This is a genomic window from Arminella tubonensis (genome assembly GCF_003240585.1).
Taxonomy (GTDB): Bacteria; Pseudomonadota; Alphaproteobacteria; order Rhizobiales; family Rhizobiaceae; genus Rhizobium; species Rhizobium tubonense.
The window spans coordinates 395047-449221 of the sequence record NZ_PCDP01000038.1 but is presented as its reverse complement, the minus strand read 5'-3'; the positions used below and the strand labels follow the sequence as shown (position 1 = coordinate 449221).

The window sequence follows — 54175 nt, the reverse complement described above, 5'->3', positions numbered from 1 at the left end:
AGGCAATCGACGCCGAAGAGCCGACGGACCGGCCCCGCACCAATTTTTCGATGGTTCGCTTCGGAAACGTCCTCGGTTCCTCCGGCTCCGTCGTCCCGCTGTTCCGCCAGCAGATCCGCGACGGCGGACCGGTGACGCTCACTCATTCCGAGATCACCCGCTACTTCATGACCATCCCGGAAGCGTCGCAGCTCGTCATCCAGGCCGGCGCCATGTCGACAGGCGGCGACGTCTTCGTTCTCGATATGGGCGAACCCGTGAAAATCGCCGATCTGGCGCGGCGCATGGTCGAACTGTCGGGGCTGACCGTCAGGGATGAGGAAAATCCCGAGGGGGATATCGAGCTTCATATCACCGGCCTCAGGCCAGGTGAAAAACTCTACGAGGAATTGCTGATTGGTGACGACCCTCAGCCGACGCCGCATCCCCGGATCATGAGGGCGCGGGAGGATTTCCTGTTTTGGCCGGATTTGTCGAAGAGGCTGGCGGCATTGGAAAAGGCGCTGGATGACAACGACATCCCATCGGCGCGCACGATGCTGGAGACGCTGGTTTCCGGCTATACGCCGAACGTCGACGTCGTAGACCTCGTCTTTCGCGAGCGCGAGACGGATACAGCGGCATAGTCGAATGGATCGGACCGTCTATCGGCGCGATCTGCTGCTCGCCCTCAGGGCGTAGAACCAGCGGCGGACCTGGTCGTGGGTTCGAAACCAGTGCGCCGACGCCCGAAGAACGAAATGCTTTTTGACTGCGCGGTAATGCGATCGTTTACCGATCGTCGTGTCGCTTCTGTATGGGCTGAAATCTGCAATATTTTCTTCGGTCGAGAACGTTTCGACGCCAGTCGCCCAGCCGCGCTCGAGCGCGACGTCATAGGGAAGGAACATCGGGCGTAGCGAGTGCAGCAGTCTTTCCGCAGCACTCCTCGTGACGATGTAGCAGGCGGCGGAACCCTGCGGGCCGTGCAGACACCGACCGACGACATCTTTCTCGGCGCTTTGCGTTACCCGCCGGAATCCGACCATTCTATGGTTGACCAGCTTGACGAGCCCTGCACCGGGAATAGCTTCCATGGCCGCGATCGCCCGCGGAATCAGCCGATCACTGAGGTCGATGTCATCTTCCATGATGATCGCCATGGCATCGCCGCTGGCGACGAATTGTGTGAGCGCAATGATATGGCTTCGGTAGCAGCCATATTCGCCTGCCAAAGGCCTCCGCCCGTTGTGGTAGACGAATTGTCTATGATGGAAATCGGCGCGTTCGTGTTCCGCAATCATGCGCCCGTCGACGGCGCCGATCCGGATGACGTTCAACCCGAACTGAACTGCCTGAGAGCGAAGCCTTTGCCAGCGGTCCGTGCAGCGGTCAAGATTTATGACATAGATGAGAATAGGCGCAGCCGGCGTCTCGGCGCTCTCGTCGTCGGCAAAGGATTTGACCCGACTGATCCGTTCAAGAATTGCCCCAACTCCCCACTACATCGAAGTTCGCCTGGGAATACCGAGCAGAACGCCGTGGAAATGTCACAAGCAGTGCGCCCAATGCAAACTCAGATTGTACACTCACTGTATTAACACAAGCTAATGGCATTTCCAGCGTTCGATTTCAAGCATCCCGACGATGCCCCGCGAGAAAGCCCAAGCTTATTCCCAGCCTTCATCCGCTATCCCGATCCGGTAACGACATTGCGAAGAGGCGGATGGCATTTTATCCGCGTTTCGGCTTTTCCTAGCGCAAGGTGATTATTATATCCATGACACCTGCCATTGCAGGATGCATCGCAAGGGTTCCGGCAAAGATGAAGATCGTCCCCAAGATAGCTATCGTGACGCTGCTGGCGCTTCTGCCTGGGGCGGCTTTTGCCATAAGTCTGACTGATCCGATCCCACCAGGACACATCGTCTACCCGTACAAGGATTTGCCCGGTGTCACGGCACCGCATCCCGCAGTCGACGATAATTTCAAGTGTCACACTGCCATCGGTCGGCTACGCGAGCTTGATGGCATCCGCTATCGCAATCTTCCCCAGCTGGTGTACGTCTGCGAGCAGAACGGCGTCATTTCGGAAAGTACCCGGCCGCCGAACCGATCCTACTGGCAATATAACGACCCCCAGAGATAAGTCCTGATTGGAAGGACCGGCCTCCGCGCCTGCGTGAACTGCCAAAAAGGGCTGCAGCCTTCGCCGGTGCGCGCGGCAAAAATCATCGCGGAACTTAAAGAGTCCAGACCCGTTTGCTGACCAGACAATGGCCGCATGGGTTCGGGAGCGACGAGCTGTCCTGATCGGCAAGCCATTGCGGTTTCAACATTGCACCTAGCATGGAAGCCAAGGCTCGAACGGCAAATGACAACTCGCAACGCTCAGGAGGCAGCAATGACCGCGTTTCTCGACCCATCCAACTCCAATACCGTGACGGCATTTTTTGATGACGAAACCGAGGCCAGCAGGGCGATCGACCGCATCGTCGAAGCCGGCATTCCCCGCGACAATGTCCGCCTTGTGCCCGGCAGCGGCTCCGATGAAGCCGCAGTCGTCAATGCGGAAGACAAGGGCCTGTGGCATTCGCTCGGATCATTCTTCTTTCCCGACGAAGACCGCGAAGTCTATGCAGAAGGGCTGCGCCGCGGCGGCTTTCTCGTGACCGTCACGGGACTGAACCGCGATCAGAGCGAGGTTGCGATCGACATTCTCGACGATGACGGGACCATCGATATCAACGAACGCGCCGACAGTTGGCGGGCTGAAGGTTGGTCGGGTCAGACCGGTAGCCCGGCGGCCGACACCGCGGACTATTCGACGAGAAATTACGATCGCACTGATGGCACCTTGGCTGGCGGCAACAGCGAGGATACATTCCAAGCGCTGCGGACGCCTGGTTCCGACGGCACGCGCCGTTTGGGGCGAGATGCCGCCAACGCGCGTAGCCGCGTCGGATCCTATGTTATGGACGCGCCTGCCGACGAACAATTCCCTGCGCGTGAAGGGACGGCCGCAAGAGCAGGCTCCCGGCTCCAGGCTGCAGACGGTTATTCCAAGAACCTGAGCGACCTCTTTTACGACACGCTCCGCGATGTCTATTTCGCGGAAAACCAGATCGTAAAGGCGCTGCCCCAAATGGCGGAAGCGGCGCAGTCGCCCGAGCTTCGCGCCGCATTCGAAACCCACCTGCAGGAAACACACGGGCAGATCAAGCGCCTCGAGCAGGTCTTCCAGATCATCGGGAAGTCCGCCTCAGGCAAGACCTGCGAAGCCACGCTCGGAATCCTGAAGGAAGGCAAGGAAGTCCTGGAGGAATATCGCGGCACCGCCGCCCTCGATCCCGGCATTCTCTCCGCTGCCCAGGCAGTCGAACATTATGAAATCAGTCGCTATGGCACCCTGAAGGCCTGGGCGACCCAACTGGGAATGCAGGATGCAGCCGACCTCCTGGCACAAACGCTGGCCGAGGAAGAAAAGACGGATCAGCTCCTGTCGAAACTGGCCTTGTCATCGGTAAACGTGAAAGCCGCCTGATTTTGACAGCCAACTATATGCGTCCGGGATGACCCGGGCGCATACGCCCGACACCGAAAAGATTTTCACCACAAAAACCCCAATCCGCGTGGCGGATAGAGCGCAAGATGAAAATCCTGGAAGACGTTAAGTATCTGATCTGGCTAAGATCAAGAATGGAATGGTGCCCAGAAGAGGACTCGAACCTCCACACCCTTTCGGGTACCAGCACCTGAAGCTGGCGCGTCTACCAATTCCGCCATCTGGGCGACGGTCAGGCATGTAAGGGGGTGGCGCTGTGGTGTCAACAGCGTTTTTGAAGTTTTCATGTCAATCCGCAAAAAAGCGTTCAGACAACGTCCACAGCGAAGGCGCGGATGAGGCCAAGTCCCTGCTCCAGAAGTGCTTTTGCTGCGCTTTCGGTTGCCGCCTCGACATAGCAGCGCATCTCGGGTGCGTTTCCCGAGGGGCGGAAATGGATCATGCGGCCATCCGCAAGCATCACCCGCAGACCATCGATATCGCTGGTAGAGGCAACCGTCCCAACAGGCGCCAGGAACGAAGCGAGATTGGCGTCCGAGGCCCTGAGATAGGCCATCAAGGCGGTACTCTTCTCCGTGGCGAAATTCTCCAGCCGGTCGGCTGCGGCAAATGGCAGGCGATAGTCCGATGCGACGGATGATAGCGGCTTGCGCTGGCTGGCAGCCGAGAAGAGCGTTGCAAGAATGGGCAGGAAGCAGTCGCGCGTCGGAAGCGGGCGCAACGGGCGGCCGTCGACGATGAAGCTGCTGGCGGTCAAGGTTCCGCCGTTAGCCTCGAAGCCCATCACGCCGGACTTGCCTTCGGAGATTGCCTGCTCCATCCCGGCGATGACATAGGGTGAACCGACGCGCGTCCGCGTCACCGAATAGGTGCCGGCAGCCTCGATGCCGGAATTCGATGTGACCGGTGTGACCACGACGGAGGCGCCGAGGTAATTGGCGGCTATCAGGCCGAGCAGATCGCCGCGCAACGGTTCGCCGCTTTCGTCGGTCACCAGCGGGCGGTCTCCGTCGCCGTCGGCAGACACGATCGCATCCAGTCGATAATGCGGCGCCCAGCCCTTGAGCAGCGTCACGGTGTCGGGTGAGACGGCTTCGGTGTCCACCGGAATGAAGTCCTCCGAGCGGCCGAGCGGCACGACGCGGGCGCCGTAATGCGATAGCACCAGGCCGAGCAGGTCGCGGGCAACCGAGCTGTGCTGATAGACGCCGACGGTTAGCCCCCTCAGGCTGCTGTCCGGCAGCAGCGCCACGTTGCGCTTGTAGAACATGGCCTCGGCCGTAGCAGCGCGATCTTCCGCGATTGCCGGCGTCGCGTCCAATGGCACGTCGCCGATCGCGGCGGCCTCGGCGGCGATCGCCAGTTCGTCCTGCTTGTCGATCTCTCCGTCGGGACGATAGAATTTGATGCCGTTGCGGTCCGCCGGGATATGAGAGCCGGTGATCATGAGGCAGGCGGCTTTCAGCTCCAGTCCGTAGAGCGCCAGCGCTGGCGTCGGTACCGTACCGCAATCGATCGGAACAAGGCCCGCCCGCGTCAGCGCACCGACGCAGATTGCAGCCACGTCCGGGCTCGATTGGCGGAAGTCACGGCCAATGAGGATGGGGTCGCCAGCCTTGGCAAGGCCACTTTTCTGGAGGTGTCTCGCAAAAGCGGTGGCGTACACCGCCGACGCCCGGCCATTGAGATCGACGGACAGGCCGCGAAGGCCGCTGGTTCCAAACTTCAGGCTATTCATGATGCTCCCCAATGACGTCTCAGTCTTATTGCGCAGGAACCGTGGCCGATCAACACCGTCGATTGCGCAGTTGGCATGTTCGAAGTCCTGAATGTCGCGCCGGCGGGAGGATATCCCGAGTATGGACTGTGTCCGTTGGTCTAGGCAGACGCCGATTTCGCCTTATATCAGTGTATGATCAACATGGAGGCCTATGGAGATGATCAGGCGTGAAGCGATCTGGCATCCGGCGACCGGCTCTGGGGCTTGCCCATGAGCACGGTTGGCAGATGGGTGCTTTGCGGAGCTTTGGGTGTGGCCTCGATGATGCAAGTCATCTCGGCCGAGGCAATGCCTGTCGCGGGGATGAGCGCGCAGCGGTCGGACGTTATCGACGCGCAAGTTGTCTGCGATGGGCGTGGCTGTTTCACCTTTGGGCCGCGACAGTCCTACACCCCCCCGAGCTATCGCCCTCCTGATTATCGCGGGCCGACCTACTATCGTCCGCGCGGCGTCGTCGTCCAGCCGTTCGTCTACCGCCCGCCGGCACCGAACCCTGCGCCCTTGGCCCAGGTACCTGCAGCCAGCATAAACCGTCACAAGCAATGGTGCCAGGATCGCTACAAATCCTACAGCTCGGTCACAAACCTCTACAAGACCCACAGCGGCCATTCCCAGCCCTGCGAATCGCCGTACCAGTGATAGTGGGCGGCCCGCTCAGACGTCCGTTGCGGTCCGGTCGGTGTGGCCGAGATCGCGATCGGGATCGATGACGTCGCGCACGCGTTGTTTCAGCTCCTTCGGGCCGGGAAAACCACCATCGCGTTTGCGTTCCCACAAAAGTTCGCCGTCGATGCGGATTTCGAAATTGCCGCCGGTACCGGGGATCAGTGCGACTTCGCCGAGACTGTCTGTGAAGGTCTGAAGCAGCTCCTGCGCCATCCACCCGGCCCGAAGAAGCCAGTTGCATTGCGTGCAGTAGAGGATGGTAATCCGGGGCTTGTCGCTCATGATTTCATTTCCTGTCGTTGTCCGGTTCACATCTAAGCGTGCCCGCACGCCATCGCAATATGGCAAGGAAGTGCCCGTCGCGCCCGAAGTCGACTATTGCGATGGATCTCCATTTCCCGAAAGGATTTCAGCCGCGCCGCGGATCGCATTGCGAAACGCCTCGTCGAAACTGACGCCGCGCACCTGCCAGCGATATGTCTTGCCGCCGTGTGCGACGCGCCAATCGGCGACCCAGCCGAGATCCGCATCGCTCCAGACGATAGAGCCCGCCAGCGCCGCGTCTGCACCGATCGTTTTCGCCAAGGCATCGAGTCGCCGCATGTCGCCATACCGGACAATCCCAATGTCGAGTGCAGCGCCAGCCAGCTGGCTTTCATCTGGCAGGGCGATCGACATTGCCAAAGGGACTGTCGCTGCTTGAAAAGACTCGGCCATATAGGGGCTTTCCGTACCATCGCTCGCCAGCACGAAGCTGCGCCTCGCATCGCGAACGGCGAGGAATACGCCTAGCCGCGGCCGGTTTTCCAGCCAGGGCTTTCGTCCCAGCGACCGCAGCAGCCCGTCGATCGTCTCGGGCCTGTATACGCAGGTCAGGTCCTGCGGGCGATCATGCGTGCCCTGTTCGTCGTGTATCGGAATCCCCTCCAGGCGATCGTGATAGCGGAATTCCGAGATAAACGAGCCCGCACGCTCCAGCATTGGCGCAATGCCCGGCGCGGCCAGCACCTTCTGGTCGCCGGAAACCTTGACCAGTTCCTGGGCGAAGCAGTCCCTGAACCCAATCCGCCGGTTGGCTTCGCCGGTGCCAGTGACGATCGCCTGGACCTGGTAAAGCTGCGAGGGTGATTGGGCGAAGGCGGGATGGACCGGCATGGCGACGAGGCCGGCCGTGGCGAGAGCACAAAGCAATCTGCGCATAAACGCTGACCCTCCACGCGAGATACCGGCAGCCAGAAAATACCCACGCCTTGTCGCAATTGGCCGACCAGGCAAATTTGAAATGCCGCCGGCGATAGTCCGGCGACATTATAGCCCGAAGAGCCCACGCTCGAAATGACTTAGCGGTTACGCCGGAAAATCCGTGGAAACTGCAAGATCGCGCCAGGCGGCAATTTCCTTTGCAACGCTTTCATTCTTCTTTTGGATCGCAGCAACTGTGTCGCTACCAAACGGCATGCGCAGCGGTGGATTTTTGGCGTTTGCAAGCGTGATCATTGCCTTGGCGAGCCGGGCCGGGTCACCAGGTTGTTCGTGATTGTGATCGCCAGCAAAAATTCGCATGGCGCCCGCCGGCGTGTCCTTGTAGTCGGAGATCGCACTCGGGCTGATGGAGAGGGAGCTTTCGTCGAGGAAATCCGTCCGGAAGAAGCCGGGCTCGACGACCGTTACCTTGATCCCGAGCGGCTGCAATTCGGCCGAAAGCGCTTCCGAGAGTGCCTCGACCGCAAATTTCGTCGAGCAGTAGACACCCCAGCCGGGATAGCCGGCATAGCCGCCGATCGAGGATATGTTGATCACGTGCCCGGAACGCTGGCGCCGCATATGCGGCAGCACGGCGCGCGTCACCTTTAGCAGACCGAAGACATTGGTGGCATAAAGCCTCTCGATTTCCGAAGCAGTCGCTTCCTCGACAGCTCCGAGCAGGCCGTAGCCCGCATTGTTCAAGAGCACGTCGATCTTGCCGAAGCGCTTGACGGCCTCCGCGGCGGCGGCGTTTGCTTGCGCCTCGTTGGTGACGTCGAGGGCAGCGGCGAGAAGGTTGGGATGGTCCCCAAGTCGATCGGTAACCGTCTTCGGGTTTCGCGCCGTGGCAACGACGGCATCTCCTGCATTCAGGGCTTCCTGGGCGATGAGGGCGCCGAAACCACGCGATGCACCAGTGATGAACCAGACACGCATGACATTTTCCTTTCGTCGATGATTTACTTGTGCCCTCAAAATACCGTATCCCGTGAAGTGAAATAACCGTGTTTCTCCTCCACAGCCTAGTGAGGAATTCTCATCAATGCGAAGAATACGCTCTGTCGATCTCGCCGTTTTTCTGACGATCGCGCAGCATCGAAGTTTCAGGAAGGCAGCGGTCGACCTTGGCGTCACGCCTTCCGCCCTCAGTCACGCCCTTAGAGCTATAGAGGAAACCCTCGATGTGCGGCTCGTCAACAGGACGACGCGAGGCGTCGGACTGAGCGAAGCCGGGGAGCGGCTTTACGCTCGCCTGAAGCCGGCGTTTCAGGACATCGGTGACGCGCTGGAAGACCTCAGCACCTTTCGTGGAGAACCATCGGGGAAGCTTCGGCTCAATTCATCGCGCGCGGCTGCAAAGCTCGTGCTTCTGCCGCTGGTTTCTCGATTTCTGCAAGCCTATCCTTCGATCGAGGCCGAGCTTGTCGTTGATGACGCGCTCGTGGACATGGTGTCGTCGGGTTTCGACGCGGGCGTCCGTTTTGGCGAAAGCGTTGCCGCAGACATGATCGCAGTCGCCATCGGGCCGCGGCACCGGTTTGCGGTGGTGGGATCGCCCGATCACTTCGCGCGCAATCCCGCACCCATGCAGCCGCACGACCTGAAGGGCCATCCGTGCATCAGATATCGTTTCGCGAGTGGTTCGTTCTATCGCTGGGAATTCGAGCGCGGTGGGGTCGCTGTTGAGATCGAAGTCGGAGGATCGTTGACGCTCGGCGATCAGGATATGATGGTCGACGCGGCGCTCAACGGCACCGGCCTCGCCTACCTTTTCGAAGAGCAAGTCGCCGGACTGATCACAGAGGGAAAATTGATCAGGGTGCTCGAGGACTGGTGCCCCTATTACCCTGGCTTCTTCCTCTACTACCCCAGCCGCCGGCAGCTACCGACGGCGCTCAGAGCCTTTATCGATTTCGCCAAGGGGAAGGGCTGACGCAGCCGAAGGATCGTCCTATTCGTCGCTCATCTTCAGCGCCGCAATGAACGCTTCCTGCGGGATGTCGACCTTGCCGAACTGGCGCATGCGCTTCTTGCCGGCCTTCTGCTTGTCCAGCAGCTTGCGTTTGCGGGTGGCGTCGCCGCCGTAGCACTTGGCGGTCACGTCCTTGCGCATGGCTGAGATCGTCTCGCGGGCGATGACGTTGCCGCCGATTGCCGCCTGGATCGGGATCTTGAACATGTGCCGTGGAATGAGGTCCTTCAGCTTCTCGCACATGTCGCGCCCGCGCTTTTCGGCGGCCATCCGGTGGACCAGCATCGACAACGCGTCGACGGGTTCGCCGTTGACCATGATCGACATCTTGACGAGGTTGCCCTCTTTATAGCCATTGAGATGGTAGTCGAAGGACGCGTATCCCTTGGAGATCGACTTCAGGCGGTCGTAGAAGTCGAACACCACTTCGTTGAGCGGTAGTTCGTAAGTCAGCATGGCGCGCTTGCCGACATAGGTGAGCTCGGTCTGGATGCCGCGGCGGTCCTGGCAGAGCTTGAGGATGCCGCCGAGATAGTCGTCGGGCGTCAGGATCGTCGCCTTGATCCAAGGTTCGCGGATTTCAGCGATCTTGACGACGTCGGGCATGTCGGCAGGGTTATGCAGTTCGCGTTCGGTGCCGTCGGTCATGCTGAGCTGGTAGACGACCGATGGCGCCGTGGCGATGAGATCGAGGTCGAATTCGCGCTCGAGCCGCTCCTGGATGATCTCGAGATGCAGCAGGCCGAGGAAGCCGCAGCGGAAACCGAAGCCGAGGGCGGCGGACGATTCCATTTCGAACGAGAAAGAGGCGTCGTTGAGGCGCAGCTTGCCCATGGCAGCGCGCAGGTCCTCGAAGTCGGCCGCATCGACCGGGAACAGGCCGCAGAATACGACTGGCTGGGCCGGCTTGAAGCCCGGCAGCGCCTGCGCCGTCGGCTTCTTGTCTTCGGTGATCGTGTCGCCGACCCGGGTGTCGGCCACTTCCTTGATCGAGCCTGTGAAGAAGCCGATCTCGCCCGGGCCAAGGCTGTCGACGGCCAGCATCTTGGGCGTCAGCACGCCGACACGCTCGACCTGATATTTGGCGTCAGTGCCCATCATGCGGATGGTCTGGCCCTTGGTCAGCACGCCGTCGATGATGCGCACCAGCACCATGACGCCGAGATAGGTATCGTACCAGCTGTCAACCAGCAGCGCCTTCAGCGGGCCTTTTTCACCGGCCGGGCTTTTCGGCGGTGGCAGCTGATGGACGATGGCCTCCAGAACCTCGGGGATGCCGAAGCCGGTCTTGGCCGAGATCAGCACGGCCTGGGAGGCGTCGATGCCGATGACTTCCTCGATCTGTTCGCGGATGCGGTCGGGCTCGGCGGCCGGCAGGTCGATCTTGTTGAGAACGGTGACGATCTCGTGGTTGTTGTCGATCGCCTGGTAGACGTTGGCGAGCGTCTGCGCCTCGACGCCCTGCGACGCGTCGACCACCAGCAACGACCCTTCGCAGGCCGACAGCGAGCGCGACACTTCGTAGGCGAAGTCGACATGGCCGGGCGTGTCGATCAGGTTGAGGACGTATTTTTCCCCATTGTTGGCCTGGTAGTGCAGTCGCACCGTCTGTGCCTTGATGGTGATCCCGCGCTCGCGCTCGATATCCATCGAATCGAGCACCTGTTCCGACATGTCGCGTTCGGCAAGGCCACCCGTCGACTGGATCAGCCTGTCGGCCAATGTCGATTTGCCGTGGTCGATATGCGCCACAATCGAGAAGTTGCGGATGTGGTCGAGTGGGATGCGGTTTGGATCGGTGCTCATGCGCGCCATATACCAGCGGCGACAACGTCCGCAAAGCGGTAAATTAACCCTATGCCGGCCCTATTTGCAGGCTTGCCCATTGCGCGCGACCCTTCGCGGCCGTCATGAAGTCAGACCGGCCACGCCTCCAGCTTCCACGCCGAGTCCCAGAACATCCATTCATACTGCGAGGCTCGCACGAAGACATCCAGCATCTGCGCCCGCTCTGTCGGTGATGCGGCCGCAGCGGCAGAGTCCGTGAGCGCGATCACCTCCCGCGCGCCAGCTGCAAATTGCGGGTCACCATAGGTGTCGATCCACGACTGATAGGGATTGTCGATCGCAGCCGGCCGACCTTTGATCGCTTCGCCGACATCCCAATAGATCCAGAAGCACGGCAGGATGGCGGAAAGCGCCACCGCGTAGGAGCAATGATAGGCGGTCGCCATCAAGAAGCTCGTATAGGCAAAGCCGCTCGGAGAGGGCTCGGCAACGGCAACATCGTCGGCGGTCACCCCGAATCGAGCCAGGATGCCCGCGTGCAGCCCCTGTTCGACCTGGATAGCTTTCTGCGCCGAATTCAGAAATCGCATCACCTGGGCGTTATCGGGTGCCTTCGCAGCAACGATCGCCAGGCAGCGGGCATAGTGGTTGAGATAGAGCGTATCCTGAAGGATGTAATGGCGAAAAACGTCGCCGGGAAGGCTGCCGTCGGAGAGCTTCTCCAGCAGAGGCAAGGCATCGATCTTTTCCCGGATCTGCGCGATCCTCTGCCACGCATCGGCAGTAAAGCTGCCAGTCGTCTGGTCGTCGATCGCGTCATCGTTCCGCATGCTGTCGTCCGCTCTGTTGGGCCGATAGCGATATATCAGGCCTGTCCTCTCTAGCAAGGGGAGGGTTGCATCTTTAGATTGCATATCGGCGTTTGAATATTGCGCCGCGACTGCTTGATTCCACCATCAGGTCGTGTATTTCTTCTATAGTAGAAATTTGGTGCTTATGATGGATGACGAACTGGAAATAGCAATTGGCGCCCGGATCAGGACGTTGCGAGTAGCGCAATCCCTGACCCTGGATGAGCTCGCCGTTGCTTCCGGCGTCAGCCGGGCAATGATCTCGCGCGTCGAGCGGGCGGAGGCGAGCCCAACGGCCTCGTTGCTCGGCAGGCTATGTGCGGCTCTCGGTCTGTCGCTATCGGCTTTCTTTGCGGAAGAGGGGCGGGTCGTTTCGCCGCTTGCCCGCCGCGATGACCAGCAGGTCTGGCGCGACCCGGAAACCGGCTATCTCAGGCGTTCCGTCTCACCGCCTGGCACAAGCTCCCTAATCGATCTGGTCGAGGTCGTCTTGCCGCCCCGCGCCAGTGTCAACTTCCCGCCACATGCCGCAAGCCACGGCATGACGCAGCACGTGTGGCTGTTTGCGGGCGAACTGGAGATGACGACCGCGGACGCTGTCCACCGCCTCGAGCCTGGCGATTGCCTCTTCATGCCCGTCGGCGACGGCCACGTCTTCCACAATCCGAGCGACCGGCCCGCCCGCTACTGCGTCGTGCTTAATCGCGGCGGACGCTGAATTTCAATGCAGGAGCAAGCATGACGACAATCCGTATCCTGACCGGCCCAGAGGCGCACGCAGCCGTTCCGGCCCTTTCCGAAATCCTCGTCGATTGCGTCGTCGGCGGAGCCTCGGTCGGCTTCATGCAGCCTTATGGAATGAACGATGCCGCGCCATATTGGCAAGGCGTTGCCGATCAGGTCGCCGCCGGCACGACCTTGCTGCTTGTCGCTGAGATCGACGGCAAGGTCGTTGGCACGGTCCAGGTGGGTTTCGCTCAGATGCCGAACCAACCGCATCGCGGCGACCTGAAAAAGCTGCTGGTCCACCGTTCGTTCAGGGGCAAGGGCCTGTCGCGGCTCCTGATGGATGCCGCCGAACGACAGGCCGCGTCAAATGGCAAGACGCTACTGGTCCTCGACACCGCAACCGGCAGCCCGGCAGAGGCGATCTATCCAAGGCTCGGCTGGATTCGCTCAGGCGTCATCCCGGACTACGCGCTCTGGCCGGACGGCGGCTACTGTGACACGACAATTTTCTACAAGCGCATCGGTGCGGCCTAGCGATTGATAAGGCACCCACCGAACATAGCGCTTAAAAAGGAACCCGCACATGCGCGTCATCTATTCGGAAGATCATAAGCTCAGGGACGCCAGGACGGAGCTGCATGATGGGCAACTCGTGACGCCGTTTGAGGCGCCCTTTCGAGCCGAATGGATACTTGCGGCTGTGAGGGAAGCGGGTTTTGCCGATGTCGTGGCTCCGGACACGCATGGGTTGGAGACGGCGCGGAAGGTGCATGATCCTGCCTACCTCGAGTTTCTGCGGACTGTCTGGGAGCGCTGGGTAGCGGCGGGCTACAATGGCGAGGCGATAGCCAATTCCTTTGCAGTGCGTCGCACCAGTCAGCGCATTCCCGAAAACATCGTCGGAGCCATCGGTCACTACGCCAACGCGGCCGACACATCGATCACCAAAGGTTCCTATGAAGCGGCGATCGCCTCGATGCGCTGTGCCCTGACCGGTGCCGATTGGCTGAACGCCGGCAATCGCTTCGCCTTCGCACTTTGCCGGCCGCCTGGACATCACGCCGGCATCGACCTCTTCGGCGGCTATTGCTTCATCAACAATGCCGCGGTCGCGGCCCAGCGCCTGCTGGACCATGGGGCAGCAAAGGTCGCCGTTCTCGACGTCGACTTCCATCATGGTAACGGCACGCAGGATATTTTCTATCGGCGCAGCGACGTTTTCACCGCATCGCTTCACGGCGATCCTGTCCATGCCTTTCCCTATTTTCTCGGCCACGCCGACGAAGTGGGTGAGGGCGAGGGGACGGGCGTAAACAAGAACTACCCGATGCCACGCGGTACAACATGGGAGACATGGTCGGCAGCACTTGCCGACGCGCTGATGCGTATCAAGAATTTCGGAGCGGAAGCGGTCGTCGTTTCCCTCGGTGTCGACACGTTCGAACGCGACCCGATCTCGTTTTTCAAGCTGACCTCAGTCGATTTCGTCCGCATGGGCAGCCTGATCGCTGCCGCCGGCCTGCCGGTGCTTGTCTGCATGGAGGGGGGCTATGGCGTTCCGGAGATCGGGCTCAACGTAGCCAACGTGCTGATCGGGCTGGAGGCATAGCAACGGGGTCCATCAATGTGCCTGATGCCGGCATGAAAACTTTACGTTTGTCCCTTCTGCCGCCGACGGGTAGGTACCCACTGGGGCTGAGGGGCAATGCATGGATGACAATGCGATCGTAACCGGGACGGATGGCGGCGCTGCTCTCCTGCCGCAGTCGGAGGTTCCGCCGTCTTCGACAGGCATCGCAGCCGGCGCGCTGATGTGCCTCCTGTCGATGTCCTCGATCCAATTCGGCGCGGCGCTGTCCTCGTCCGCCATTGATGCCTACGGCGCCGTCGGTGCCACCTGGTTGAGACTGGCCTTCGCGGCGATCATCCTCGCCGTCATTGTCCGGCCGCCGGTGTTGCGCTTCAGCCGCGAGCAATGGGTAGGCGCGCTGCTGCTGGGGACTGTCACGGCCTGCATGACCATGTCCTTTTTTGCGGCAATCCAGCGCATTCCGCTCGGGTTGCTGGTGGCGATCGATTTCCTCGGGCCTCTGTCGGTTGCCGCCTTCGGTTATGGCATCGGCTGGAGGCTGGTCTGGCCGCTGGTGGCCGGCATCGGGGTGATCCTGCTGGCACGGGACGGTCAGGGCTGGGTCGGCAATCTCCCAGGCGTTCTTTTCGCAGGCTGTTCTGCCGTTGGCTGGGCGGTCTATATCCTGTTGACCAAGAAGGTCGGTGCCGTGTTCAAGGGGCTCGAGGGCCTGTCGATGTCGCTGCTCGTCGCCGCTCTCGTCGCGACACCATTCGGCATTTCCGCGGCGGCTGGTGCGCTGACTCTCAAGGGATTGGCAGAAGTGATGGGGCTTGCAATCCTGGTGCCGCTCCTGCCCTACGCGCTGGAAATGATTGCACTCCGGCGCATGTCGACCTCTTCCTTCGGCATCCTGATGAGCCTTGAGCCTGCCATGGGCGCGGTCGCCGGATTTGTCATCCTCGCCCAGCCGATGACTTCACTGCAGATGCTTGGCACCGCCTTTGTGATGGCGGCCAGTGTCGGCGCAACCCTTGTCGCTCAGCGCGGCGGATAGCCTCAGGCCGGCTTTTTCGCGGGATCGTCCAGTGCCGGATTGTAAAACAGCGATAGCGACATGCTGCGCGCTATACGCTCGGCAGTCGCCATGAACCAGTCCCCTGCTTCCTTGGAAGGCGTTATCTCGGAAAGCGTAACCGCAAACAGCATCAGCCATTCCGGGAAGAGCTCGGGCTTCAGTCCTTCGACACCGGCATGTGCCTGCACCGGCTTGCCACCATATGCCCCGTTCTTGAAGGCGACGGAGGACCAGAAGCGTTTCATTTTCTCAAGATGCTCAGGCCAGCGACCGGAAAGCTTTGCCTCGAAAACGGGACCAAGCCGCGGATGCTCCTGGATGCGCGCATAAAAGGTCTCGACAAGCTTGTCGATGAAAGCGGCGTCAATACCCATCCGCAGCATGTCGGCTTCGGCGCGCTCGCGAATCTCGGCCAGATGCGCGGCGCGTCCCTGCAGTTCACTGTTCATACAATGCTCCGATCTGCGCCTTCGTCATTCCCTGAGAAAGTCGGCGCAAGGTCCTGTCTATGTAGGACCTCGCAAGCCGCAACGACAGTCCCATCACCGCTATTGCGGCAATCTGTCAAACTTTAGCAACATGCCCTTGACCGCAATTACCCTGCTCTTTAGATTTAGAATAATTCTAAAAGGAGATTCGTATAATGTTCGCCGGGCTCTTCAGGTCACCGAAGCGTTCCTTTTCGTCGTTGACGGAACAGGAAATTCTAGCCGTTGCCATTGCGGCCGAAGAGGACGATAGCCGCATTTACCTCGCATATGCCGATATTCTGAAACAGGACTATCCTGCCTCCGCCAAGGTGTTCGAGGACATGGCCGAGGTCGAGGATACGCACCGCAAGACGTTGATCGACATGCACCGCAGGCGCTTCGGCGAACGCATACCGCTTATCCGCCGCGAACATGTCAGCGGCTTTTACGAGCGCAAGCCCGACTGGCTGCGAAAGAGCCTGTCGCTCGAGGCGATGCGCCAGGAAGCCGAGGCGATGGAGGGACAGGCCTATCGCTTCTACGTCGAGGCAGCTAAGCAAACGTCCGACGCGTCGACCCGCCAGTTGCTCGGCGACCTCGCCTTGGCCGAGCAAGGGCACGAGGATGTGGCGGGGATGCTCGCCGATCAGCATACACCGACAACCGTCAAGCAGGACGAGGATGCCGATGCGCGTCGCAAGCTCGTATTGACCTACGTCCAGCCGGGGCTTGCCGGCCTGATGGACGGCTCGGTCTCGACGCTCGCGCCAATTTTCGCCGCCGCCTTCGCCACGCAGGACACCTGGCAGACCTTTCTTGTCGGCCTTTCCGCTTCGGTGGGTGCCGGCATTTCCATGGGCTTTACGGAGGCTGCCCACGACGACGGCAAGATTTCCGGGCGCGGCTCGCCGATTAAGCGCGGGCTCGCCTGCGGCATCATGACGGCGCTCGGCGGCCTCGGCCACGCGCTGCCCTACCTGATCCCGCAATTCTGGACGGCAACGATCATCGCCGGCATCGTCGTATTCTTCGAGCTTTGGGCGATCGCTTTCATCCAGAACAAATATATGGAAACGCCATTCCTGCGCGCCGCCTTCCAGGTGGTTGTCGGCGGGTCGCTGGTGCTTGCCGCGGGAATTCTGATCGGCAACGCCTGATATTGGAACTGCAGAAACGAAAAGGCCGGCGATGAAGCCGGCCTTTTGCTTGATGGTCGGAAGACCACTGTATTATTTCAAAGCACCAACGACGATGTCGCGGCCGTTCTCGATCGTGACCCAGCGGCCGGAGTTATAGCTCGCCTGGCGTTTGATGTAGGTGTAGGGCGTCTGGTACCAGACCTTCACGTCGTCTTCGAGATTATCGAGCTCGTAGTCGCCCTGGGCCGTGCGAAGCGTCAGGATCGCATGGCCTTCGCCATCCGGCTTGCGTACGACGGTCATCAGGAGATTGGAGGGAGAAAAGCCGCGCTGGATCAGGATACGACGCTTCAGCAGCGCAAAATCCTCGCAATCGCCGGCGGTTACCGGGTAAGCCCAGTATTCCTCGCGGCCGTAGACTTCCATGTCGGTCGCAGGCGTGATCGCCTTGTTGACGTAGCGGTTGACCTGGTTAACCGTCGCCCAGTTGTCGCCAGTCATCTTGACCGGCATCAGGTCGCGGTTCACGCCGCATTCGCTGCGGTAACGCTGGCAGAAATCATAGTGACCGATTGGCTGCGACGTAACGTTCCCCGTCACCATCGAGGGCCCGTCCTGGGATGCCGGCATCGCAGATGTCGACATGGCAACAATAGCCGCGAAGGCTAGTACAAAGCCCTTTAGACGCACGCCCACAATTCCTTGTATCGCCCCTGTATTTATTAACAAATTGTTAACGGAGGAGGATGCGGGTCGTCAATCGTTACTTAAGTGTTAACGGCATCTACCCTTCAACATGGTTAAAATGCCACAGAATTTGCGGCCTCCGTAACGTCAGTCGAAGCGAGCGTGACTATGGAATATCGACGATTTGACTAGGCGACCGCCAGCGCCTCGGCAGCTGCAAGAATACGTTCGATGTCCTGGGGCCGTGACAGCCGATGGTCGCCGTCGCGGATCAGAGTGAGGACGACGTCGTCGGCCGGCAGATGCTCGACGAGCTTGAGCGCGTGCGAGAATGGCACATCGGGGTCCAGCATGCCCTGGAGGATATGCACCGGGCAACCTGTCTCGATGATGCCGGTAAGCACTTGATTGGCGCGGCCGTCCTCGATCAGCGCTTTGGTGAAGATGTTCGGCTCTGGGCTGTATTCCGAGTGTTCCTCGAAATATCCGCGCTCGGAAAGAGAAGCCCGCTCGACCTCGGTCAGGTTCGGCTCGATGAGATCGATGGTGAAGTCCGCAGCCGGGGCGATCAGCACCAGGCCTTGTACGACAGGCGCCTTCTTCCGCTTGCGCAGTTCCTGCGTCAGCCGCAGCGCAATCCACCCGCCCATCGACGATCCGACGATGACGATGCGTTTCGGCTTGGCGAGGGCAACGACTGCGAGTGCCTCTTCCAGCCAGCGGGAGATGGTGCCGTCCGTAAATTCGCCTCCGGACACGCCGTGCCCTGAATAGTCGAAGCGGATGCAGCCAAGCCCCAGGCGTTCCGCCAGCGCATCGAGCTCGAGCGCCTTCGTGCCGCTCATGTCCGAGCGGTAGCCCGAAAGCCAGACAAGCGCCGCACCTTTGGCCCCTCTTCTCGCGTTGCGCAGTATCGTGGCAATCGCTCGCGCCTGATCGCCGCTGCCGACGGTGAGGAACTCGTGCTCGGTAACGTCAAGGGCTTCCGACATAGTAAAGACTCCGGTTTTAGGCCCTATAAAACAGATTCGGGCGGGCTGACAGCAGGTGATTTATGTCTTAAAGCGTGCTATTGACTTCGCCGCAGCTTTAACAACCTTTCCGTCAGTTGCGCCGACGGAAGCGGCAGGCTGGAAAAATCCGAAACAATTCGTGGAGAATACGACCATTCGCAGACCTTTTAAAACCGACGCGCCCGTGAAGGAAGGGCCGCGTTCCAACAGGGAAATTCGCATCCCAAAAGTCCAGCTCATTGGGGCTGATGGTGCGAATTTGGGCGTTGTCCCAACCGACGAAGCTTTGAAGATGGCAGAAGATGCCGGCCTCGATCTGGTTGAAATTTCCCCCAATGCCGAACCGCCTGTGTGCAAGATCCTGGATCTGGGTAAGCTGAAATATGCAAACCAGAAGAAGGCCGCCGAGGCGCGCAAGAAGCAGAAGATCGTTGAAATCAAAGAAATCAAGATGCGCCCCAACATCGACACCCATGACTATGAGGTGAAGATGAAGGCGATGGGCCGGTTCTTCGACGAAGGCGACAAGGTCAAGGTGACGTTGAAGTTCCGCGGCCGCGAAATGGCCCACCAGGAACTCGGCATGAAACTGCTGCAGCAGGTCAAGGAAGACACGCTGGAGATTGCCAAGGTGGAAGCCGAGCCCAAACTCGAAGGCCGCCAGATGATGATGGTGCTCGCGCCGAAGTAATAGATGTTTGCCGATTTGGATTTGAGCCGTCCGTCTGGGCGGCTTTTTCCTTTTTTGCAGGGTCGCTACCGCGTTAAAAGATTCCCGCCCGGCGCCCGTTGCACTTTGGCGGGACTGCGGTTATAAGCGCGCGTCCGAACTGACCGGCAGGGCATGCCGTGGCAGTTCAGAATGCTTGCAAGCACGGTTCGTCGCCGCGCCTGCATTTCAACAACAAGCCACCTCACTTTGCAGACCGGCACGCCGGAGCTGCGAGTGGCGCTTTTTAAGAAGAGCGCAGCCGGGGCACAGAAGGAGTAGCAAAATGCCCAAGATGAAGACGAAGTCCTCTGCCAAGAAGCGGTTCAAGATCACCGCGACCGGCAAGGTTAAGGCAGCCGCTGCTGGCAAGCGCCACGGCATGATCAAGCGCAGCAACAAGTTCATTCGCGATGCACGCGGCACCATGGTTCTTTCCGAGCCAGATGGTCGCAAGGTCATCAAGAATTACTTGCCGAACGGTCTCTAAGACTTTTCGTACCGCTATATATTAAGGAGATCATGACATGGCACGCGTAAAAAGAGGTGTAACCTCCCACGCCAAGCACAAGAAGGTTCTGAAGCAGGCCAAGGGCTTCTACGGCCGCCGCAAGAACACCATCCGTACCGCAAAGGCAGCAGTCGATCGCTCCAAGCAGTACGCGTACCGCGACCGCAAGGTCAACAAGCGCAATTTCCGCGCCCTCTGGATCCAGCGCATCAACGCTGCCGTCCGCGAACACGGCCTGACCTACGGCCGTTTCATCGACGGCCTGAACAAGGCTGGCATCGAAGTCGACCGCAAGGTTCTGTCGGACATGGCTATCCATGAACCAGCAGCCTTCGGCGCACTCGTAGCCGCTTCGAAGAAGTCGCTGGCTTACCTCAAGGACGCCGGCACGAAGAACGAGTTCGAAGCAGCCGTCAAGTAATCGACCGGCGCATCGTATTTTGATGAAAACCCGCGCTGGCGAAACCGGCGCGGGTTTTGTGTTTCTGGATCATACGCTGAATGCTTTTTGTCGGCCCACCTGTTGATTGGCCGCCTGCAGATAGGTAGTGATCTCCAGCGCTGAACGACAACCGACCGAAGCCGCCAAGGCAGGACAACATGACCGAACTCGACACTTTGCAACACCAGCTTATCGCCGACGTCGCAGCTGCCGCTGACGAACAGGCGATCGAGGCTGTCAGGCTCGCAGCGCTTGGCAAGAAGGGCTCCGTATCCGAGCTTCTGAAAACGCTGGGGACGATGTCGCCTGAAGAGCGCCAGACCCGCGGCGCCGCGATCAACGCGTTGAAGGCGGTGGTGACCGACGCGATCAGCAGCCGCAAGTCGGCTCTGAAGGACGCGGCGATCACGGCCAAGCTTGAGGCCGAGACAGTCGACGTCAGCCTGCCGGTGCGCTCGTCGCCGGCCGAGCGCGGCCGCATCCATCCGATCAGCCAGATCGTCGACGAGATCACGGCAATTTTCGGTGATATGGGCTTTTCGATCGCCGAGGGGCCCGACGTCGAGACCGACTACTATAATTTCACGGCGCTGAACTTCCCCGAAGGCCATCCCGCTCGCGAAATGCACGATACCTTCTTCTTCCAGCCGGACGAGAATGGCGAGCGCAAGGTGCTGCGCACTCATACCTCCCCTGTGCAGATCCGGACGATGGAGTCGCAAAAGCCGCCGATCCGTATCATCATCCCCGGTAAGACCTACCGGCAGGACAGCGACGCGACGCATTCGCCGATGTTCCACCAGGTCGAGGGCCTCGTGGTCGACAAGTCTGCCAACGTCGCCAACATGCGCTGGGTGCTCGAAGAGTTCTGCAAGGCCTTCTTCGAGGTCGACAGCGTGACGATGCGCTTCCGCCCGTCCTTCTTCCCCTTCACGGAACCCTCGTTCGAGGTCGACATCCAGTGCGACCGCTCCGGCCCGATCGTCAAGTTCGGCGAAGGTACGGACTGGATGGAAATCCTCGGCTGCGGCATGGTCCATCCGAACGTGCTGCGCCATGGCGGGCTCGATCCCGATGAATACCAGGGCTTCGCCTGGGGCATGGGCCTCGACCGCATCGCCATGCTGAAGTACGGCATGCCGGACCTCCGCGACTTCTTCAACGCCGACGTCCGCTGGATCTCCCACTACGGTTTCAGGCCGCTCGATATGCCGACGCTGTTTGGCGGTCTGAGCGTCTGACATGCCGACACTCTTGCGCTGGAGAGGATATCGTTTTTTCTTCTACTCCGCAGATGGCTGGGAGCCACCGCACGTTCATATCGCCAAAGACGGTTGCGAAGCCAAAATCTGGCTTTGCGATATGTCAGTCGCAATCAATCTCGGATATTCTGCAAAAGAACTGAACGAGACTATCCGTAAGACCCGTGAAGAAAGCCCAATCTTTCTGGAGGCATGGAATGACTATTTTGCAGATTGAGGTCGAGGATAGTCGTCCCATCGAGGCTTTTTGCGACGAGCAATTCCTGCATGTCTCGCTTGCGGACGGCCGCTCCCTCAGTGCGCCGTTGTGGTGGTATCCGCGACTGGTCAAGGCGACACCACAGGCGCGAAGCAAGATAGAATTCATGCCCTTGGGAATGCACTGGCCGGAGATTGATGAAGATATATCCGTCGCCAGTATATTGCGGGGCCAGCGCGCTCCGGGCGCCAAGCCCCCGGCGGCCGCATAAAGTTCAAGCGAGACAATAGACAATGAAATTCACACTCTCCTGGCTGAAAGAGCACCTCGAAACCGAGGCAACGCTCGATGAGATCTGCGCGCGTCTGACAATGATCGGGCTTGAGGTGGATGCCGTCGACGACAAGGCGGCTTTCAAGCCGTTCGTTATCGCCAAGGTCCTCTCCGCCGAAAAGCACCCGCAGGCGGACCGCCTGAAGGTGCTGATGGTCGATACGGGCAACGGGGTTCCGATCCAGGTGGTCTGCGGCGCGCCGAACGCTCGCGCCGGTCTCATTGGCGCCTTTGCAGCACCCGGTATCTATGTTCCCGGCATCGACGTGACCTTGACGGTCGGCAATATCCGTGGCGTCGAGAGCCATGGAATGATGTGCTCGGAGAAGGAACTGGAAATCTCCGACAATCACGACGGCATCATCGACCTGCCGGCTGATGCGCCTGTCGGCACGAGCTATGCCGCCTATGCCGGCCTCGACGACCCGATGATCGACGTCAACCTGACGCCAAACCGCCCGGATTGCACCGGTGTCTACGGCATCGCCCGCGATCTGGCCGCCTCTGGTCTCGGCAGGCTCAAGGTCCGCTCTACCCCGAAGATCGCGGTCGAAGGCGAAACCACAACGGACGTAAAGCTCGAGCTTGACGATGCGCGCCTCTGCCCCGGCTTCGCGCTGCGCCTCGTGCGCGGCGTCCGGAATGGTCCGAGCCCCAGGTGGATGCAGCAGCGGCTGATGGCGATCGGCCTGCGACCCATCAGCGCGCTTGTCGATATCACCAACTACATGACCTTCGATCAGGGCCGCCCGATGCACGTGTTCGACGCTGCCAAGGTCAAGGGCGATCTGGTTGTCCGCCGTGCCCACGACGGGGAGACGGTGCTGGCGCTCGACACGCGCGAATACAAGCTGTCGTCGAGCAACGTTGTCATTGCCGACGACAACGGTATCGAATCCATCGGCGGTGTCATGGGCGGGGAGCATTCAGGCTGTGACGAGAACACGACAGATGTGCTGATCGAATCCGCGCTCTGGGATGCGATGAACATCGCCAAGACCGGCCGCAGCCTCGGCATTATCACCGACGCGCGCTATCGCTTCGAGCGCGGCGTCGACCCGGAATATATGGTGCCTGGCCTCGAGCGGACGACGGAACTTGTTCTCGAGATCTGCGGCGGCAATGCGGCCAGATCCAAGGTCGTCGGATACAAGGGTTACGAGGCAAAACTCGTCGATTTCCCACTCTCCGAGGTCAAGCGCCTGACGGGGCTCGAAGTCTCCGCGGACGAAAGCAAGTCGATCCTCACGAAGCTCGGCTTCTCGGTATCGGGGTCCGGTGAGCATGTCTCCGTTTCCGTGCCATCCTGGCGGCCCGACGTCGACGGCAAGGCCGATCTTGTCGAAGAGGTCATGCGAATCCACGGCGTAGACAACATCAAGCCGGCGCCGCTGGCGAGCCATGCTGCCGTCAACGGCAAGATCCTGACGACGCTGCAGATCCGTACGCGCATCGCCAAGCGGGCGCTTTCTGCGCGCGGCATGCTCGAGGCGGTCACGTGGTCGTTCATATCGACCGATCAGGCAACACTTTTCGGCGGCGGTTCGGATGCGTTGCGGCTCGCCAATCCGATCGCGGCGGATATGTCGGACATGCGCCCCTCGCTATTGCCGGGATTGCTCAGCGCCGCCCAGCGTAATTCCGACAAGGGTTACGGCGACGTCGCGATCTTCGAAGTGTCAGGCACATATGAATCCGACAAGCCGGAAGGCCAGAGGCGCGTGGCTGGCGGCGTCCGCCGCGGCACGGCGTCGATGTCGGGATCAGGTCGCATGTGGTCGAACGCGGCCAAAGGCGGCGGCAAGCCGGTCGACGTCTTCGACGCCAAGGCAGACGCGCTGGCGGTGCTGGAGGCCTGCGGCCTGCCGATGGGCAATATCCAGATCGAGCAGGGCGGTCCCGGCTGGTACCATCCCGGCCGCTCCGGCACCATCAAGATGGGCCCGAAGGTGGTTCTCGGATATTTTGGTGAATTCCATCCAAAGACACTGGAAGCGCTGGATGTGAGCGGCGCTCTCTGCGGCTTCGAGGTCTATGTCGACGCCATGCCCGAGCCAAAAAAGAAGGCGACGCGCACCAAACCGGCGCTGGAGCTCTCGCCCTTCCAGTCGGTCCGGCGCGATTTCGCCTTTGTCGTCGATAAAGCGGTGGAAGCGGGTGCAATCATCCGCGCCGCAACCGGGGCCGATCGCAGGCTGGTGACCGGCGTCAACGTCTTCGACGTCTTCGAAGGCGCCTCGCTTGGCGAGGGCAAGAAATCGGTGGCGATCGAAGTGCAGATTCAGCCGGCCGACCGCACGTTGACCGACGAGGATTTTGAGGTGCTGACCCAGAAGATCATCGCCAATGTCGCCAAGGCGACCGGCGGCGTTCTTCGAAGCTGACGCGCGAAATCCGTGCTCAAAAAGCCGGCGATGACCTCGCCGGCTTTTTCATGCGTGAAGATGATAGAGCTTGTTGACGATGGTCCAACGTCCGTCGGCCTTCAGCAACGATAGGTAATCCGAAAAACGCATGCCCGCGAATTCGTCGATCACGCGGACGCTTGCGGTATCGCCGGTGATCTCGATCATCTCGATCTCCATCAGCGGCTGCGTGCCCGGTGCAGCCGGGGCTTCGGCCATGATTGAGGCTATGAATTCGTCGCGAGAAAGCCATTCGACGGCGCCCTGGAAATTCCCTACAATGGCCGCCTGCCGGTGAAAGGCCTTCTTCAGCGCGGGCTCGTTGGCAAATGCCATTCCATCGACATAGAGATGGATCACCGCCCGGATTGCCTGCTCTTCGGACATCTCGCTTCCTCCGTTTTGGCTGGTCGAAGCATAGCACGGATGCCGGAATCGGGCAAAACGAGAGTGGTTCGCCTCCTCACGAAAAACAGCCCGAAGCCTCAACGATTGGTCATTGCCAGCGACGCATCCGAATACCGCTTGCCCGCGACCCGGCCGAGCGGGATCACGTTGCTCAACTCCTCAACTTCATCAGTGGAAAGCACGATGTCGGCTGCCGCTGCGTTCTGTTCCAGATGATGCAGTTTGCGCGCACCGGGGATAGGAACGACGTCGTCCCCCTGGTGCAGAACCCAGGCGAGCGCCAGCTGGGCGGCAGTGACGCCCTTCTCTTTGGCCAGCGCCTCAAGTGCCCTAACCAGGGCCGCGTTTGCATCGAAATTCTCCGCCTGGAAACGCGGCAGATTGCGACGGAAATCGTCGGCGTCGAGGTCGTCCACTTGTCGGATCGCGCCGGTGAGGAAACCGCGTCCCAGCGGACTATAGGGCACGAAACCAATGCCGAGTTCGCGACAGGTGGCAAGCACGTCGTCTTCCGGGTCGCGGGACCAAAGCGAATATTCGCTCTGTACGGCGGCAATCGGGTGGACAGCATGGGCGCGACGGATGGTGGCGGAACTTGCCTCCGAGAGACCGAGGGCACGCACCTTGCCCTCTTTCACCAGGTCGGCCATGGCGCCGACCGTATCTTCGATCGCCACATCGGGATCGACGCGGTGTTGGTAGAACAGGTCGATGACCTCGGTGTCGAGCCGCTTCAACGAAGCTTCGGCCACTTGTTTCACATGCGCCGGCCGGCTGTCCACGCCGACTATTGCGGCCGGGCCGGGCTTCGTGAGATCGAGCTTGAATCCGAACTTCGTGGCGATGACGACTTGATCGCGAACGGGCTTCAGCGCCTTCCCGAGCAATTCCTCGTTGTGGAAGGGACCGTAGGTCTCCGCAGTGTCGAAGAAGGTCACACCGAGGTCGACAGCGCGGCGCAGCGTGGCGTTGGATTCGTTGTCATCCTTTGCCCCATAGGCAAAGCTCATGCCCATGCAGCCGAGACCGACAGCGGAGACGGTCAGTTCGTTTCCAAGTTTGCGGGTTTTCATTTCTGTGCTCCCTGAGCCAATTTGTCGTGATCGCCAGGCGGTTCACCACCGGGATACGGGTTGGAAACTAGAGCGCCAGCAACCGTTTGAAAATCCGTGCAAATCGCAACGGGCTGTTCTATTATTTCGATCAATGAACCGGACACAACTCTCGCAACTCGCGGTGCTTGCCGCCGTCGCCGCCCACCGCAGCTTTCGTGCCGCGGCCAAGGAGCTGGCAATCGCGCCTTCAGCTGTCAGTCACGCGATCTCCAGCCTGGAGGAGAGCCTAGGCGTTCGTCTGCTCGCCCGCACCACACGCAGCGTGGCCCCGACCGAGGAGGGGCGGCGGTTGCTCGATCGTCTCCGGCCGGCACTCGATGAAATCGGCGTGGCGCTTGAGGAGGTCGTAGACGCGCGCGACAAGCCCGCCGGCAATCTACGCATTACAGCACCGCGTTTTGCATCCGACGTGCTGCTCGGGGAGCGCATAGGCGATTTTCTCAATCTCTATCCTGACATCACGCTTGAAATCGCCAACGAGGACGGCTTCATCGATATCGTTGAGGAAGGTTTCGATGCCGGCATCAGGTTCGAGGAGAGCCTCGAGGCTGATATGATCGCTGTCAAGGTATCCTCCGACCTGCGCACCGTCATCGCGGGTTCGCCCGGCTATTTTGAGCACCATCCGAAGCCGTTCCACCCGGGCGATCTCGTGCATCATCGTTGTATCAAGCGCCGCTTCAGCAACGGCACGATCTATCGCTGGGAGTTCGAGAAGGATGGCCGTGAGCTGATTGTTCCGGTGAATGGCCCGCTGATTGTCAGCGAGGATCGGTTGAGCTTGCTGGCGGCTCTTGGCGGCGCCGGGCTTGCCTATCTCTTCGACATGCGTGTCGCCAACGAGCTTGCGGAGGGAAAGCTGATCCGCGTGCTGGAGGATTGGTGTCCGCCTTATCCGGGCCCGTTCCTCTACTATCCCAGCCGGCGCCAGATGCGCCCGGCACTGCGGGCATTTATCGATTTCTTCAAGGTGGGCGGCTAATCGCCGGCTTTCGGGTGGCGGACCGGGGCGGAAGCCATAGATTGGGTCATGGAGGGGTGCACAATGAAGAAACCGGCTTCGATGAGGGGGTTGGAGGAGCTCGGCCGGGTACGGCTCTCCAGGAATTTCTTCCTTCGCGATTTCCTTCATTCCGAGATCGGTAGCTTTTACGGCATTCCCAATATCCCTGACGATCCCGACCTGGCAATCGCGGCGGGCAGGCGTTTGTGCGAGGAGTTGCTGGAGCCGTTGGAGCAAACCTTCGGAAGACTACACCTGCGCTCCGGCTACCGTTCGCCGACTTTGAACAAATTCGGCAATGAAAACGACTTGAACTGCGCGCGAAACGAAATCACCGCCGCCAACCACATCTGGGATCTGCGCGATGCTGACGGCTGCATGGGCGCCACCGCATGCGTCGTCGTGCCCTGGGTCTGGGACCGGCATCAAAAGCCCGGCGATTGGCAGAAGCTCGCCTGGTGGATCCACGACCATCTGCCCTATTCTTCGCTGCAGTTCTTCCCGAAGCTATGGGCCGTCAATATCGGCTGGCATGAGAAGCCGGTTCGCCAGATCAGCAGCTATGCCGAACCGCGCGGTATCCTCACGCGCCGCGGAATGCAGAACTGGGAGGGCGATCACTCGAGCGCCTATGAGGGCTTTCCGCCGATCAAAGTGTAAGGCGGTAGCGGATATGGCCGTCGCTCTTGACATAGCTGTCGTAGAGCTTCCTCGCGGTAGCGTTGGTCTCGTCGGTGTGCCAGTAGAGCCGCCCCCAGCCTTTTGCTTTCGAAAGTGCCATGAGGTCATCCAGCAATGCGCGGCCAACACCTTTGCCGCGCGCGGCCTCGTCGACGAACAGGTCTTCGAGATAGCAGTCCAGCGAGCGGGTCCACGTGCCCTCGTGCGTGATGCACAGCGCGAAGCCCATCATCTCCCCATCGACCTCAGCGACCCGCATGAAGATCGTCGACGCCGGATCGAAGATCCGGCGCCACGTCATCTCGGTAATATCAGGCGCGATGCCGACTGCGTAGAAGTCGAGATAATCGGACCAGAGCTTTCGCCAGCGCCGCTCGTCGTCGGGTCTTGCGTCGCGGATAGTCACCGTCATGTCAGGCCTCCTGATGCAGATTGCCCAAAATCTGTAACGGTTCTGGGGCAACGACATGCATGGAATAGAGATTTAAGCACCCGCCTTGTCGAGTATATCAACTGCCTCGGCGGATAGTGTCAGTTTTGCCGAGTTGATGAGCGCATCGAGTTGAGTGAGGCTGGTGGCGCTGGCGATAGGCGCGGTGACGGCCTTTTTCTGAAGCAGCCATGCAAGCGCGATCTCCGCCGGCTTTGCACCCGTCTCCTTCGCTACGCTGTCGAGCGCGGCAAGGATATTCAGGCCCTTGGCATCGAGATATTTGCCGACGCGATTTTCGCGCGCCTTGCCTTCCGTATCGGCCTTGGTCCGATACTTGCCGGAAAGAAATCCTGCGGCAAGGCTGAAATAGGTGATGACGCCAATCTTTTCCCTGAGGCAGAGTTCGGCGAGCGGGCCCTCGAAGCCGCGGTCGTAGAGATTATACTCCGGCTGCAATACATCGTAGCGCGGAAGACCGGCTTTCCCCGCGGCATCGAGAGAATCCTGCAACTGCTTCGCGTCAAGGTTAGAACAACCGATCGCGCGGATCTTGCCCTGCTGTTTCAGCTTGGCATAGGCGCCGAGCGTCTCTTCATATTGCGTTTCGGGATCCGGCCAATGGGAGAGATAGAGATCGATGTAGTCGGTTTGCAGACGCCTCAGCGAGTCTTCGACCGCCTTCAGAATGTAGGCCTCCCTCAGTCCCTTCTTATCCGGTCCCATTTCCGAGCCGACCTTGGTAATGATGATCGCCTTGTCGCGAGAAAGGCCGCTGCGCTTCAGCCACTTGCCGATGATCTCCTCGGAGTCTCCGCCCTTGTTGCCTGGAACCCAGGCGGAATAGACGTCGGCAGTATCGATGGTGTTGAAGCCAGCGTCAAAGAAGGCATCGAGAATATCGTAGGAGGTCTTTTCGTCGGCCGTCCAGCCGAAGACATTGCCGCCAAAGACGATCGGGGCGATCGAAAGACCCGTTTTACCAAGCTGGCGCATCTGCATGGGCACTCTCCCAAAATGATTGAAATCATTGAAATGAACGGCACGGCGAAACACCGTCTTCTCTATGTAGGGCCATAGGGCGAACATGGAAACCAAACTTCCGTGATTTCGTCCTGCGGCATTGCGCCGGCAACGGGGGCTGAATAAGGTTGCGCCGAAAATCGTTCACGGAGGAAAAATCAATGTTGCGTTTCGGAATCATGTCGACTGCAAAGATTGGCCAGGAACTGGTCGTCCCGGCGATCCAGGATGCCGAAAATTGCGTGGTGACCGCCGTCGCCAGCCGTGATCTTGGCCGCGCTCGGAAGATGGCGGATCGCTTCTCTGTACCGCACGCCTTCGGTTCCTACGAGGAAATGCTCGCCTCCGACACGATCGACGCGGTCTATATTCCGCTGCCGACGTCACAGCATGTCGAATGGTCGATCAAGGCTGCGGATGCCGGCAAGCACGTGCTCTGCGAAAAGCCGATCGCACTCAAGGCAGGCGAGATCGACAGCCTGATCGCGGCGCGCGACCGCAACAAGGTGCTGATCACCGAAGCCTACATGGTCACCTACACGCCTGTCTGGCAGAAGGTCCGCTCGTTGCTAGCCGATGGCGCCATCGGCCGTCTGCGTCATGTCCAGGGCGCGTTCACCTATTTCAACCGCGACGCCGGCAACATGCGCAACATTCCGGAGCTCGGCGGCGGAGGCCTGCCTGATATCGGCGTCTACCCAACAATCAGCACCCGCTTCGTCACCGGCAAGGAACCCTTGCGTATCCAGGCGGTCACCGAGCGCGATCCGGAATTCGGCACCGACATCTACTCGAGCGTCAAGGCGGACTTCGGCGATTTCGAGGTGAGCTTCTATATCTCGACGCAGATGGCAGCCCGCCAGGTCATGGTCTTCCACGGCACCGAAGGCTTCATAGAGGTGAAGTCGCCCTTCAATGCCGATCGCTACGGGGCCGAGGAAATCGAGCTGACCAACCGCAATCATTCGGAATCAAAGATTTTCCGCTTCCCCGACAGCCGCCAGTACAAGCGCGAGGCCGAGGCGTTTGCGGATGCGGCAACCGGCGGCAAGGCTGAGGTGGTGACGCTTGAAAGCTCCAGGAACAATCAGAAGATGATCGACGCCATCTATCGCGCCAGCGAAAAGGACGGCTGGGAAACGGTCTGATTCTACAAACGCGTCAGCGGCGGAAGACGAAGCGCGAGTAGCCGAAAAAGCTGAAGCCCGTCGCCGCCGCCGATGCCAGTACCAATGCCACCGTCGGGCGCAGTATTGGCGTGGAAACAAGCAACGCGGAATAAAGAGCATAATTCAGCAGCGCTGAGGTAACCCCGATCGAACCGTAGCGAAACCCTTCGGCCGCGAGGGACCGGCCGGAGCGATCAAAGGTAAAGGTGCGGTTCAAGACCCACGTCGCGATCATTGCCATTGGAATGCTGATGGCCCGCGCGCCAAAGGGGCCAAGCGACGTGAAATGCAGGAGCAGCATCAGGACCCCCGCGTCGACGACGAAACCGACGCCGCCTGCCATTGCAAACCACAAAATCTTCTTCATGCAGCGCCGGCCTTCCTATTGCTGGTCGCAGAATTCTGCTCTCGCTCGATCCTGCTCGATGTCGTTTGCCCGATGCTCAAGCTCATCGGTTTGATATTCATGTAGTGAATGCGAAGCTGCTCTGCACGCGATCGTGCAACCGAGTCAAGAATAAGCGCTGCGGTAAACAGCATGAACGACACCATCATCAGCGCCATCGAGAACACCCAGGTTGGCATGCGGCTGACGAGCCCGGTTTCGAAATATTCGATCAACACCGGTGTCATGAAGGCAAGGCTCGAAGCCATGAACATGGTGCTCAGAATGCCGAAGAAGGCGAACGGCCTCGTCTCTTTCATCAGCATGGCGAACATCCAGAGGATCTTGGCGCCATCCTTGAAAGTCGAGAGCTTGGAATGCGAGCCTTCCGGTCGGCGACCGTAGTCGAGTTCAAGCTCGGTAGTCGGCAGCTTCAGCCGCGATGCATGTACCGACATCTCGGTCTCGATCTCGAATCCGGCCGAGACCGCTGGGAAGCTCTTGACGAAGCGCCGCGAGAAGACCCGGTAGCCCGAGAAGATGTCGGTGAAATCGGGACCGAAGATCGTCCGGTAGAGAATGTTGAAGATTCGGTTTCCGAAGGCGTGGCCGTGCCGTCCGGCATCGTCATGGACCCCGCGGCGCGTGCCGACGACCATATCGGAGCGTTCGGTCAGCAGCGTGCGTATCAATTCGTCTGCATCGTCGGGCGAATAGGTGCCGTCACCATCGGCCATGAGATAGATGTCCGCGTCGATATCCGAAAACATCCGGCGGACAACATGACCCTTACCCTGACGCCGCTCGCGAAGGACCGTCGCACCGGCAAGCATCGCCTGAAGCGCGGTGCCATCGGTCGAATTGTTGTCGTAGACATAAATCCGCGCAGCGGGCAACGCGGCGCGGAACCCGCCAACGACGGCGCGTATCGTCGCTCCCTCGTTGTAGCAGGGCAGCAAAACCGCAATGTCAAGGCTCTCACTCCAGGTCTCCGGCATGACTTCCACTCGCTACATCAGAAAATCTGGAGATCAGCCTATCGCGCTGCCGTTAATAAGACCCTAGGAGCGACTGACCTGCGACCAAATCATCGTCTACAAGGCCGCAGCGGGCGGCTGGCAGTGGCTTTACTCTTTCTTGATGGCAACGGGCTATTTTGAGGCTTCGCGATGACCGGCGAGAAAGAGGCGACCATATGAGCGACGCGGTAGAAATGCGGCATATCACGGCGGCAAGTGAGAAGTCTGGGGCGAGTTCGCTCTTGTCGAGCCTCTGGTTTGTCGCCCTGCTCTACAGCGCCGCGGTCATTGCAGCGCTGCTGGCCTTGAATTACGGCGCTACCGACTATGTCGGCCCGGACAATGATGACGCCATGCGTCTGGTGGAGGTCCGCGACCTGCTGGCCGGCCAGGGCTGGTTCGACATGATGCAGTACCGCCTCGGTCTTGATGGTGGCACGCTAATGCACTGGTCGCGTTTCATCGATCTGCCGATTGCAAGCCTGATCGCATTCTTCCGTCTCTTTGCTACGCCCGAGCGGGCGGAAGCGCTGGCGCTGACCATCTGGCCGCTGACGCTGGTTATCCCGTTCATGCTGGCCATGGGGCTTCTCGGCCGTCGTATCGGCGGCTTGCCGGGTGCTCATGTGGCGCTTGGCCAGACGGCACTCCTGATCCTCGGCTGCGGGCGGTTCCTTCCGGGGTCGATCGATCACGATAACGTCCAGCTCGGGCTCGTGGCGCTGCTGACTGCCATGCTGGTCGACCAGAAGTTCAGGCCCGCAAGCTATGCCGTCGCCGCAGTTGCTGCCGCTCTTGCCATCGGCATCGGTGCGGAGACGACCCCCTTCATCGCGGTCGCCTGTATTGTCGTGGCAACGCTCTGGGCATGGGAAGGGCAGGATTTCGCGCCTGCCGCCCGCGCGTTTGGGCTTACGCTTACTGTCGCGATCAGCATTGCCTTCTTCACGACCGTGCCGCCGCGTCTCTATTCGGCGGTCACCTGCGATAATCTGTCGCTTGGCTTCTATGGAATTACGAGTGTCGGTGGCGCGGCACTGCTGGTTTCGGCGATCTTCGCCAGCCGTCTGCCGCGTCCCTGGCGTTTTGCGGTGCTTGCAGCAAACGGTGCGCTCGTTTTGGCGACCACGCTCGTTTTGGCGCCGAAGTGCCTTCGCAACCCGCTCGCCGATCTCGATCCGATGCTGATCCAGTTCTGGCTGAACTCCATCACTGAGGCGCAATCGATCTTCTCGGTTGGCCACGAAACGCCCGAAGCGGTAGGCGCCTTTTATGCGGTAGGCCTTCTCGGCATGGTGGTGTGCCTGTTCCGCATCATGCGTGGAGAGCGGGTGGAATTGCATGCGATCTTTCTGGCTTTGCTTCTCGTCAATTGGGCCATTGCGCTCGTTCAGGTCCGCGGCGCCCTATTTGCGAACCTGCTCGCCATTCCGCCGCTGACCTTGTTTATCCTCGATCTGCGTCGCGTCTCGAATGCCGATAGCGATAATGTTGCGGCCGCATTTTTCTACGTGGTCGGTGTGCTGATATCGGTGCCGTCGGTCTGGGCTTTCGGCGGCGGGCTCGCCACCAGCAATATCGCGAATATCTTCTCCAAGACCTCTACGGTTGCCGCCGTTGACGATAGCGAAAGCGAATGCGTCTCGAAGCAAGGGCTGGCTCCGATTACCGGCCTGGATCCCGGAGTGGTTGTCGCTCCTTCGAATCTCGGCGCGCCCATCCTGCGCTTTACCGGCCATCGCGTTCTATCTGCGCCCTATCACAGGGATCCGGGCGGCATGCTGACCGAGCTGCACATCGGTCTTGCCATACCGAGCGAGGCAGAGGCATTCATGCGCGGCGCGCATGCGACCATTCTTGTTTACTGCCCGAACGATCCGCAGACCGCGATGGTCGCAAAAGCCAAACCCGACGGTCTCTACGCTCAACTTGGCCTGGGTAGGGTTCCTCCCTACCTGGAACGACTTCCCGCGCCGGAAAAAGCGAAGGTGCAATTCTTCCGGATCAAGGCGGAATAGCAGGAAGGCAAGGACCGTCCGCCTGCTAAAGAAAACGTCGGTCTTGATCGAACCCCGGCTGCCCTTTGCCGATGATTCCGGTAAAAAGGCGTCATGAGCAGCTTCCTCGAGAATGATTCGCCGTCGAACCTTGCCGAATATTCCGTGTCGGAGCTTTCCGGCTCGATCAAGCGCACGGTCGAGAACGCCTTCGACCAGGTTCGGGTACGTGGTGAAATATCCGGGTATCGCGGCCCGCACTCATCGGGCCATGCCTATTTCGCGCTGAAGGACGACAGAGCCCGCATCGATGCCGTGATTTGGAAGGGCACGTTTTCCAAGCTGAAATTCCGGCCGGAGGAGGGCATGGAAGTGATCGCCACCGGCAAGGTGACGACTTTCCCCGGCTCGTCCAAATACCAGATCGTCATCGAGACGCTGGAACCTGCAGGCGCCGGCGCGCTGATGGCGCTGCTGGAGGAACGCAAGCGCAAGCTGGGTGCCGAAGGGTTGTTCGATGCCGAACGCAAGCGGCGCCTGCCCTTCATGCCGAAAGTGATCGGCGTCGTCACCTCGCCGACCGGTGCCGTCATCCGCGATATTCTCCACCGCATCGCCGATCGTTTCCCGGTGCACGTCCTCGTCTGGCCGGTAAAGGTGCAGGGGGAGGGATCGGGCGACGAGGTGGCAAACGCCATTCGTGGCTTCAATGCATTTGACGTCGGAGGGGCGATGCCTCGACCGGATGTGCTGATCGTCGCGCGCGGTGGCGGCAGCCTGGAGGATCTCTGGAGCTTCAACGACGAGGCCGTGGTCCGCGCCGCAGCCGAAAGCACAATCCCGTTGATCTCGGCCGTCGGCCACGAGACTGACTGGACCCTGATCGACTATGCGGCCGATGTCCGCGCGCCGACGCCGACCGGGGCGGCCGAGATGGCGGTGCCGGTGAAGGCCGAACTGGAGGCGCAGACGTCGGCCCTGGCAGCCCGGTTGCAGACGGGCATGGGCCGTCACATGGACCAGCGGCGTCAGGCAGTGCGGGCTCTGTTGCGTGCGCTGCCGTCGCTCGATCAGCTTCTCGCCCTGCCGCGCCGACGATTCGACGAGGCAGCCGCCGGGCTCGGACGCGGATTGGAACTGAACACGCTGAACAAGCGCCGTGCGTTCGAGCGCGCTGCAGCGAATCTTCGGCCGCAAGTCTTGTCGAACCGGATCGCCGAGAAGCGTCAAATGTTGAACGAGCGCATTGTCCGCGCCGAACGTCGGGTCGATCGCTTGCTATCCGAGGGCCGAAGCCGGATTTCGAATGCGGATGTAGCGATGCGTGGCGTTCCCGGGCGGCTGCTCGCCCATACCAGCCGGTCCCGCGATCATCTTGCCAACCTTGCGCGCCATTCGGATACGGCAATCCGTCACAAGCTCGTCCAGGCGCGAGGCTCCGTCGTCGCCCATGATCGCATGCTCCAGTCGCTCTCCTACAAGAACGTGCTCAGCCGCGGCTATGCCGTTATCAGGGATGACGAGGATAGACCGGTCTCTGCAGCCTCGGCGCTTGCGCCCGGCGCCGCCATATCGATCGAATTCGCCGATGGCCGCGTCGGAGCAGTCGCCGGCGAGGGACCACCTACATCGGGAGGCAGCCCAATTGCCAGTAAACGTGCCGCCAAGGTCGGCACGTCAAACGATCCGTCGAAGCAGGGAAGCCTGTTCTGATGCGGATATTGCTGGTCCTGGCTCATCCGCTCGAAGACAGCTTTGCCGCCGCCGTGGCGGACACCGCCCGCAAGGCCTTGCAAGCAGGTGGCCACGAAGTGGATTGGCTCGACCTTTATCGCGTGGATTTCGACCCACGCCTGTCGCCGGCGGAAAGGCGCGGTTATTTCACCGAGCCTTACGAGGTCTCCGGCCTCAGTGACATGACATCACGGCTGAAGGCGGCGGATGGGCTAGTGTTGGTCTTTCCACAATGGTGGTTCAATTTCCCGGCCATCCTCAAGGGCTTTTTCGACCGGGTCCTTGCGCCGGGCATTGCGTTCCGTCCCGATCCCGCCGGCGGGCGCATCCTGCCGCAGCTGACAAATATTCGCCACTTCTGGGCGCTGACGACCACCGGATCGCCCTGGTGGGTGGTCCATCTCTACATGGGAAATCCGGTGCGCCGCTTGCTCAAGCGCGGCATCGCCAATTTCTGCTCGAAGCGGCTGAGCTTCCGCATGCTGACGCTGCATGACATGGATCGGGCGACTGACGCCAAACGCAAGGCGCATCTCGCCCGGGTAAGCAAAGCCGTCGCCGCAATCAGATAAAAAGCGCCGACCCTTCGCCTGTCAGGCCCATTCACCCTTGCGCATCACGGCGATGCGCGAACCATCGTGCTTGATACCGTCGATATCGACCTTGTCCGAGCCGATCATCCAGTCGATATGGATCAGGCTGGAATTGCCGCCCTGTGCGGTGATCTGGTCCTGGCTGAGCGAGGCGCCGTTGACGAAGCACTTGGAATAGCACTGGCCGAGCGCGATGTGGCAGGATGCGTTTTCGTCGAACAGCGTGTTGTAGAACAGGATGCCGCTTGCCGAGATAGGCGAGGAATGCGGCACCAGCGCTACTTCGCCCAGCCGGCGTGCGCCTTCGTCGGTATCGAGTACCTTGTTGAGTACCTCTTCGCCGCGGGTCGCCTTCGCGCCAATGATGCGACCACCCTCGAATTGCACCTGGATATTGTCGATCAGGGTGCCCTGATGCGACAGCGGCTTGGTGCTGGAGACATGTCCATCGACGCGCAACGCGTGGGGCGTCGTGAAGACCTCTTCGGTCGGGATGTTCGGATTGCAGGTGACACCGTTCTTGGCCGTCGACGCACCGCCATGCCACTCGTGTCCATCGGCAAGGCCGACCCTGAGATCGGTACCCGGTCCCTGGAAATGCAGCGTCGCAAAGTTTTGCCCGTTCATCCAGCCCGAGCGCCTGTGCAGGCTGGCATTGTGTTCGGCCCAGGCGGCGATCGGATCGGCGACATCGACGCGCGAAGCGGCAAAGATTGCTTTTGCAAGCTTGGCAACGGCAATTGGCTCCGGATCGTTCGGGAAGACCAGCTTTGCCCAGGAAGGGTTCGGATAGGACACAATGTTCCAGTTGATCTCGAAATTGGAGATCTTCTCGAGCGCCGGCTTGTAGGCTGCCGAATTGGCACGGTTGGCACGCGACACCTTTGCCGGATCCTGGCCGGCGAGCAGCATTGGATTGTCGCCTGAGATGGCCAGGCGCGCCGCGTTGCTGGCATATGCCTTCGCCATTCCCTCGTAGAGCCAGCCGGGTGCGCGGTCGAAGCTCTCGTCATTGCCGTATTGGTAGCGTGAAAGGGTAGTTTCCTCGTCCGCATAGAACACGGTCACGAGACCGCCGCCGGCGATGTAGGCATGCCGGGTGATCAGCCGCACCAGCGGCATCGCCACGACAGGCGCCGTAATGATGAGATCCTGGCCTTTCTGCAGCTGCAGCCCGACCTTGACAGCAACTTCAGCAAGCTTGTCGAGCTTCACCGGGTCGACGGATGGATTGGTTTGCGGAACGAACGTCATGGGAAACCTGCGTGCTCAATGGCGGGAACGGTATCTCTCAGACTTATCCGGCTTTGCGGCGAAAATGAAGCTTCGGACCCCTCAAATTCGCTCTGCCTCCGTGCACCGGTCAGGCGATCAGTGCAACGGCCGCAGCCTTCAGCGTCTTGACAGCATCCTTGGGATCGAGCCGAACCTGCAGCCCGCGCTGGCCACCGTTGATGAAGACGTAGGCTTCCGACATCGCCGCCACCTCGACTGCGGTCGGCACTGCCTTCTTCTGGCCAAAAGGGCTAATGCCGCCGACATGGTAGCCCGTCAGCCGCTCGGCATCTGCCGGTTTCATCATGTTCGCGGACTTGCCGCCGAAGGCGCTCGCCAGTTTCTTCATGCTGACCTCGCGATCGGACGGCACGACGACACACACCGGCTTGCCGTCCACTTCCGCCATCAGCGTCTTCAGCACGCGATGAGGTTCTTCTCCAAGCGCCTCCGCTGCCTGCAGTCCGACACGCTCGGCATTCGGATCATAGTCGTAGGTGTGGACGGTGAAAGCGACCTTGGCCTGGGCAAGGACTTGCGTCGCGCGCGTGGTCTTGGACATGGCCTCTCTCTTATTTGCCGTTCGCAAACAAAGATGCATAAACCTCGGGCTTGAAGCCGATCGACAGTTTCCCATCCGCCTCCAGTACCGGCCGCTTGATCATCGAAGGCTGGGCCAGCATCAAGCTTATGGCTTTCTCTTCGTTCAGGCCGACGCGATCATCATCTGGAAGCTTGCGGAAGGTGGTACCTGCCCGGTTGAGCACCGTTTCCCAACCCGCCTCGGCGCTCCATATCTGAAGATGGCCCCGGTCTATGCCCTCTACCTTGTAGTCATGGAAACGATAGGGGATCTCGTTCTCGTCCAGCCAGGCGCGGGCCTTCTTCATCGTATCGCAATTTTTGATGCCGTAGATCGTCACAGACATTGAACGTCAGTCCTCCAGCGCACCGGGCTTGCGCGTGGCGGCACTCGGCATGTCGCAGCCGATCTTCATCAGGTCGCCGCGACGACGCACGAGACGGTCGGAGACGCGGGTCACGATCAATCCGGCCTGAGGCGCCCTGACTTCGATCGTGCCATCAGGCATGCCCGGGGCCACGATGATCGTTGCCAGCAGATCGCCCTTGGAAACGCGTTCGCCGATATTGCGATGAAAAAGTACCGTTCCCGCGTGGGGAGCGCGGATCATCTCGATATTGTCGAGCGGCACGGCGGGACCTGCAAAGCTGGAAAGCTTGACCGCCTCGTCTCGCACGATGCCGCGGGCGGCAAGGAAGCGCCAGAGCCCTGCTGCATCCTTGGCTGCCATCTCGGGATAGACGTCGCGCATGCCGCGAAGCTCCACCGTCACCGACAGCTTGCCCGGCAGGCGTGATTTCTTCTCTCCCGGAGCCTCGTACTTCCAGGCGAAACTGACGGCTTCTTCGAAGGCCGAGCTTTCGCCGTCGGAAAGCAATACCGCGTCCATATCAAGTGCTGCGGCAAGGTCCGACGCTTCTGGCCAGAAAACCTCGTCGATATAGGCATATTGCAGGGATTCGTCGTCGCAATGCAGGTCGATGACAAGGTCAGCGCCCAGCGCCATATGAATGAGCTGACGCTTCAGCCTGTCCGGCGCGCGATATCGATCAAGATCGTCGATGAGAAGCCCGCGGTCACGCAGGGAAACCAGCGGGAAATCCCGATTGAAATTCGCACGGGACCCAAGATCGAACCGGCCTTCCATTCCGCCGAAAAGCCCCTGCGCGGCGCCGATCGGGTTGGCATGGGGAACGATGGTGATATCGCTCCGGATCGCGCCCTCCGCCTCCGCCCGTCGCAGCCGTTCGCAGAGGAAATGCAGCAGGGCGGTACCGGGCAGTTCGCCGGCATGAAGCGCTGCCTGTATATAGACCTTCGGTGCGTCGGGATCGGAGCCTGCAAAGCGCAACACCGGCAACCGCCAGGCAATGCCCGCCGAATCTCCTTCGATGACGATTTCGCTGATATCCATCCGCGTGTCTCCCTGCCCGTGGCTGTGGCCTCAATAGCAAGCCGGCATGCAGATGTGCAACGACTTTTGGTCCGCCCGGAAATCAATGCGTACCCGACGCAAGATTGTCAGTCGCAAACGGCGCGATGCTTATCCGACAGTCAGGATGACGCTGCCGGTCGTCCGCCCGGCTTCGAGATCCGTATGCGCCTTTGCGGCCTCCGCCAGCGGGTATTCCGCGCCGATCGGATTGATCAATCCATCCTGCAGTTCGGCAAGCAGAGCCGAAGCCCCACGGCGATAAAGCTCCGGGTCGTTGGCGTAGGCAAGCACGCTCGGTCGCGCGAGACCGATGGTGCGGGCAGAGAGTTCCTCGACGCGGATGGGAGGAATCGGTCCCGCCGGCTGGCCGAGGCTTGCGGCTATGCCGAATGGGCGAACCGTGGTCAGCGTCTTTGCCAGCATCGCGCCGCCGATGCCGTCGATTGCGAGATGGACGCCCTTGCCATCGGCGATCCGACGCGTCTCTTCCATCCAGTCTTCCGAAGTGTGGAGTAGGACTTCCTCAGCCCCTGCTTCGAGAGCAATAGCGGCTTTCGCAGGGGATCCGACGGTGCCGATGACGTGCGCGCCGAGACGACGAGCCCAGCGCGTCGCAAGCTGGCCAACGCCGCCGGCCGCAGCGTGCACCAGGACCCAGTCGCCGGCCTGCAGCGGATAGGTCTTGTGCAACAGCATATGTGCAGTCAGGCCGCGCAACATCGAGCTACCGGCCACCCGTTCGCTGACGCCGTCCGGCAACTTGACAAGCCGGGAGGCTGGCAGGGTTCGGGTTTCTGCATATCCGCCCAGCGGACGGCCGGTATAGGCGACACGATCTCCGACCTGCAAATCGTAGACGTCCGGTCCTACTGCCTCGACGACACCAGCGCCCTCAAGGCCGAGAATGTTCTGGCCCGGCTGCCGGGGATAAAGACCCTGGCGGTAGTAGATGTCGACGAAGTTGACGCCGATGGTACTCTGGCGGATGCGAACTTCACCCGTACCTGGCGCGACTTCGGCGATGGTCTCCAGCTTCAGCATCTCGGGGCCGCCGGGGGCGGCAAGAATGATTGCGATTGGCATAGTGGGCTCTCCTTTTGCGCTGAGATGATCACAGAGTCGTCTGCGAATAAATTCGGTATCTCTTCACCGGACTTGTGCAATAATGCACTGATGATCGATTGGCAGGACCTTGTTCATTTAGCCTCGCTGGCGCGCACCGGCTCGCTGTCCGCGGCAGCGCGGGAACTTGGCGTCGACCACGCGACCGTCGGCCGCCGCATTGCGTCATTGGAGCGGACACTCGACCTGCGCCTCATCGACCGCCTGCCGCGCAGTTCGCCGTTGACGACGGATGGCCGGGCTATCGCCGAGCTGGTCTCCGGCATGCAGGACGCGGTCGAGGCGATCCGCCGTTATGCAAAGAGCTCGGCAGCGGCGCCGTCGACAACGATCAGGATCAGCGCACCGCCCTCGGTCGCCGCGCGACTTATTGCCCCAAACGTGGTGGCTTTCCACAAGGCTAACCCCGAGATCACCATGGCGCTTCATGGGGCCACTGGAAATCTGGCGCTGGACCGCGGCGAAGCCGATATCGCGGTCCGCATGACCCGCCCTGAGGATGCCGACCTGCTCGTGCGGCGGATCGGCGCCATGCGGTTCGGCCTTTATGCCACGGCGGAAGTGGCAGCGCAGCCGGCCGAAGGCTGGAGTTTCATCGGCTATGACGCGGCCCACGATCACCTGACCCAGCAGATATGGTTGCGCAGCCTGCTTGCCGGCCGCGCAATCGTCTTTCAGGCAAGCGATGTATTCGGCCAGCTGGAGGCGGCTCGTGCCGGGCTTGGAGTGGTCGCGCTGCCCCGGTTTCTCGGCGATGTCGACCCGATACTCATCCGCCTGCCAACAGCCTCGCCATCGCTGACCAGGGATCTATGGCTGGTGACCTACCCGGATTTGCGCCGATCTCCCGCAATCCGAAGTGTGATGGATTTCTTGGCCCGGATCATCGGCGACGCCTGCCGGACGCGGGAGTGAGTGGGTCGCAACGCGACTATTGCAGATGCAGCGACCAGCGGCCGAGATAGTCGTGCTTGCTTTGACCGATCAGACTATGGACAAGGACGAATTCGCGCACCGTCCACGCTATCGGCTTCTCCAGGCTAGTCTCGGAAATGGCCTTGCGATCGTACAGCAGCGTCATATGCGGCTCGAATTGACGTTTCGCCTCGCCCTCCAGCCCGACTCCCCGTAAACCGCGCCTAAGCTCAGCCCGGAGAGACCGAATTTCCTCCCGACCTTTCGCTCCGCGGAGCACAAGCGGACGCACCTCTTGCCTGAAGCTGAGCACGCTATCCAGAGCTAACTCGAACGGCGCCATTTGTACCGCGACCGCGGACTCCATAGCGGCATGGACGATATCGTCCGGGACCGTGTCAAAGCGTCCAAGCCCATAAACCGAGATATGCAGTAAACGTGCGGGGCGGGGATGCCCCGACAACCGATGCTCGCGCCGCAACTGATCCGCCAGGTGGGCGGCAATGTTCGCGGTCTCGAGTTGCGGAAGGACAGCGAAATAGAGGTTGCTCTTCCCCAAATCCGGACCGCTATTTCGCCTTCGCGAGGACGGCGGCGCCGGCGGCTCGTTGAAGTCCAGGGAAAGCTGTTCGTTGCCAAGCGTCATATCTTCACCGAGACCGCACTATGCGACCTCGCCTCCACTATCCGTCGTTGAACGCAACGAAGGTAATCCTGCCGAGTGACGAAATCAAGAACAAAAGAAGAACATTTGCTGGGCTAGCCACTGCACCCGACATGTATTTCTGATAGTAACCCATACCGACAAGTGTTTTGCTTTCACGGATCAAGCCTGAGGAGTTCCCATGACGCTGACGCTTTATCACCACCCGCTCGCTTCCTTCTGCCACAAGGTGCTGTTGGCTCTCTACGAAAACGACACGCCTTTTGAGAGCGTCGTCGTCGACCTCGGTGACAGGCAGGCGAGTGCGGAGTTCTTCGCGTTCTGGCCCATCGGCAAGATACCGGTCCTGCGCGACGAGCGCTTCGGCCGAACAGTTCCGGAAACATCCATCATCATCGAATATCTGGAGCAGCACTATCCCGGCGATCACCCGTTGCTGCCGCATGACGAAGCTTTGCGTCTGGACGCGAGGCTCTGGGATCGTTTCTTCGATTGCTATGTCCAGGTCCCGATGCAGAAGATCGTCGCCGATCGAATGCGGCCGGAAGGCGAAAAGGACCCGCGCGGTGTGGTCGAAGCGCATGCAACCTTGCAAGTCGCCTATGCCATGCTTGATGAACGAACGCGCGACAGGGAGTGGATCATCGGAGATGCGTTCTCCATGGCGGATTGCGCGGCAGCACCGGCGCTGTTCTACGTCGGCATCGTCTCGCCCTTCGCAAGTGACTATCCAAACGCTGCGGCCTATTTCGATCGCCTGGCCGAACGACCCAGTTTCAAGCGCACGATCGCCGAGGCGCGGCCGTATTTCCACCTGTTTCCGTTCGTCGACGACATGCCCAAGCGCTTCCTTGGCGACAAGGCCCCGTGACGCGTTACCGCGATCCGCTCGAACGGCCAGTCTTCGCTCTGCGCAAGAAACGGGTTGAATCGGAGGTTACGACGTACGATTTTACGAAGAATGGAAACGCGAGGGCTATGTCGTGAACAAAACAGAGCAGCAGTACCTAGTCTTTGAAACCGCCGGTGGCTTTTGCGGTATCGCCTGGAACGATACGGGCATTGTCCGCTTCCAGTTGCCGACGAAAAGTGCCGAATCTACCGAACGCCTCATGTTGCGCCGGCTTCCGGATGCAGTGCCCGGAACACCTCCGCCGGCTGTGATCGAAGCAGTTGATGCGGCAAAGCGCTATTTCCAGGGTGAGGAAATTGATTTTTCCGACATCAAGCTTGATCTCAGCGGACAGGATGCGTTTTTCAGTCAGATCTATGACGCAGCGCGGCGGCTCGGATGGGGCCACACCACCACTTACGGGGCACTTGCCAAGGAACTCGGCGCCGGGCCGGAAGCTGCTCGCGACGTTGGCCAGGCCATGGCGAAGAACCCCGTGCCGCTGATTATCCCCTGCCATCGCGTGCTGGCCGCCGGCGGCAAGATAGGCGGGTTTTCGGCGCCCGGCGGCTCAACGGCGAAAGCCAGCATGCTTGAACTCGAGGGCGTCCGTCTCGAGCCGCCGCCACCCGCGCAGCAGTCGTTGGCGTTATAGGCGGACGACAGCATCCATCCAAATTGCGCGTTCGATAAGTACTGAAGAACACGTCGAATAAAACAGGTCGTTCGATTGTTTATTCCTGGTCCGGCGCACTGCGCGTCCGATCAAACAAAGGAATGAACCCGCATGTTGCTAAGAACCATTTCTTCCGCCGTTTTCTTGGTCCTGATTTGCCTTGGCGTTTCCGCCTGCACGACCTCAGGCAATTCTGGCGGCACGACACAGGCCGCTCCCGCTCCGGCCGGCGGCGGATACTAATCCGTTTTGGCCCGAGTTTGGGCGAAGGCCACCGATGATGTCCGCATCGGTGGCCGGTGCGGCTCTATTCCCAGCTGTCCAGTTTGATATCGTCTGGCGCCGGCCTGCCTTTGCCGGTTTCGAGAAGCGACTTCAGGCTCAACAGAAAGACACCCCACTTTGTGCTGCAATGGTGCATGAACTCCACCGGCTCTTTCCAGCCTTGGTGCTTGAAGAGGACGATGGTCCAGTCGTCCTGTTGCCTGAGCAGAAAGTCCACTTTCGTGCCAATCCATTCTGCAGGCCCATCGACCACCTGCCATAGCACGCGCTCGGCGGGATGAAGCTCGAGAACCTTCATGCCGATAGACCCGGGTCCGAAGTGGAATTGGAGCACTCCCCCGACCTTGGTTTCACCTTGCGTATTGTTCGTCCACCAGCCGGAAAGGCCCTCGCGAGTTGTCAACGCCCTATAGGCATCGTCCACGGACGACGACTTGATTCCCACTTTGTGTAAGATATCGACCATTGCCATTCCTCCTTCGGTGTTGGCTTCTGTACAAATCCAATACGGTTAGGTCTTCAATGCCATGCGCGGCCCGGCGTCGGTCCCGTCGGAGATTTAGGGATCGAGCATCACGCCGCTGAGCTTGTAGTGATCGACATAGATCGCCTGCATCTCGCGCCAGCTTTGCTTCGACCGAGGTGGGGTCGTTCCGTCGAGCAGGCTGCCCAAACGCTCGAAGTAAACGTGCCAGCCCGGCAACATGAGAGCGCTGCTGGCGTAAGGCATGCCCTTGTGTAGGAAGATCAGGCGAGAACCGTCGCCATCGCGCGTTAGCTCATAGCGCACGATGGAATCGGGCGCGTGGGTATTACTCCATGAGAACTCCAGCACATGCGGCGGTTCCCAGACAAGAATCCGGCCGGTCATGGGGTGCGGACCGTCAAGCATCACTTCGTAGCGTCCGCCAACGTAGGGCTCGACGAGGGCGGTGCCCATCCAGTCTCCAAGGCGCACCGGATTAGTCAGTGCGCTCCACACCCTTTCGATCGAGCGCGGATAGTATCGCTCAAACCGCACATCGAGCTGATCGTCGTGTTGCTTGAATGCGCCGAGCTGTTCCATGTCCTCCATGTCAATCGCTCCTATTGAGGTGGTCGCCAAGGGCATCGAGTTTCGCCGACCAGAACGCGCGATATGGCGCTAGCCAATCGTCGAGCTCAGCCAAAGGGGCAGGATCGAGGCTGTAGAAACGCCGTGGACCGTCGATCCGGATGCGTACGAGCCCCGCCGCACGCAGAGCCTTGAGGTGTTTGGAGACATTAGGCTGCGGCAGATCGAGCGTCTCCACGAGCGCGCCCGCAGGCTGCTCCCCCTCCCGAAGGAGGGCGAGAATGTCGCGACGAATGGGGTCGGCTATGGCTGTGAATGTTGACATGATTTATATTCCCACAAAGACATATGCCTGTCAAGGAATATGAACATGTCGGCTTCGCAGCGAAAACCAGGACTGAGCTTCTCCGGCGTCAGCGCGTGGGTATCCGTGACCTTCGGTGTCCGATTGTCATTGAAAATCAGCCATCTCGTACATTGGACGGATTTCGATCTCGCTCGGTCCCGGCATGGGATTGGGGCAGCGCTTCACCCAGGAGATCGCCTCGTCCATGTCCTTGACCTCCCAGAGCCAGAAGCCGGCGACCAGCTCGCGGGTCTCAGTGAAAGGCCCGTCGATGACCATACGGAGGGGACCATCGAACGCAATACGCTTGCCCTGCGAGGAGGGCTTGAGGCCGTCGGCCGCGAGCCTGATGCCGGCATCGGCCAGCTCCTCATTAAATCTGTGCATCGCCTCCCACATCTCGGTCGTGGGGAGAATGCCCTTTTCGCTGTCGTCGGTCGCCTTCACAAGCACCATCACACGCATCGTCTGCCTCCTTGTTTCAACCGGGCCAATAGGCCTGACATAGGAACGACGAACGGGATTTCAGCAAGCCGACATTGTCCCGCAGATTTTTTCTGCGGCTCGGCTTCCAAACGGATTACGAAAAGCGTCGCCGGCGATCTGCAGGGCGTCAGTCGCGCGATATGGACAGCCCCGCGAGAAGCGGAGCGTACGCTGCGAGCCTGCGGGATACGAACTCCGTGAAGAGCCGCACGCGCTTCGTCTTGCGTGTCTCCCCCTGTGTGAGAAGCCAGAGCGTTCCGTACATGTGCAGGTCGGTGCCCGGCACCCTCACCAGTAGGGGGTCGGCATCCCCGACGAAGCACGGCAGTGTCGTGATCCCGAGCCCTCGCCGTACAGCAACGATCTGCGCCTCGGCGTCCGTGATCCTGAATGGAGCCCCCGTGGTGCGAACCTCACCCTCGCTGGCCCAATCCGGAATTCCATGAATGCTTATGACGATCCACCGGATGGGATCAGGCGTGCCCGCACGCCATGCGGCTAGTCGATCGCAGGACATGTAGACGCCGCCGAACAGCTCCGGTCCCTTCAGGCCGTGAAGATTGAGCGGCAGGGTTTTGCGGTCGTAGACAACACGGATCGCCACGTCCGCCTCTCGGTTGGTCAGATTTGCCAACTCGCCGGACGACAAGATTTCCATCTCGATATCAGGATGCAGACGCGCGAAATCGGCGAAGTCCGGCATGAGCAGGTGTGTCGCGAGGCTCGGAGCCAACGTCACCCGCAGAAGCCCGCGCACGCTCTGGTCGCGCCCGAAGACGCGCGTCTCCAGCTGGTGCGACGACGCTTCCATCTGGTTCGCGAGCTCAAGGACCTCCTCACCCGCAGCCGTCAGGCGGTAGCCCGAAGGCAGCTTTTCGAACATCTGCGCCCCGAGGCGTTCCTCGAGCTGAGCGATGCGTCGCAGCACGGTCGAGTGATACACTCCGAGGCCCTCGGCGGCAGCCCGCACTGAGCCTCCGCGTGCCACGGCAAGAAAGTAGCGAATGTCATCCCAGTCGATCATGGTGCAATACCGCACCGCACGGTGCGCCTTCCAAAGCCCGTATCTAACGTATCGTACAGCAGCACGGGTGGTCATCATAGCTTATGTCGACGAGCGCGGCCCAATTCCGAACGGCGAACACCGATCGTCGCGGCCAGCGTCAGTCGTCCAACCGGATCGATTTTGCACCACCGATGTGCGCGCTTCCGCACTCAACAACTGATGCCGGCGGACCCATTTCGAGGGTCTCGGAGGCAGACGCTGTCCGATAGGACGAAAGGAGAAGTCATGGGAAAGCTAGAAGGTAAGGTTGCAGTCATCACGGGCGGATCGAGCGGCATGGCGCTGGCGAGCGCCAAGCGGTTCGTTGAAGAAGGCGCCTATGTTTTCATCACGGGCCGTCGGCAGGAGGCGCTCGATGAGGCCGTCAGGCTGATTGGCCGGAACGTGACCGGCGTGCGTGGCGACGCGGCCAATCTCGACGACCTCGACCGCCTGTTCGATACAGTCAAGCGGGAAAAGGGCAAGATCGACGTCCTGTACGCGAGCGCAGGCATGGGCGAAGCCGTCCCACTGGGCGAGATTACCGAGCAGCACTTCGATGCGGCCTTTAACCTGAATGCGCGCGGCACGCTGTTTACGGTTCAGAAGGCGTTGCCGCTGTTCAACGATGGCGGATCCATCTTCATGACCGGGTCAGTTGCTTCGATCAAAGGTTTTCCTGGTTACACCGTTTATGCGGCGAGCAAGGCGACGTTGCACGCATTCGCGCGCGGTTGGCTCAATGAGCTGAAGGGCCGGAATATCCGGGTGAACGTGCTGCACCCGGGGCCGATCGCCACACCGATGCAGGACCAAGTCCTCACAGAGGAGGCGAAGCAGATGTTCGAATCCCTCATCCCGCGGGGAACGATGGGTCGTCCTGAGGAAATTGCAGCGGCCGCGCTGTTTCTTGCTTCAGACGATTCGAGCTTCGTGAATGGAGTGGAATTGTCTGTCGACGGCGGCTTCTCGGCCATCTGAAATCGCGCCGGATCGCCAGAAGTAGCTGACCGTCCGGCCGCGCGGAAGTCGTTCACGGCAGGACGTCTACCTAAAGGTCGCCACACAGATATCCCAGCGCCGTTGATGGCCGGGGAATCAATATCAACACGAATTGGAGAAGTATTATGAGCTATGCAATTGTAGGATTCGGTGCGATAGGCCAAGCCCTCGCGCACGCCTTCGCCCGTAAAAACATCGACGTGACCGTCGCGAGCCGCCGGCCGGCCGAGGCGTTGGCGCCGCAGGCTCGGGCGATTGGACCCACGGTCGTCGCCAGGCCGCTGCGGGATGCACTCGAGGCCGACACAATCATCTTGGCGGTCCCGTTCGGGGAGCATCGCGAGGTTGCGAAGGCCCTGCCGAACTGGAACGGCAAGACGGTCATCGACGCGACGAACACTAACGTTCCCGTCGAGGAGCTGGACGGTCTCCCGTCCTCCGCCTTCGTCGCGAAGGCGTTCACCGGCGCCAAGCTCGTGAAAGGTTTCAATCACCTGATTGCGGCCACGCTGGCTACCGATCCGGTCGTCGAGGGCGGGCACCGGGTCGTCTTTCTGTCGAGCGACGACGAGGACGCGATCGCTCCCGTGGCGGCCTTGGCCAAACAACTCGGGTTCGCACCCGTCAAGCTCGGAAAGCTCAACGAGGGTGGCGCGCTGGTGCACGCACGCGGCAGCACTTGGGGCCAGCTCATCTTCCAGGATTTGTTCAAGAGGGAGCAGTAGTCGATCTACGACCGTGTGATCGACGCCGAGAACTGGTCGCGCGCGCTAGCTTCTTCGAGCAGCGCGCGACCGAATATTTGAAGGCCACAAAGTCGCGAAGGTTGTGGTGGGCCTGACGGCGCATGGGCCCGTTCGAAGAGCGGGGAGACGCCCGACAGAGCGGCAGATCCGCGGGTCGCCTAGAATCTATCGACTGCTATCGATGGGCTAGGATTCGCTCGAGTGTCCTCTGCTATCCGACACTACTCCGCGGCACTCCCCCTCATTCCCACTCGATCGTGCCCGGCGGCTTGGACGTGACGTCGTAGACGACCCGGTTGATGCCGCGGACTTCGTTGATGATGCGGGTTGCGGCGCGGCCGAGGAATTCCATGTCGTAGTGGTAGAAGTCGGCGGTCATGCCGTCGACCGAGGTCACGGCGCGGAGCGCGCAGACGAACTCGTAGGTGCGGCCGTCGCCCATCACACCGACTGTCTGGACAGGCAACAACACGGCGAAGGCCTGCCAGATCGCGTCGTAGAGGCCGGCCTTGCGGATCTCGTCGAGGTAGATCGCATCTGCCTCGCGCAGGATTTCCAGTTTTTCGCGGGTAATGCCGCCTGGGCAGCGGATGGCGAGACCTGGACCCGGGAAGGGATGGCGGCCGATGAAGCTGTCCGGCAGGCCGAGCTCCTTGCCGAGCATCCGCACCTCGTCCTTGAACAGTTCTCGCAGCGGCTCGACAAGCTGCATCTTCATGCGATCGGGCAGGCCGCCGACATTGTGGTGCGACTTGATGGTGACCGACGGGCCGCCTGTGAACGAAACGCTCTCGATAACGTCTGGATAAAGGGTTCCCTGTCCAAGGAAATCGGCGCCCCCCAGCTTCTTCGCCTCTTCGTCGAATGTCTCGATGAACAGCCGGCCGATGATCTTGCGCTTGGTTTCGGGATCGCTGACGCCTTCGAGTTCGCCGATGAAGCGGTCGGACGCGTCGACGTGGATCAGGTGCAGATTGTAGTGCTCGCGGAACATGGCGACGACACCAGCTGCCTCGTCCTTGCGCATCAAGCCGTGGTCGACGAGGACGCAGGTTAGCTGGTCGCCGACGGCCTCGTGGATCAGCAGTGCTGCAACGGAGCTGTCGACGCCGCCCGAAAGCGCGCAGATGACGCGCTTGTCGCCGACCTGCTTGCGGATCGCCTCGACCGCCTTGGCGCGGTAGGCCGACATCGTCCAGTCGCCCTTGAGGCCGGCGACATTATGGATGAAGTTGCCGATCAGCTTGGCGCCGTCGGGCGTGTGCACCACTTCGGGATGGAACTGCACGCCGTAATATTTGCGCTTCTCGTCGGCGATGAAAGCGTAAGGCGCGTTGGAAGAGGTCGCGACCACCTCGAAACCGTCAGGTAGCGCAGTGACGCGGTCGCCATGGCTCATCCAGACTTGATGGCGCGAACCGGAGGACCAGAGGCCCTCGAACAATGCGCAGTCTTCATTGACATCGAGGAAGGCGCGGCCGAACTCGCGATGATGGCCGCTCTCGACCTTGCCGCCGAGCTGCATGCACATCGTCTGCTGTCCGTAGCAGATGCCGAACACCGGCAGGCCGCTGTCGAAGATGATCTGCGGCGCGCGGGGTGATCCTTCGTCGACAGTCGAAGCGGGGCTTCCGGACAGGATCACCGCCTTCGGCTTCAGCCGGTGGAATGCCTCTTCGGCGGACTGGAAGGGAGCGATCTCGCAATAGACGCCGGCTTCGCGCACGCGCCGTGCGATGAGCTGCGTCACCTGGCTGCCAAAATCGACGATGAGAACGGTGTCTGGATGTGCTGTCTGGGTCATGGCGAGCCTTTAAAGAAAAGCATTGCGGCATGCAATCCGGCAAATCGCGAGGCCGCCGGAAATATTGTCCCGATTGTCCCGTGTCGCCACCGGCGTCAGAACCAGAATACCCCGTCTTCCAGCGCGGTGAAAAGATTGTCGACGGCATAGGAGAGCTTGCGGTCGATGACGTGGAGATATTCCGTCCAGCCGGTAATGTGCTGTAGCTCGACGACGCCATCGGAAATGCCACGAAGGCCGATCAGCGGGCGCTTGTAAGCCTGGCAGGCTCGCAGCACGGCAAAGGTCTCCATGTCGACCATATCGGCGGCGATCCGGCCATAGGCTTCACGACCTGAAATCACGTTGCCGCCGGTCGAAAGGCTGGCTTCCGGTATGCCGGGGATGCGCAGCGGCAGGTCGATGACAGCAGGGAGATCCAGGAATGGCGTCCGGCCTTTTTCGAAGCCCAGTGGTGAGGCGTCCATGTCGCGGTATGAAACGGCGCTGACCTGATAAACCTCCGTCTGTTCGAGCTTGGCGGATCCTGCGGAGCCGAGCGAGACGACCATGTCGGGCAGGTCGCCATGGGCGTCGAGCTGCGATAGCGCCTGGGTCAGCGCAACGGCCGCCTCGACCGGGCCGACGCCCGTCATCAGCGGATCGATCCGCGAACGCAGGAAAGGTCCGTACTCCGCCTCCGCCGCCATGACGAACAGGATCGATTTTCCGGAAACGGACTTAAGCTCGAACTTCATCCAGTGATTCCCTCTCTTCCCCTGATGACCATCATCGTTCCGGTCATGGAGGCGATCAATTTTGCCGGCCCGTCGCCGATCGCGTAGCCCCTGCCGTCGGCAACGATGATCGTCGTACCGGGCTTGGTGACTTCGCCGCGAAACAGGAAGCGTTCGCCGCGCCCCGGCGACATCAGGTTGATTTTGAATTCGATGGTGAGGATCGATGCGTCGGGATCGATGACGCTATAGGCGGCGAAACCGCAAGCGGAATCGAGCGCCGCTGAAATCACGCCGGCGTGCAGCATGCCATGCTGCTGCGTCAATTTGACATCGAACGGCAGCTCGATCTCGATCATGCCGTGTTCGACGCGCGTCAATTCCGCGCCGATGGTCTTCATCGCCGCCTGACGCTCAAAACTCTGGCGAATCCGTTGCCGGAAATCGCCGCTGTCTTCTCCAACCATGTCATGTCCTCACGCGAGCGGGAAAGTGGCATGTGAGCGGCTTTTCGACAAGCGCAATAGGGTCGATTTCAGTTCAGATAAGCGATCGATGCGTTGAACACGGTGGCAAAGGCGACCCACGCCGCATAGGGCACGAAAAGCCATGCCGCCAGTAATTGCCGATGAATGCGGGGGTCAAAACCAGCAGGCCGGCGATAATCCCGAGCGCTGCTTTCCGGCGCCATGGGACGATCGCCCGGAATAACCAGCACTTTCAAAGGGTGGGCAATGGCCGTCAAAGTCTATACTGCGGAATGGATACGTCAGATGATCCGCTGGCGCAGCGGTGAACACCGGAAGGCGCGGAAATGACCAGATTTTCACAGTCGATTGCTGCCTACGAGTCCTGGCTCCGGGCGGAACTGGGCACCGACCTTTCCATCGCCGGCCTCGACAAGAAGCACCAGAAAATGAAGACCGGCAGCTTCGCGTTTCTCCGCGCTACCTATTGGCGATGGGCGGAGACGATCCTCGACCTCTGCCCGGCTCTTGCCGGCGCGCCCGCCGTTCTGGCGATCGGCGACACGCATCTTGAAAATTTTGGCACCTGGCGCGATGGCGAAGGGCGGCTGGTCTGGGGCGCCAACGATTTCGACGATGCCGCCGTCATGCCCTACGCCCTCGATCTCGTGCGCCTTGCAGCAAGCGCGATGCTGGCCAGATCGAAAGGCGGGTTGTCGGCCGAGGTGGTCGGCGGGGCAATCCTTGGTGGCTATCGCCGTGGCTTGGCGCAGCCATTGCCGATCATCCTCGAACGAGACCACAAGTGGTTGCGCAACGCCGTGCTGCTGCCTGACGCGGAACGCAAGAAATTCTGGGAGAAGTTCCAGCAATTGCCGCAGCCCTTGGTGCCTCCAGCCGCAAAGTATGTAGATGCGCTGAGAGGCTGCCTCCCTGATCCGGCCCTGCCTTTCGTGGCAAGGCCGCGCACCGCAGGCACGGGAAGCCTTGGGCGTCCTCGCTTCGTCGCCTATGTCGAATGGCGTGGCGGGCCCGTCCTGCGCGAAGCAAAGGCGCTTGCCCAGTCAGCCTGGTCACTTCGCCACGATCCAGCCAACAAGGCGATCCAGGCTGAAGCTATTGCCGCAGGACGCAGCCGATCTCCGGATCCGCAATACAAGGTAGCGAATGGAGTTCTTGTTCGAAGGCTCTCTCCAAATAGCCGCAAGATCGAGGTGGACGGCGATGCGGATCTGTTGCTGTCGCCCGATATGCTCGACCTGATGGGTTTCGAGATTGCCAATTGCCACAGCAGCGACCCGGCTCGTATCCCGGCAATTATGGCCGATATCGAAAAGCGTCCACTCGACTGGCTGAGCGATGCGGCAAAGGCCGCGGCAATGAGCATCGCAATCGAGCAAAAGGCCTACGCCGCGACCGGCTGACCGGGCCTGTGCTCTATTTTCGGGCGATGCGCACGATGTGCTGATCCCAGGCGACATCGCTACGAAGCCCTTCGAATTCCCCGCGGTAGGACGAAACGGCAAAACCCCGCTCCGCAGCAGCGATGCCTGCCGCATCCGCCACGCTTTCGACCTTGAGCACCTTCCCGCTCATGGCATCGAGCGTCACCGCCGTGCCATTGACGGGCGACGTCACGCCGACCAGGCCCTCGTCACGGTTGACGGCAATGGCGCCGACATAGTTTCCGAGCGCTCGCGTCGTCTCGTCAGGCAGTGTGACGAAGGTCAGGTCCTCGCCCCTGCCGAAGTGTCCGACGAGCGGCGGCAGGTCGTTGCGGTGCCCTTCGTACTGGCAGGCGAACCAGATTTTGCCGTCGGCGTCGATGTCGACATGTCGTGTTGAGACACGGGCGTATTGTGCCGGCAGGACATGCTTCTCGATCAGGCTGCCGGTGGCAGCGTCGATCAGCGTCAGCGATGGCTCCATGTGGTCGAGATTGAGCTTCGTGCGGCCGAAGTCCGGATGCGTCTCGATGCCGCCGTTGGCGACGATCAGAAAGCGGCCGTCGTCCGACACCGTCATGTCGTGCGGCCCGGTCCCGTAGGTCTGGTATTCACCGATGCGGGCGAAGCGATCTCGGGCGTCATAAATGCCGATCATGCCGCGATTGCCGTCGAAATCATTCTCGCTGGCGTAGAGCAGCCGCCCATCCGGCGAAAATGCGCCGTGGCCGTAGAAGTGCCGCCCTTCGCGCGCGGAGATGATGATCGGCTCGACCTTGCCGGATGGGTCGAAGATCATTGCATAGGTGCCCGGCCGGCGGGCGAAGGCGACGGTCCTGCCGGTCGCCTTGCTGAAGGCCATGCCATGCGCGCGGGCTGGCAGCGCCACCTGATCGACGATCTCGCCGCGCTCGGTCACGGTCGCGACCGCATAGGAGCCATCCCTGGCGCGAATGCCGGAGGCGAAGACCGCGTCGGTTCGCTCGAGCGCCATCAATGCGCCTGGCTTGAGCGCCGCAAGGAAGGTTAGCCCGGCTGCCTTGACGAAGGCTCTGCGGTCTATCATCGCGCTCCGCGGCATGGATCAGTCCCCGTCGGCGAAGGAGAAGCCGGCCGAAAGCCCGATCGCGCCGCCGTAACCGTCGGAGAAATCAGTGGTCAGATCACGGGTGTCGGCAAGCAGGGTATCGATCTTGGCGCGCTGGCCGTCATCTGCCAAGGCAGCCGGTATGTCGGCATTTATGGCGGGCGCCGTGGCAATCAGTTG

At 60.7% G+C, this 54175-nt stretch carries 61 protein-coding genes, 1 tRNA gene and 1 pseudogene (2 of these 63 running past the window's edge); 29 read left to right on the top strand and 34 right to left on the bottom strand.

The window, feature by feature from the left end:
- A protein-coding gene (locus CPY51_RS19705; protein ID WP_111161915.1) for a polysaccharide biosynthesis protein crosses the window boundary here: on the top strand, positions 1-626 show its end. 1324 nt of this gene lie to the left of the window's left edge; only the last 626 of its 1950 coding nucleotides appear in the window; its start codon lies off the left edge, out of view; it ends in the stop codon at positions 624-626.
- Positions 627-644: 18 nt separating this feature from the next.
- Here the strand turns inward: CPY51_RS19705 and CPY51_RS19700 are convergent, their stop codons facing one another.
- Complete coding sequence (locus CPY51_RS19700; protein WP_244598729.1) at positions 645-1382, bottom strand: glycosyltransferase family 25 protein; 738 nt, start codon at positions 1380-1382, stop codon at positions 645-647.
- 377 nt (positions 1383-1759) lie between these two features.
- On the opposite strand from CPY51_RS19700, the gene CPY51_RS19695 reads away from it, so the two are divergent.
- Together CPY51_RS19695 and CPY51_RS19690 are read left to right on the top strand one after the other, a co-directional pair.
- Positions 1760-2128 (top strand): hypothetical protein, encoded by a 369-nt coding sequence (locus CPY51_RS19695; RefSeq protein WP_111161913.1) that lies wholly within the window; start codon positions 1760-1762, stop codon positions 2126-2128.
- 825 nt (positions 2129-2953) lie between these two features.
- Positions 2954-3523 (top strand): YciE/YciF ferroxidase family protein, encoded by a 570-nt coding sequence (locus CPY51_RS19690; RefSeq protein WP_111161956.1) that lies wholly within the window; start codon positions 2954-2956, stop codon positions 3521-3523.
- A gap of 161 nt (positions 3524-3684) precedes the next feature.
- On the opposite strand, the gene CPY51_RS19685 is transcribed toward CPY51_RS19690, so the two are convergent.
- Positions 3685-3771, bottom strand: a tRNA-Leu gene (locus tag CPY51_RS19685).
- Positions 3772-3851: 80 nt separating this feature from the next.
- Entirely contained in the window at positions 3852-5282 is a 1431-nt protein-coding gene (locus CPY51_RS19680) for a phosphomannomutase (RefSeq protein ID WP_111161912.1), read from the bottom strand.
- 252 nt (positions 5283-5534) lie between these two features.
- On the opposite strand from CPY51_RS19680, the gene CPY51_RS19675 reads away from it, so the two are divergent.
- Complete coding sequence (locus tag CPY51_RS19675) at positions 5535-5963, top strand: BA14K family protein (protein WP_111161911.1); 429 nt, start codon at positions 5535-5537, stop codon at positions 5961-5963.
- A 15-nt stretch (positions 5964-5978) separates the two neighbouring features.
- Here the strand turns inward: CPY51_RS19675 and CPY51_RS19670 are convergent, their stop codons facing one another.
- From CPY51_RS19670 to CPY51_RS19660, 3 genes are all read right to left on the bottom strand, one after another.
- The gene (locus tag CPY51_RS19670; RefSeq protein ID WP_111161910.1) at positions 5979-6272 is read right to left on the bottom strand and encodes an Rdx family protein; all 294 of its coding nucleotides are present in this window, start codon (positions 6270-6272) and stop codon (positions 5979-5981) included.
- A 93-nt stretch (positions 6273-6365) separates the two neighbouring features.
- Positions 6366-7190 (bottom strand): DUF2066 domain-containing protein, encoded by an 825-nt coding sequence (locus tag CPY51_RS19665; RefSeq protein WP_111161909.1) that lies wholly within the window; start codon positions 7188-7190, stop codon positions 6366-6368.
- Positions 7191-7337: 147 nt separating this feature from the next.
- Complete coding sequence (locus CPY51_RS19660) at positions 7338-8171, bottom strand: oxidoreductase (RefSeq protein ID WP_111161908.1); 834 nt, start codon at positions 8169-8171, stop codon at positions 7338-7340.
- A 106-nt stretch (positions 8172-8277) separates the two neighbouring features.
- On the opposite strand from CPY51_RS19660, the gene CPY51_RS19655 reads away from it, so the two are divergent.
- Positions 8278-9168, top strand: coding sequence for a LysR family transcriptional regulator (locus CPY51_RS19655; RefSeq protein ID WP_111161907.1), 891 nt, complete (start codon positions 8278-8280; stop codon positions 9166-9168).
- Between the two features lie 18 nt (positions 9169-9186).
- Here CPY51_RS19655 and lepA read toward each other — a convergent pair whose 3' ends face one another.
- Both lepA and tenA read right to left on the bottom strand, forming a co-directional pair.
- Positions 9187-11022, bottom strand: a complete 1836-nt coding sequence (lepA, locus tag CPY51_RS19650; RefSeq protein WP_111161906.1) for a translation elongation factor 4 — start codon at positions 11020-11022, stop codon at positions 9187-9189.
- A gap of 101 nt (positions 11023-11123) precedes the next feature.
- Positions 11124-11825 (bottom strand): thiaminase II, encoded by a 702-nt coding sequence (tenA, locus tag CPY51_RS19645; protein ID WP_111161905.1) that lies wholly within the window; start codon positions 11823-11825, stop codon positions 11124-11126.
- A 169-nt stretch (positions 11826-11994) separates the two neighbouring features.
- On the opposite strand from tenA, the gene CPY51_RS19640 reads away from it, so the two are divergent.
- From CPY51_RS19640 to CPY51_RS19625, 4 genes are all read left to right on the top strand, one after another.
- Positions 11995-12564 (top strand): helix-turn-helix domain-containing protein, encoded by a 570-nt coding sequence (locus CPY51_RS19640; protein WP_111161955.1) that lies wholly within the window; start codon positions 11995-11997, stop codon positions 12562-12564.
- Positions 12565-12584: 20 nt separating this feature from the next.
- Positions 12585-13109 (top strand): GNAT family N-acetyltransferase, encoded by a 525-nt coding sequence (locus tag CPY51_RS19635; RefSeq protein WP_111161904.1) that lies wholly within the window; start codon positions 12585-12587, stop codon positions 13107-13109.
- Positions 13110-13158: 49 nt separating this feature from the next.
- The gene (locus CPY51_RS19630; protein WP_111161903.1) at positions 13159-14184 is read left to right on the top strand and encodes a histone deacetylase family protein; all 1026 of its coding nucleotides are present in this window, start codon (positions 13159-13161) and stop codon (positions 14182-14184) included.
- Between the two features lie 100 nt (positions 14185-14284).
- Positions 14285-15202: an EamA family transporter gene (locus CPY51_RS19625; RefSeq protein ID WP_111161902.1), complete on the top strand. Its 918-nt coding sequence runs from the start codon at positions 14285-14287 to the stop codon at positions 15200-15202.
- Between the two features lie 2 nt (positions 15203-15204).
- Here CPY51_RS19625 and CPY51_RS19620 read toward each other — a convergent pair whose 3' ends face one another.
- On the bottom strand, positions 15205-15672 hold the full coding sequence (locus CPY51_RS19620) for a group III truncated hemoglobin (RefSeq protein WP_111161901.1): 468 nt from the start codon (positions 15670-15672) through the stop codon (positions 15205-15207).
- A 194-nt stretch (positions 15673-15866) separates the two neighbouring features.
- Between CPY51_RS19620 and mbfA the strand changes: the two genes are divergently transcribed.
- A complete protein-coding gene (mbfA, locus tag CPY51_RS19615) occupies positions 15867-16850 on the top strand; it encodes an iron exporter MbfA (protein WP_111161900.1) in 984 nt (327 codons plus the stop codon).
- A gap of 72 nt (positions 16851-16922) precedes the next feature.
- Here the strand turns inward: mbfA and CPY51_RS19610 are convergent, their stop codons facing one another.
- The gene (locus tag CPY51_RS19610; protein WP_111161899.1) at positions 16923-17522 is read right to left on the bottom strand and encodes a transglutaminase-like cysteine peptidase; all 600 of its coding nucleotides are present in this window, start codon (positions 17520-17522) and stop codon (positions 16923-16925) included.
- A gap of 185 nt (positions 17523-17707) precedes the next feature.
- Entirely contained in the window at positions 17708-18511 is an 804-nt protein-coding gene (locus tag CPY51_RS19605; protein ID WP_111161898.1) for an alpha/beta hydrolase, read from the bottom strand.
- 175 nt (positions 18512-18686) lie between these two features.
- Here CPY51_RS19605 and infC point away from each other — a divergent pair, with 175 nt between their 5' ends.
- From infC to pheT, 7 genes are all read left to right on the top strand, one after another.
- Complete coding sequence (gene infC, locus CPY51_RS19600; RefSeq protein ID WP_195909573.1) at positions 18687-19223, top strand: translation initiation factor IF-3; 537 nt, start codon at positions 18687-18689, stop codon at positions 19221-19223.
- Between the two features lie 304 nt (positions 19224-19527).
- Entirely contained in the window at positions 19528-19731 is a 204-nt protein-coding gene (gene rpmI / locus CPY51_RS19595) for a 50S ribosomal protein L35 (protein WP_111161896.1), read from the top strand.
- Positions 19732-19768: 37 nt separating this feature from the next.
- The gene (gene rplT / locus CPY51_RS19590) at positions 19769-20173 is read left to right on the top strand and encodes a 50S ribosomal protein L20 (protein WP_111161895.1); all 405 of its coding nucleotides are present in this window, start codon (positions 19769-19771) and stop codon (positions 20171-20173) included.
- Positions 20174-20352: 179 nt separating this feature from the next.
- Complete coding sequence (gene pheS, locus CPY51_RS19585) at positions 20353-21435, top strand: phenylalanine--tRNA ligase subunit alpha (protein WP_111161894.1); 1083 nt, start codon at positions 20353-20355, stop codon at positions 21433-21435.
- A gap of 1 nt (position 21436) precedes the next feature.
- Positions 21437-21673 carry a DUF4160 domain-containing protein gene (locus CPY51_RS19580; RefSeq protein WP_111161893.1) on the top strand — a complete coding sequence of 79 codons (237 nt, stop codon included), beginning with the start codon at positions 21437-21439 and terminating at the stop codon, positions 21671-21673.
- Positions 21654-21926 carry a DUF2442 domain-containing protein gene (locus CPY51_RS19575; RefSeq protein WP_244598723.1) on the top strand — a complete coding sequence of 91 codons (273 nt, stop codon included), beginning with the start codon at positions 21654-21656 and terminating at the stop codon, positions 21924-21926. Before CPY51_RS19580 ends, CPY51_RS19575 begins: the two co-directional genes overlap by 20 nt.
- A 22-nt stretch (positions 21927-21948) precedes the next feature.
- Positions 21949-24372, top strand: a complete 2424-nt coding sequence (pheT, locus tag CPY51_RS19570; protein ID WP_111161892.1) for a phenylalanine--tRNA ligase subunit beta — start codon at positions 21949-21951, stop codon at positions 24370-24372.
- Between the two features lie 48 nt (positions 24373-24420).
- On the opposite strand, the gene CPY51_RS19565 is transcribed toward pheT, so the two are convergent.
- Together CPY51_RS19565 and CPY51_RS19560 are read right to left on the bottom strand one after the other, a co-directional pair.
- On the bottom strand, positions 24421-24780 hold the full coding sequence (locus tag CPY51_RS19565; protein ID WP_111161891.1) for a nuclear transport factor 2 family protein: 360 nt from the start codon (positions 24778-24780) through the stop codon (positions 24421-24423).
- 98 nt (positions 24781-24878) lie between these two features.
- On the bottom strand, positions 24879-25874 hold the full coding sequence (locus tag CPY51_RS19560; protein ID WP_111161890.1) for an aldo/keto reductase: 996 nt from the start codon (positions 25872-25874) through the stop codon (positions 24879-24881).
- A gap of 133 nt (positions 25875-26007) precedes the next feature.
- Here CPY51_RS19560 and CPY51_RS19555 point away from each other — a divergent pair, with 133 nt between their 5' ends.
- Both CPY51_RS19555 and CPY51_RS19550 read left to right on the top strand, forming a co-directional pair.
- Positions 26008-26898, top strand: coding sequence for a LysR family transcriptional regulator (locus CPY51_RS19555; RefSeq protein WP_111161889.1), 891 nt, complete (start codon positions 26008-26010; stop codon positions 26896-26898).
- A 63-nt stretch (positions 26899-26961) separates the two neighbouring features.
- Positions 26962-27579 carry a hypothetical protein gene (locus tag CPY51_RS19550; RefSeq protein ID WP_111161888.1) on the top strand — a complete coding sequence of 206 codons (618 nt, stop codon included), beginning with the start codon at positions 26962-26964 and terminating at the stop codon, positions 27577-27579.
- On the opposite strand, the gene CPY51_RS19545 is transcribed toward CPY51_RS19550, so the two are convergent.
- Positions 27569-28012, bottom strand: coding sequence for a GNAT family N-acetyltransferase (locus CPY51_RS19545; RefSeq protein WP_111161887.1), 444 nt, complete (start codon positions 28010-28012; stop codon positions 27569-27571). The genes CPY51_RS19550 and CPY51_RS19545 overlap by 11 nt on opposite strands.
- 72 nt (positions 28013-28084) lie before the next feature.
- Positions 28085-29032 (bottom strand): aldo/keto reductase, encoded by a 948-nt coding sequence (locus tag CPY51_RS19540; RefSeq protein ID WP_111161886.1) that lies wholly within the window; start codon positions 29030-29032, stop codon positions 28085-28087.
- A 182-nt stretch (positions 29033-29214) separates the two neighbouring features.
- Between CPY51_RS19540 and CPY51_RS19535 the strand changes: the two genes are divergently transcribed.
- Complete coding sequence (locus CPY51_RS19535; RefSeq protein WP_111161885.1) at positions 29215-30201, top strand: Gfo/Idh/MocA family protein; 987 nt, start codon at positions 29215-29217, stop codon at positions 30199-30201.
- A gap of 13 nt (positions 30202-30214) precedes the next feature.
- Here CPY51_RS19535 and CPY51_RS19530 read toward each other — a convergent pair whose 3' ends face one another.
- Positions 30215-30589, bottom strand: coding sequence for a GtrA family protein (locus CPY51_RS19530; protein WP_111161884.1), 375 nt, complete (start codon positions 30587-30589; stop codon positions 30215-30217).
- Positions 30586-31605 (bottom strand): glycosyltransferase, encoded by a 1020-nt coding sequence (locus tag CPY51_RS19525; protein ID WP_111161883.1) that lies wholly within the window; start codon positions 31603-31605, stop codon positions 30586-30588. The genes CPY51_RS19530 and CPY51_RS19525 overlap by 4 nt, the downstream gene beginning before the upstream one ends.
- A gap of 197 nt (positions 31606-31802) precedes the next feature.
- Between CPY51_RS19525 and CPY51_RS19520 the strand changes: the two genes are divergently transcribed.
- The 3 genes from CPY51_RS19520 to CPY51_RS19510 all read left to right on the top strand — a co-directional run bounded on the left by CPY51_RS19520 (position 31803) and on the right by CPY51_RS19510 (position 35929).
- The gene (locus CPY51_RS19520; RefSeq protein ID WP_111161882.1) at positions 31803-33644 is read left to right on the top strand and encodes a hypothetical protein; all 1842 of its coding nucleotides are present in this window, start codon (positions 31803-31805) and stop codon (positions 33642-33644) included.
- Between the two features lie 93 nt (positions 33645-33737).
- Entirely contained in the window at positions 33738-35336 is a 1599-nt protein-coding gene (gene xseA, locus CPY51_RS19515; protein WP_111161881.1) for an exodeoxyribonuclease VII large subunit, read from the top strand.
- Positions 35336-35929 carry an NAD(P)H-dependent oxidoreductase gene (locus CPY51_RS19510; RefSeq protein WP_111161880.1) on the top strand — a complete coding sequence of 198 codons (594 nt, stop codon included), beginning with the start codon at positions 35336-35338 and terminating at the stop codon, positions 35927-35929. The genes xseA and CPY51_RS19510 overlap by 1 nt, the downstream gene beginning before the upstream one ends.
- Positions 35930-35950: 21 nt before the next feature.
- Here CPY51_RS19510 and CPY51_RS19505 read toward each other — a convergent pair whose 3' ends face one another.
- The 5 genes from CPY51_RS19505 to CPY51_RS19485 all read right to left on the bottom strand — a co-directional run bounded on the left by CPY51_RS19505 (position 35951) and on the right by CPY51_RS19485 (position 40326).
- Positions 35951-37204 (bottom strand): aminopeptidase, encoded by a 1254-nt coding sequence (locus tag CPY51_RS19505; RefSeq protein WP_111161879.1) that lies wholly within the window; start codon positions 37202-37204, stop codon positions 35951-35953.
- 109 nt (positions 37205-37313) lie between these two features.
- Complete coding sequence (gene ybaK, locus CPY51_RS19500) at positions 37314-37787, bottom strand: Cys-tRNA(Pro) deacylase (RefSeq protein ID WP_111161878.1); 474 nt, start codon at positions 37785-37787, stop codon at positions 37314-37316.
- A gap of 10 nt (positions 37788-37797) precedes the next feature.
- A complete protein-coding gene (locus CPY51_RS19495; protein WP_111161877.1) occupies positions 37798-38154 on the bottom strand; it encodes an ArsC family reductase in 357 nt (118 codons plus the stop codon).
- A gap of 6 nt (positions 38155-38160) precedes the next feature.
- A complete protein-coding gene (locus tag CPY51_RS19490; RefSeq protein ID WP_111161876.1) occupies positions 38161-39222 on the bottom strand; it encodes a M14 family metallopeptidase in 1062 nt (353 codons plus the stop codon).
- A 129-nt stretch (positions 39223-39351) separates the two neighbouring features.
- Entirely contained in the window at positions 39352-40326 is a 975-nt protein-coding gene (locus tag CPY51_RS19485) for a quinone oxidoreductase family protein (RefSeq protein ID WP_111161875.1), read from the bottom strand.
- A gap of 90 nt (positions 40327-40416) precedes the next feature.
- Between CPY51_RS19485 and CPY51_RS19480 the strand changes: the two genes are divergently transcribed.
- Positions 40417-41280 (top strand): LysR family transcriptional regulator, encoded by an 864-nt coding sequence (locus CPY51_RS19480; protein ID WP_111161874.1) that lies wholly within the window; start codon positions 40417-40419, stop codon positions 41278-41280.
- Between the two features lie 16 nt (positions 41281-41296).
- On the opposite strand, the gene CPY51_RS19475 is transcribed toward CPY51_RS19480, so the two are convergent.
- On the bottom strand, positions 41297-41926 hold the full coding sequence (locus tag CPY51_RS19475; RefSeq protein ID WP_111161873.1) for a 2'-5' RNA ligase family protein: 630 nt from the start codon (positions 41924-41926) through the stop codon (positions 41297-41299).
- A 199-nt stretch (positions 41927-42125) separates the two neighbouring features.
- Between CPY51_RS19475 and CPY51_RS19470 the strand changes: the two genes are divergently transcribed.
- Together CPY51_RS19470 and CPY51_RS19465 are read left to right on the top strand one after the other, a co-directional pair.
- The gene (locus tag CPY51_RS19470; RefSeq protein WP_111161872.1) at positions 42126-42815 is read left to right on the top strand and encodes a glutathione S-transferase family protein; all 690 of its coding nucleotides are present in this window, start codon (positions 42126-42128) and stop codon (positions 42813-42815) included.
- A 112-nt stretch (positions 42816-42927) separates the two neighbouring features.
- A complete protein-coding gene (locus CPY51_RS19465; protein ID WP_111161871.1) occupies positions 42928-43491 on the top strand; it encodes a methylated-DNA--[protein]-cysteine S-methyltransferase in 564 nt (187 codons plus the stop codon).
- 328 nt (positions 43492-43819) lie between these two features.
- On the opposite strand, the gene CPY51_RS19460 is transcribed toward CPY51_RS19465, so the two are convergent.
- The 5 genes from CPY51_RS19460 to CPY51_RS19440 form a co-directional block, all read right to left on the bottom strand.
- Positions 43820-44263: an SRPBCC family protein gene (locus tag CPY51_RS19460; protein ID WP_111161870.1), complete on the bottom strand. Its 444-nt coding sequence runs from the start codon at positions 44261-44263 to the stop codon at positions 43820-43822.
- Positions 44264-44356: 93 nt separating this feature from the next.
- On the bottom strand, positions 44357-44872 hold the full coding sequence (locus CPY51_RS19455) for an SRPBCC family protein (protein ID WP_195909568.1): 516 nt from the start codon (positions 44870-44872) through the stop codon (positions 44357-44359).
- 1 nt (position 44873) lies between these two features.
- Positions 44874-45176: an ArsR/SmtB family transcription factor gene (locus tag CPY51_RS19450; protein ID WP_111161868.1), complete on the bottom strand. Its 303-nt coding sequence runs from the start codon at positions 45174-45176 to the stop codon at positions 44874-44876.
- A 126-nt stretch (positions 45177-45302) separates the two neighbouring features.
- A complete protein-coding gene (locus tag CPY51_RS19445; protein WP_111161867.1) occupies positions 45303-45662 on the bottom strand; it encodes a YciI family protein in 360 nt (119 codons plus the stop codon).
- A gap of 148 nt (positions 45663-45810) precedes the next feature.
- A complete protein-coding gene (locus CPY51_RS19440; RefSeq protein ID WP_111161866.1) occupies positions 45811-46707 on the bottom strand; it encodes a LysR family transcriptional regulator in 897 nt (298 codons plus the stop codon).
- Positions 46708-46974: 267 nt separating this feature from the next.
- On the opposite strand from CPY51_RS19440, the gene CPY51_RS19435 reads away from it, so the two are divergent.
- The gene (locus CPY51_RS19435; protein ID WP_111161865.1) at positions 46975-47709 is read left to right on the top strand and encodes an SDR family NAD(P)-dependent oxidoreductase; all 735 of its coding nucleotides are present in this window, start codon (positions 46975-46977) and stop codon (positions 47707-47709) included.
- A 146-nt stretch (positions 47710-47855) separates the two neighbouring features.
- Positions 47856-48455 carry an NADPH-dependent F420 reductase gene (locus CPY51_RS19430; RefSeq protein ID WP_111161864.1) on the top strand — a complete coding sequence of 200 codons (600 nt, stop codon included), beginning with the start codon at positions 47856-47858 and terminating at the stop codon, positions 48453-48455.
- 262 nt (positions 48456-48717) lie between these two features.
- Here the strand turns inward: CPY51_RS19430 and guaA are convergent, their stop codons facing one another.
- The 4 genes and pseudogenes from guaA to CPY51_RS34100 form a co-directional block, all read right to left on the bottom strand.
- On the bottom strand, positions 48718-50280 hold the full coding sequence (guaA, locus tag CPY51_RS19425) for a glutamine-hydrolyzing GMP synthase (RefSeq protein WP_111161863.1): 1563 nt from the start codon (positions 50278-50280) through the stop codon (positions 48718-48720).
- Between the two features lie 95 nt (positions 50281-50375).
- Positions 50376-51017 (bottom strand): 5'-methylthioadenosine/S-adenosylhomocysteine nucleosidase, encoded by a 642-nt coding sequence (locus tag CPY51_RS19420; protein WP_111161862.1) that lies wholly within the window; start codon positions 51015-51017, stop codon positions 50376-50378.
- The gene (locus tag CPY51_RS19415) at positions 51014-51463 is read right to left on the bottom strand and encodes a PaaI family thioesterase (protein ID WP_111161861.1); all 450 of its coding nucleotides are present in this window, start codon (positions 51461-51463) and stop codon (positions 51014-51016) included. The genes CPY51_RS19420 and CPY51_RS19415 overlap by 4 nt, the downstream gene beginning before the upstream one ends.
- 68 nt (positions 51464-51531) lie before the next feature.
- A pseudogene (locus CPY51_RS34100) lies at positions 51532-51609 on the bottom strand (tryptophan-rich sensory protein); the annotation flags it as partial.
- A 201-nt stretch (positions 51610-51810) separates the two neighbouring features.
- Between CPY51_RS34100 and CPY51_RS19405 the strand changes: the two are divergent.
- Entirely contained in the window at positions 51811-52887 is a 1077-nt protein-coding gene (locus CPY51_RS19405) for a DUF2252 family protein (RefSeq protein ID WP_111161860.1), read from the top strand.
- A 13-nt stretch (positions 52888-52900) separates the two neighbouring features.
- Here CPY51_RS19405 and CPY51_RS19400 read toward each other — a convergent pair whose 3' ends face one another.
- Together CPY51_RS19400 and CPY51_RS19395 are read right to left on the bottom strand one after the other, a co-directional pair.
- Positions 52901-53989 (bottom strand): DUF1513 domain-containing protein, encoded by a 1089-nt coding sequence (locus CPY51_RS19400; protein ID WP_111161859.1) that lies wholly within the window; start codon positions 53987-53989, stop codon positions 52901-52903.
- 3 nt (positions 53990-53992) lie between these two features.
- Positions 53993-54175, bottom strand: partial view of an imelysin family protein gene (locus tag CPY51_RS19395; protein ID WP_111161858.1) — the 3' end only. The gene runs 924 nt beyond the window's last position; only the last 183 of its 1107 coding nucleotides appear in the window; its start codon lies beyond the right edge, outside the window; it ends in the stop codon at positions 53993-53995.

Excerpts from the sequence above, each read along its gene's own strand:
- pheS (WP_111161894.1), top strand. The coding sequence starts at position 20,353 with ATGACCGAACTCGACACTTTGCAACACCAGCTTATCGCCGACGTCGCA.
- CPY51_RS19450 (WP_111161868.1), bottom strand. The coding sequence starts at position 45,176 with ATGTCAACATTCACAGCCATAGCCGACCCCATTCGTCGCGACATTCTC.
- CPY51_RS19555 (WP_111161889.1), top strand. The coding sequence starts at position 26,008 with ATGAACCGGACACAACTCTCGCAACTCGCGGTGCTTGCCGCCGTCGCC.
- CPY51_RS19550 (WP_111161888.1), top strand. The coding sequence starts at position 26,962 with ATGAAGAAACCGGCTTCGATGAGGGGGTTGGAGGAGCTCGGCCGGGTA.
- tenA (WP_111161905.1), bottom strand. The coding sequence starts at position 11,825 with ATGCGGAACGATGACGCGATCGACGACCAGACGACTGGCAGCTTTACT.
- CPY51_RS19695 (WP_111161913.1), top strand. The coding sequence starts at position 1,760 with ATGACACCTGCCATTGCAGGATGCATCGCAAGGGTTCCGGCAAAGATG.
- CPY51_RS19470 (WP_111161872.1), top strand. The coding sequence starts at position 42,126 with ATGACGCTGACGCTTTATCACCACCCGCTCGCTTCCTTCTGCCACAAG.
- CPY51_RS19675 (WP_111161911.1), top strand. The coding sequence starts at position 5,535 with ATGAGCACGGTTGGCAGATGGGTGCTTTGCGGAGCTTTGGGTGTGGCC.
- CPY51_RS19640 (WP_111161955.1), top strand. The coding sequence starts at position 11,995 with ATGGATGACGAACTGGAAATAGCAATTGGCGCCCGGATCAGGACGTTG.
- CPY51_RS19405 (WP_111161860.1), top strand. The coding sequence starts at position 51,811 with ATGACCAGATTTTCACAGTCGATTGCTGCCTACGAGTCCTGGCTCCGG.
- CPY51_RS19435 (WP_111161865.1), top strand. The coding sequence starts at position 46,975 with ATGGGAAAGCTAGAAGGTAAGGTTGCAGTCATCACGGGCGGATCGAGC.
- CPY51_RS19460 (WP_111161870.1), bottom strand. The coding sequence starts at position 44,263 with ATGGTCGATATCTTACACAAAGTGGGAATCAAGTCGTCGTCCGTGGAC.
- CPY51_RS19455 (WP_195909568.1), bottom strand. The coding sequence starts at position 44,872 with ATGGAGGACATGGAACAGCTCGGCGCATTCAAGCAACACGACGATCAG.
- CPY51_RS19605 (WP_111161898.1), bottom strand. The coding sequence starts at position 18,511 with ATGTCGGAAGCCCTTGACGTTACCGAGCACGAGTTCCTCACCGTCGGC.
- CPY51_RS19495 (WP_111161877.1), bottom strand. The coding sequence starts at position 38,154 with ATGTCTGTGACGATCTACGGCATCAAAAATTGCGATACGATGAAGAAG.
- CPY51_RS19560 (WP_111161890.1), bottom strand. The coding sequence starts at position 25,874 with ATGAAAACCCGCAAACTTGGAAACGAACTGACCGTCTCCGCTGTCGGT.
- CPY51_RS19415 (WP_111161861.1), bottom strand. The coding sequence starts at position 51,463 with ATGGTTGGAGAAGACAGCGGCGATTTCCGGCAACGGATTCGCCAGAGT.
- CPY51_RS19665 (WP_111161909.1), bottom strand. The coding sequence starts at position 7,190 with ATGCGCAGATTGCTTTGTGCTCTCGCCACGGCCGGCCTCGTCGCCATG.
- CPY51_RS19420 (WP_111161862.1), bottom strand. The coding sequence starts at position 51,017 with ATGAAGTTCGAGCTTAAGTCCGTTTCCGGAAAATCGATCCTGTTCGTC.
- pheT (WP_111161892.1), top strand. The coding sequence starts at position 21,949 with ATGAAATTCACACTCTCCTGGCTGAAAGAGCACCTCGAAACCGAGGCA.
- CPY51_RS19660 (WP_111161908.1), bottom strand. The coding sequence starts at position 8,171 with ATGCGTGTCTGGTTCATCACTGGTGCATCGCGTGGTTTCGGCGCCCTC.
- CPY51_RS19565 (WP_111161891.1), bottom strand. The coding sequence starts at position 24,780 with ATGTCCGAAGAGCAGGCAATCCGGGCGGTGATCCATCTCTATGTCGAT.
- guaA (WP_111161863.1), bottom strand. The coding sequence starts at position 50,280 with ATGACCCAGACAGCACATCCAGACACCGTTCTCATCGTCGATTTTGGC.
- CPY51_RS19535 (WP_111161885.1), top strand. The coding sequence starts at position 29,215 with ATGTTGCGTTTCGGAATCATGTCGACTGCAAAGATTGGCCAGGAACTG.
- CPY51_RS19620 (WP_111161901.1), bottom strand. The coding sequence starts at position 15,672 with ATGAACAGTGAACTGCAGGGACGCGCCGCGCATCTGGCCGAGATTCGC.
- CPY51_RS19440 (WP_111161866.1), bottom strand. The coding sequence starts at position 46,707 with ATGATCGACTGGGATGACATTCGCTACTTTCTTGCCGTGGCACGCGGA.
- CPY51_RS19525 (WP_111161883.1), bottom strand. The coding sequence starts at position 31,605 with ATGCCGGAGACCTGGAGTGAGAGCCTTGACATTGCGGTTTTGCTGCCC.
- CPY51_RS19540 (WP_111161886.1), bottom strand. The coding sequence starts at position 29,032 with ATGCAGATGCGCCAGCTTGGTAAAACGGGTCTTTCGATCGCCCCGATC.
- CPY51_RS19445 (WP_111161867.1), bottom strand. The coding sequence starts at position 45,662 with ATGCGTGTGATGGTGCTTGTGAAGGCGACCGACGACAGCGAAAAGGGC.
- CPY51_RS19670 (WP_111161910.1), bottom strand. The coding sequence starts at position 6,272 with ATGAGCGACAAGCCCCGGATTACCATCCTCTACTGCACGCAATGCAAC.
- CPY51_RS19400 (WP_111161859.1), bottom strand. The coding sequence starts at position 53,989 with ATGCCGCGGAGCGCGATGATAGACCGCAGAGCCTTCGTCAAGGCAGCC.
- CPY51_RS19575 (WP_244598723.1), top strand. The coding sequence starts at position 21,654 with ATGACTATTTTGCAGATTGAGGTCGAGGATAGTCGTCCCATCGAGGCT.
- CPY51_RS19430 (WP_111161864.1), top strand. The coding sequence starts at position 47,856 with ATGAGCTATGCAATTGTAGGATTCGGTGCGATAGGCCAAGCCCTCGCG.
- ybaK (WP_111161878.1), bottom strand. The coding sequence starts at position 37,787 with ATGTCCAAGACCACGCGCGCGACGCAAGTCCTTGCCCAGGCCAAGGTC.
- CPY51_RS19545 (WP_111161887.1), bottom strand. The coding sequence starts at position 28,012 with ATGACGGTGACTATCCGCGACGCAAGACCCGACGACGAGCGGCGCTGG.
- CPY51_RS19480 (WP_111161874.1), top strand. The coding sequence starts at position 40,417 with ATGATCGATTGGCAGGACCTTGTTCATTTAGCCTCGCTGGCGCGCACC.
- xseA (WP_111161881.1), top strand. The coding sequence starts at position 33,738 with ATGAGCAGCTTCCTCGAGAATGATTCGCCGTCGAACCTTGCCGAATAT.
- lepA (WP_111161906.1), bottom strand. The coding sequence starts at position 11,022 with ATGGCGCGCATGAGCACCGATCCAAACCGCATCCCACTCGACCACATC.
- rpmI (WP_111161896.1), top strand. The coding sequence starts at position 19,528 with ATGCCCAAGATGAAGACGAAGTCCTCTGCCAAGAAGCGGTTCAAGATC.
- CPY51_RS19490 (WP_111161876.1), bottom strand. The coding sequence starts at position 39,222 with ATGGATATCAGCGAAATCGTCATCGAAGGAGATTCGGCGGGCATTGCC.
- CPY51_RS19630 (WP_111161903.1), top strand. The coding sequence starts at position 13,159 with ATGCGCGTCATCTATTCGGAAGATCATAAGCTCAGGGACGCCAGGACG.
- CPY51_RS19635 (WP_111161904.1), top strand. The coding sequence starts at position 12,585 with ATGACGACAATCCGTATCCTGACCGGCCCAGAGGCGCACGCAGCCGTT.
- CPY51_RS19655 (WP_111161907.1), top strand. The coding sequence starts at position 8,278 with ATGCGAAGAATACGCTCTGTCGATCTCGCCGTTTTTCTGACGATCGCG.
- mbfA (WP_111161900.1), top strand. The coding sequence starts at position 15,867 with ATGTTCGCCGGGCTCTTCAGGTCACCGAAGCGTTCCTTTTCGTCGTTG.
- rplT (WP_111161895.1), top strand. The coding sequence starts at position 19,769 with ATGGCACGCGTAAAAAGAGGTGTAACCTCCCACGCCAAGCACAAGAAG.
- CPY51_RS19520 (WP_111161882.1), top strand. The coding sequence starts at position 31,803 with ATGAGCGACGCGGTAGAAATGCGGCATATCACGGCGGCAAGTGAGAAG.
- CPY51_RS19505 (WP_111161879.1), bottom strand. The coding sequence starts at position 37,204 with ATGACGTTCGTTCCGCAAACCAATCCATCCGTCGACCCGGTGAAGCTC.
- CPY51_RS19530 (WP_111161884.1), bottom strand. The coding sequence starts at position 30,589 with ATGAAGAAGATTTTGTGGTTTGCAATGGCAGGCGGCGTCGGTTTCGTC.
- CPY51_RS19625 (WP_111161902.1), top strand. The coding sequence starts at position 14,285 with ATGGATGACAATGCGATCGTAACCGGGACGGATGGCGGCGCTGCTCTC.
- CPY51_RS19580 (WP_111161893.1), top strand. The coding sequence starts at position 21,437 with ATGCCGACACTCTTGCGCTGGAGAGGATATCGTTTTTTCTTCTACTCC.
- CPY51_RS19690 (WP_111161956.1), top strand. The coding sequence starts at position 2,954 with ATGGACGCGCCTGCCGACGAACAATTCCCTGCGCGTGAAGGGACGGCC.
- CPY51_RS19510 (WP_111161880.1), top strand. The coding sequence starts at position 35,336 with ATGCGGATATTGCTGGTCCTGGCTCATCCGCTCGAAGACAGCTTTGCC.
- CPY51_RS19485 (WP_111161875.1), bottom strand. The coding sequence starts at position 40,326 with ATGCCAATCGCAATCATTCTTGCCGCCCCCGGCGGCCCCGAGATGCTG.
- CPY51_RS19475 (WP_111161873.1), bottom strand. The coding sequence starts at position 41,926 with ATGACGCTTGGCAACGAACAGCTTTCCCTGGACTTCAACGAGCCGCCG.
- CPY51_RS19680 (WP_111161912.1), bottom strand. The coding sequence starts at position 5,282 with ATGAATAGCCTGAAGTTTGGAACCAGCGGCCTTCGCGGCCTGTCCGTC.